Source organism: Nonomuraea sp. NPDC001831 (assembly GCF_042892035.1).
Lineage (GTDB): Bacteria > Actinomycetota > Actinomycetes > Streptosporangiales > Streptosporangiaceae > Nonomuraea.
The window spans coordinates 224,646-278,824 of record NZ_JBIATU010000013.1 but is presented as its reverse complement, the minus strand read 5'-3'; the positions used below and the strand labels follow the sequence as shown (position 1 = coordinate 278,824).

Annotated in this window: 59 protein-coding genes and 3 tRNA genes (2 of these 62 cut by a window edge); 24 read left to right on the top strand and 38 right to left on the bottom strand. The window is 71.7% G+C overall.

From position 1 onward, the window contains the following. The 6 genes from ACFYYW_RS35210 to ACFYYW_RS35185 all read right to left on the bottom strand — a co-directional run. Positions 1-201 carry the start of a tetratricopeptide repeat protein gene (locus tag ACFYYW_RS35210; RefSeq protein ID WP_387655338.1) on the bottom strand. 1,476 nt of this gene lie to the left of the window's left edge, so 201 of the gene's 1,677 nt are visible here — the first part of the coding sequence; its start codon is at positions 199-201; its stop codon lies off the left edge, out of view. Positions 202-454: 253 nt separating this feature from the next. After that, positions 455-1,630, bottom strand: coding sequence for a signal recognition particle-docking protein FtsY (gene ftsY, locus ACFYYW_RS35205; protein ID WP_352324838.1), 1,176 nt, complete (start codon positions 1,628-1,630; stop codon positions 455-457). A 67-nt stretch (positions 1,631-1,697) separates the two neighbouring features. After that, a complete protein-coding gene (gene smc / locus ACFYYW_RS35200) occupies positions 1,698-5,399 on the bottom strand; it encodes a chromosome segregation protein SMC (RefSeq protein WP_387655335.1) in 3,702 nt (1,233 codons plus the stop codon). Positions 5,400-5,560: 161 nt separating this feature from the next. Then, complete coding sequence (locus tag ACFYYW_RS35195; RefSeq protein WP_026214481.1) at positions 5,561-5,755, bottom strand: hypothetical protein; 195 nt, start codon at positions 5,753-5,755, stop codon at positions 5,561-5,563. A 190-nt stretch (positions 5,756-5,945) separates the two neighbouring features. After that, positions 5,946-6,254, bottom strand: a complete 309-nt coding sequence (locus ACFYYW_RS35190) for an acylphosphatase (protein ID WP_352324815.1) — start codon at positions 6,252-6,254, stop codon at positions 5,946-5,948. Beyond that, positions 6,251-7,153, bottom strand: a complete 903-nt coding sequence (locus ACFYYW_RS35185) for a LysR family transcriptional regulator (RefSeq protein WP_387655330.1) — start codon at positions 7,151-7,153, stop codon at positions 6,251-6,253. The genes ACFYYW_RS35190 and ACFYYW_RS35185 overlap by 4 nt, the downstream gene beginning before the upstream one ends. Positions 7,154-7,247: 94 nt before the next feature. Here ACFYYW_RS35185 and ACFYYW_RS35180 point away from each other — a divergent pair, with 94 nt between their 5' ends. Beyond that, the gene (locus ACFYYW_RS35180; RefSeq protein ID WP_352324817.1) at positions 7,248-8,402 is read left to right on the top strand and encodes an MFS transporter; all 1,155 of its coding nucleotides are present in this window, start codon (positions 7,248-7,250) and stop codon (positions 8,400-8,402) included. On the opposite strand, the gene mutM is transcribed toward ACFYYW_RS35180, so the two are convergent. The 8 genes from mutM to ACFYYW_RS35140 form a co-directional block, all read right to left on the bottom strand. Next, a complete protein-coding gene (gene mutM, locus ACFYYW_RS35175; protein ID WP_364412625.1) occupies positions 8,350-9,195 on the bottom strand; it encodes a bifunctional DNA-formamidopyrimidine glycosylase/DNA-(apurinic or apyrimidinic site) lyase in 846 nt (281 codons plus the stop codon). The genes ACFYYW_RS35180 and mutM overlap by 53 nt on opposite strands. Positions 9,196-9,303: 108 nt before the next feature. Next, on the bottom strand, positions 9,304-10,023 hold the full coding sequence (gene rnc, locus ACFYYW_RS35170; RefSeq protein ID WP_352324836.1) for a ribonuclease III: 720 nt from the start codon (positions 10,021-10,023) through the stop codon (positions 9,304-9,306). A 255-nt stretch (positions 10,024-10,278) separates the two neighbouring features. After that, positions 10,279-10,458, bottom strand: a complete 180-nt coding sequence (gene rpmF, locus ACFYYW_RS35165; protein WP_033409409.1) for a 50S ribosomal protein L32 — start codon at positions 10,456-10,458, stop codon at positions 10,279-10,281. Position 10,459: 1 nt separating this feature from the next. Beyond that, on the bottom strand, positions 10,460-11,029 hold the full coding sequence (locus tag ACFYYW_RS35160; RefSeq protein WP_387655326.1) for a YceD family protein: 570 nt from the start codon (positions 11,027-11,029) through the stop codon (positions 10,460-10,462). Between the two features lie 54 nt (positions 11,030-11,083). Continuing rightward, positions 11,084-11,560, bottom strand: a complete 477-nt coding sequence (gene coaD / locus ACFYYW_RS35155; RefSeq protein WP_352324821.1) for a pantetheine-phosphate adenylyltransferase — start codon at positions 11,558-11,560, stop codon at positions 11,084-11,086. A 14-nt stretch (positions 11,561-11,574) separates the two neighbouring features. Then, entirely contained in the window at positions 11,575-12,141 is a 567-nt protein-coding gene (gene rsmD / locus ACFYYW_RS35150; RefSeq protein ID WP_387655323.1) for a 16S rRNA (guanine(966)-N(2))-methyltransferase RsmD, read from the bottom strand. 396 nt (positions 12,142-12,537) lie between these two features. Further along, positions 12,538-14,718 carry an ATP-dependent DNA helicase RecG gene (gene recG / locus ACFYYW_RS35145; RefSeq protein WP_387655320.1) on the bottom strand — a complete coding sequence of 727 codons (2,181 nt, stop codon included), beginning with the start codon at positions 14,716-14,718 and terminating at the stop codon, positions 12,538-12,540. A gap of 101 nt (positions 14,719-14,819) precedes the next feature. Beyond that, positions 14,820-16,364: a DAK2 domain-containing protein gene (locus ACFYYW_RS35140; RefSeq protein ID WP_387655317.1), complete on the bottom strand. Its 1,545-nt coding sequence runs from the start codon at positions 16,362-16,364 to the stop codon at positions 14,820-14,822. A 199-nt stretch (positions 16,365-16,563) separates the two neighbouring features. Here ACFYYW_RS35140 and rpmB point away from each other — a divergent pair, with 199 nt between their 5' ends. After that, positions 16,564-16,749, top strand: a complete 186-nt coding sequence (gene rpmB / locus ACFYYW_RS35135) for a 50S ribosomal protein L28 (RefSeq protein WP_043618345.1) — start codon at positions 16,564-16,566, stop codon at positions 16,747-16,749. 99 nt (positions 16,750-16,848) lie between these two features. Here the strand turns inward: rpmB and thiD are convergent, their stop codons facing one another. From thiD to ACFYYW_RS35120, 3 genes are all read right to left on the bottom strand, one after another. Beyond that, positions 16,849-17,646, bottom strand: a complete 798-nt coding sequence (thiD, locus tag ACFYYW_RS35130; RefSeq protein WP_364412631.1) for a bifunctional hydroxymethylpyrimidine kinase/phosphomethylpyrimidine kinase — start codon at positions 17,644-17,646, stop codon at positions 16,849-16,851. A gap of 30 nt (positions 17,647-17,676) precedes the next feature. Continuing rightward, positions 17,677-19,248, bottom strand: coding sequence for a hypothetical protein (locus ACFYYW_RS35125; protein WP_387655313.1), 1,572 nt, complete (start codon positions 19,246-19,248; stop codon positions 17,677-17,679). Positions 19,249-19,478: 230 nt separating this feature from the next. Next, positions 19,479-20,447 carry a thiamine-phosphate kinase gene (locus ACFYYW_RS35120; protein WP_352324827.1) on the bottom strand — a complete coding sequence of 323 codons (969 nt, stop codon included), beginning with the start codon at positions 20,445-20,447 and terminating at the stop codon, positions 19,479-19,481. Between the two features lie 47 nt (positions 20,448-20,494). Here ACFYYW_RS35120 and ACFYYW_RS35115 point away from each other — a divergent pair, with 47 nt between their 5' ends. Both ACFYYW_RS35115 and ACFYYW_RS35110 read left to right on the top strand, forming a co-directional pair. Continuing rightward, positions 20,495-20,728 carry an Lrp/AsnC family transcriptional regulator gene (locus ACFYYW_RS35115; RefSeq protein ID WP_125637145.1) on the top strand — a complete coding sequence of 78 codons (234 nt, stop codon included), beginning with the start codon at positions 20,495-20,497 and terminating at the stop codon, positions 20,726-20,728. Positions 20,729-20,749: 21 nt separating this feature from the next. Continuing rightward, entirely contained in the window at positions 20,750-21,184 is a 435-nt protein-coding gene (locus ACFYYW_RS35110) for a DUF3515 domain-containing protein (protein ID WP_352324828.1), read from the top strand. Here ACFYYW_RS35110 and ACFYYW_RS35105 read toward each other — a convergent pair. The 3 genes from ACFYYW_RS35105 to ACFYYW_RS35095 form a co-directional block, all read right to left on the bottom strand. After that, on the bottom strand, positions 21,167-22,261 hold the full coding sequence (locus ACFYYW_RS35105; protein WP_387655309.1) for a D-alanine--D-alanine ligase family protein: 1,095 nt from the start codon (positions 22,259-22,261) through the stop codon (positions 21,167-21,169). The genes ACFYYW_RS35110 and ACFYYW_RS35105 overlap by 18 nt on opposite strands. A gap of 62 nt (positions 22,262-22,323) precedes the next feature. Beyond that, on the bottom strand, positions 22,324-23,334 hold the full coding sequence (locus tag ACFYYW_RS35100) for an NAD(P)H-dependent glycerol-3-phosphate dehydrogenase (RefSeq protein WP_352324830.1): 1,011 nt from the start codon (positions 23,332-23,334) through the stop codon (positions 22,324-22,326). A gap of 4 nt (positions 23,335-23,338) precedes the next feature. Next, entirely contained in the window at positions 23,339-23,995 is a 657-nt protein-coding gene (locus ACFYYW_RS35095) for a lysophospholipid acyltransferase family protein (RefSeq protein ID WP_352324831.1), read from the bottom strand. 134 nt (positions 23,996-24,129) lie between these two features. Here ACFYYW_RS35095 and cofC point away from each other — a divergent pair, with 134 nt between their 5' ends. Beyond that, positions 24,130-24,765 (top strand): 2-phospho-L-lactate guanylyltransferase, encoded by a 636-nt coding sequence (cofC, locus tag ACFYYW_RS35090; protein WP_352324832.1) that lies wholly within the window; start codon positions 24,130-24,132, stop codon positions 24,763-24,765. 53 nt (positions 24,766-24,818) lie between these two features. Continuing rightward, entirely contained in the window at positions 24,819-25,028 is a 210-nt protein-coding gene (locus tag ACFYYW_RS35085) for a hypothetical protein (RefSeq protein WP_352324833.1), read from the top strand. Between the two features lie 65 nt (positions 25,029-25,093). Here the strand turns inward: ACFYYW_RS35085 and ACFYYW_RS35080 are convergent, their stop codons facing one another. From ACFYYW_RS35080 to leuC, 4 genes are all read right to left on the bottom strand, one after another. Next, positions 25,094-25,393 carry an HU family DNA-binding protein gene (locus ACFYYW_RS35080; protein WP_125637152.1) on the bottom strand — a complete coding sequence of 100 codons (300 nt, stop codon included), beginning with the start codon at positions 25,391-25,393 and terminating at the stop codon, positions 25,094-25,096. Between the two features lie 99 nt (positions 25,394-25,492). Beyond that, entirely contained in the window at positions 25,493-25,720 is a 228-nt protein-coding gene (locus ACFYYW_RS35075; protein ID WP_364391513.1) for a hypothetical protein, read from the bottom strand. Then, positions 25,699-26,286: a 3-isopropylmalate dehydratase small subunit gene (leuD, locus tag ACFYYW_RS35070; protein ID WP_352352163.1), complete on the bottom strand. Its 588-nt coding sequence runs from the start codon at positions 26,284-26,286 to the stop codon at positions 25,699-25,701. Before leuD ends, ACFYYW_RS35075 begins: the two co-directional genes overlap by 22 nt. 15 nt (positions 26,287-26,301) lie before the next feature. Then, a complete protein-coding gene (leuC, locus tag ACFYYW_RS35065; protein WP_352319072.1) occupies positions 26,302-27,687 on the bottom strand; it encodes a 3-isopropylmalate dehydratase large subunit in 1,386 nt (461 codons plus the stop codon). Positions 27,688-27,750: 63 nt separating this feature from the next. On the opposite strand from leuC, the gene ACFYYW_RS35060 reads away from it, so the two are divergent. Together ACFYYW_RS35060 and ACFYYW_RS35055 are read left to right on the top strand one after the other, a co-directional pair. After that, positions 27,751-28,467, top strand: a complete 717-nt coding sequence (locus tag ACFYYW_RS35060) for an IclR family transcriptional regulator (protein ID WP_352319070.1) — start codon at positions 27,751-27,753, stop codon at positions 28,465-28,467. 58 nt (positions 28,468-28,525) lie between these two features. Then, positions 28,526-30,241, top strand: a complete 1,716-nt coding sequence (locus ACFYYW_RS35055; protein ID WP_387655301.1) for a hypothetical protein — start codon at positions 28,526-28,528, stop codon at positions 30,239-30,241. Between the two features lie 271 nt (positions 30,242-30,512). Here the strand turns inward: ACFYYW_RS35055 and ACFYYW_RS35050 are convergent. The 4 genes from ACFYYW_RS35050 to ACFYYW_RS35035 all read right to left on the bottom strand — a co-directional run bounded on the left by ACFYYW_RS35050 (position 30,513) and on the right by ACFYYW_RS35035 (position 31,951). Next, a tRNA-Glu gene (locus tag ACFYYW_RS35050) sits at positions 30,513-30,585 on the bottom strand. A gap of 19 nt (positions 30,586-30,604) precedes the next feature. Continuing rightward, a tRNA-Glu gene (locus ACFYYW_RS35045) sits at positions 30,605-30,680 on the bottom strand. A gap of 82 nt (positions 30,681-30,762) precedes the next feature. After that, positions 30,763-31,341 (bottom strand): hypothetical protein, encoded by a 579-nt coding sequence (locus tag ACFYYW_RS35040; RefSeq protein WP_387655298.1) that lies wholly within the window; start codon positions 31,339-31,341, stop codon positions 30,763-30,765. Between the two features lie 538 nt (positions 31,342-31,879). Continuing rightward, positions 31,880-31,951, bottom strand: a tRNA-Gln gene (locus tag ACFYYW_RS35035). Between the two features lie 166 nt (positions 31,952-32,117). On the opposite strand from ACFYYW_RS35035, the gene ACFYYW_RS35030 reads away from it, so the two are divergent. After that, entirely contained in the window at positions 32,118-34,088 is a 1,971-nt protein-coding gene (locus ACFYYW_RS35030; protein ID WP_387655295.1) for a M3 family metallopeptidase, read from the top strand. Positions 34,089-34,150: 62 nt separating this feature from the next. On the opposite strand, the gene ACFYYW_RS35025 is transcribed toward ACFYYW_RS35030, so the two are convergent. Next, the gene (locus tag ACFYYW_RS35025) at positions 34,151-34,693 is read right to left on the bottom strand and encodes a PadR family transcriptional regulator (protein WP_352319063.1); all 543 of its coding nucleotides are present in this window, start codon (positions 34,691-34,693) and stop codon (positions 34,151-34,153) included. 54 nt (positions 34,694-34,747) lie between these two features. Here ACFYYW_RS35025 and ACFYYW_RS35020 point away from each other — a divergent pair, with 54 nt between their 5' ends. Then, a complete protein-coding gene (locus tag ACFYYW_RS35020) occupies positions 34,748-35,998 on the top strand; it encodes an MATE family efflux transporter (RefSeq protein WP_387655292.1) in 1,251 nt (416 codons plus the stop codon). On the opposite strand, the gene gltX is transcribed toward ACFYYW_RS35020, so the two are convergent. Both gltX and ACFYYW_RS35010 read right to left on the bottom strand, forming a co-directional pair. After that, positions 35,892-37,223 (bottom strand): glutamate--tRNA ligase, encoded by a 1,332-nt coding sequence (gene gltX / locus ACFYYW_RS35015; protein ID WP_387655363.1) that lies wholly within the window; start codon positions 37,221-37,223, stop codon positions 35,892-35,894. The genes ACFYYW_RS35020 and gltX overlap by 107 nt on opposite strands. A gap of 34 nt (positions 37,224-37,257) precedes the next feature. After that, a complete protein-coding gene (locus ACFYYW_RS35010; RefSeq protein WP_352319059.1) occupies positions 37,258-38,034 on the bottom strand; it encodes a fumarylacetoacetate hydrolase family protein in 777 nt (258 codons plus the stop codon). Positions 38,035-38,200: 166 nt separating this feature from the next. Between ACFYYW_RS35010 and ACFYYW_RS35005 the strand changes: the two genes are divergently transcribed. Genes ACFYYW_RS35005 through ACFYYW_RS34975 form a run of 7 tightly spaced genes read left to right on the top strand, consistent with a single transcriptional unit; the run spans position 38,201 to position 41,169 of the window. After that, a complete protein-coding gene (locus ACFYYW_RS35005; protein ID WP_387655360.1) occupies positions 38,201-38,704 on the top strand; it encodes an Asp23/Gls24 family envelope stress response protein in 504 nt (167 codons plus the stop codon). Beyond that, complete coding sequence (locus ACFYYW_RS35000) at positions 38,701-39,039, top strand: hypothetical protein (protein ID WP_387655290.1); 339 nt, start codon at positions 38,701-38,703, stop codon at positions 39,037-39,039. Before ACFYYW_RS35005 ends, ACFYYW_RS35000 begins: the two co-directional genes overlap by 4 nt. Beyond that, positions 39,036-39,224 carry a hypothetical protein gene (locus ACFYYW_RS34995; RefSeq protein WP_352319054.1) on the top strand — a complete coding sequence of 63 codons (189 nt, stop codon included), beginning with the start codon at positions 39,036-39,038 and terminating at the stop codon, positions 39,222-39,224. The genes ACFYYW_RS35000 and ACFYYW_RS34995 overlap by 4 nt, the downstream gene beginning before the upstream one ends. Beyond that, positions 39,221-39,589, top strand: coding sequence for an Asp23/Gls24 family envelope stress response protein (locus tag ACFYYW_RS34990; RefSeq protein WP_387655287.1), 369 nt, complete (start codon positions 39,221-39,223; stop codon positions 39,587-39,589). Before ACFYYW_RS34995 ends, ACFYYW_RS34990 begins: the two co-directional genes overlap by 4 nt. Continuing rightward, positions 39,586-40,233: a DUF6286 domain-containing protein gene (locus ACFYYW_RS34985; protein ID WP_387655284.1), complete on the top strand. Its 648-nt coding sequence runs from the start codon at positions 39,586-39,588 to the stop codon at positions 40,231-40,233. Before ACFYYW_RS34990 ends, ACFYYW_RS34985 begins: the two co-directional genes overlap by 4 nt. Further along, on the top strand, positions 40,230-40,796 hold the full coding sequence (locus tag ACFYYW_RS34980; protein WP_387655282.1) for an alkaline shock response membrane anchor protein AmaP: 567 nt from the start codon (positions 40,230-40,232) through the stop codon (positions 40,794-40,796). The genes ACFYYW_RS34985 and ACFYYW_RS34980 overlap by 4 nt, the downstream gene beginning before the upstream one ends. Positions 40,797-40,821: 25 nt before the next feature. Further along, positions 40,822-41,169, top strand: a complete 348-nt coding sequence (locus tag ACFYYW_RS34975; RefSeq protein ID WP_387655280.1) for an antibiotic biosynthesis monooxygenase family protein — start codon at positions 40,822-40,824, stop codon at positions 41,167-41,169. Here ACFYYW_RS34975 and ACFYYW_RS34970 read toward each other — a convergent pair. Then, entirely contained in the window at positions 41,166-41,762 is a 597-nt protein-coding gene (locus ACFYYW_RS34970; protein ID WP_387655277.1) for an HD domain-containing protein, read from the bottom strand. The genes ACFYYW_RS34975 and ACFYYW_RS34970 overlap by 4 nt on opposite strands. A gap of 139 nt (positions 41,763-41,901) precedes the next feature. Between ACFYYW_RS34970 and ACFYYW_RS34965 the strand changes: the two genes are divergently transcribed. Beyond that, a complete protein-coding gene (locus ACFYYW_RS34965) occupies positions 41,902-43,533 on the top strand; it encodes a heparinase II/III family protein (RefSeq protein WP_387655275.1) in 1,632 nt (543 codons plus the stop codon). Between the two features lie 5 nt (positions 43,534-43,538). On the opposite strand, the gene ACFYYW_RS34960 is transcribed toward ACFYYW_RS34965, so the two are convergent. Continuing rightward, complete coding sequence (locus ACFYYW_RS34960; protein WP_352319042.1) at positions 43,539-44,270, bottom strand: PIG-L family deacetylase; 732 nt, start codon at positions 44,268-44,270, stop codon at positions 43,539-43,541. A gap of 128 nt (positions 44,271-44,398) precedes the next feature. Between ACFYYW_RS34960 and ACFYYW_RS34955 the strand changes: the two genes are divergently transcribed. Next, positions 44,399-45,256 carry a phosphotransferase gene (locus ACFYYW_RS34955; protein WP_387655273.1) on the top strand — a complete coding sequence of 286 codons (858 nt, stop codon included), beginning with the start codon at positions 44,399-44,401 and terminating at the stop codon, positions 45,254-45,256. On the opposite strand, the gene ACFYYW_RS34950 is transcribed toward ACFYYW_RS34955, so the two are convergent. Beyond that, positions 45,253-45,903, bottom strand: a complete 651-nt coding sequence (locus ACFYYW_RS34950) for a hypothetical protein (protein ID WP_387655270.1) — start codon at positions 45,901-45,903, stop codon at positions 45,253-45,255. The two genes, ACFYYW_RS34955 and ACFYYW_RS34950, sit on opposite strands and share 4 nt — an antisense overlap. Before the next feature lie 217 nt (positions 45,904-46,120). Here ACFYYW_RS34950 and ACFYYW_RS34945 point away from each other — a divergent pair, with 217 nt between their 5' ends. The 3 genes from ACFYYW_RS34945 to ACFYYW_RS34935 are packed head-to-tail and all read left to right on the top strand — an operon-like array spanning position 46,121 to position 48,419. Continuing rightward, a complete protein-coding gene (locus tag ACFYYW_RS34945; RefSeq protein ID WP_387655267.1) occupies positions 46,121-47,251 on the top strand; it encodes a sensor histidine kinase in 1,131 nt (376 codons plus the stop codon). Further along, entirely contained in the window at positions 47,248-48,117 is an 870-nt protein-coding gene (locus tag ACFYYW_RS34940) for a response regulator (protein WP_387655264.1), read from the top strand. The genes ACFYYW_RS34945 and ACFYYW_RS34940 overlap by 4 nt, the downstream gene beginning before the upstream one ends. Further along, positions 48,114-48,419 carry a type II toxin-antitoxin system Phd/YefM family antitoxin gene (locus tag ACFYYW_RS34935; RefSeq protein WP_387655262.1) on the top strand — a complete coding sequence of 102 codons (306 nt, stop codon included), beginning with the start codon at positions 48,114-48,116 and terminating at the stop codon, positions 48,417-48,419. The genes ACFYYW_RS34940 and ACFYYW_RS34935 overlap by 4 nt, the downstream gene beginning before the upstream one ends. Before the next feature lie 186 nt (positions 48,420-48,605). Here the strand turns inward: ACFYYW_RS34935 and cimA are convergent, their stop codons facing one another. Then, a complete protein-coding gene (gene cimA, locus ACFYYW_RS34930; protein ID WP_352352188.1) occupies positions 48,606-50,183 on the bottom strand; it encodes a citramalate synthase in 1,578 nt (525 codons plus the stop codon). A gap of 195 nt (positions 50,184-50,378) precedes the next feature. After that, positions 50,379-51,023: a DsbA family protein gene (locus tag ACFYYW_RS34925; protein WP_387655259.1), complete on the bottom strand. Its 645-nt coding sequence runs from the start codon at positions 51,021-51,023 to the stop codon at positions 50,379-50,381. A gap of 133 nt (positions 51,024-51,156) precedes the next feature. On the opposite strand from ACFYYW_RS34925, the gene ACFYYW_RS34920 reads away from it, so the two are divergent. Continuing rightward, positions 51,157-51,804: an O-methyltransferase gene (locus tag ACFYYW_RS34920; protein ID WP_352319024.1), complete on the top strand. Its 648-nt coding sequence runs from the start codon at positions 51,157-51,159 to the stop codon at positions 51,802-51,804. Positions 51,805-51,876: 72 nt separating this feature from the next. Then, positions 51,877-52,428 carry a Uma2 family endonuclease gene (locus tag ACFYYW_RS34915; RefSeq protein WP_387655256.1) on the top strand — a complete coding sequence of 184 codons (552 nt, stop codon included), beginning with the start codon at positions 51,877-51,879 and terminating at the stop codon, positions 52,426-52,428. Positions 52,429-52,447: 19 nt separating this feature from the next. Here ACFYYW_RS34915 and ACFYYW_RS34910 read toward each other — a convergent pair whose 3' ends face one another. After that, positions 52,448-53,545 carry a branched-chain amino acid aminotransferase gene (locus ACFYYW_RS34910; RefSeq protein ID WP_387655254.1) on the bottom strand — a complete coding sequence of 366 codons (1,098 nt, stop codon included), beginning with the start codon at positions 53,543-53,545 and terminating at the stop codon, positions 52,448-52,450. 199 nt (positions 53,546-53,744) lie between these two features. Then, positions 53,745-54,179: the 3' portion of a 3-isopropylmalate dehydrogenase gene (locus ACFYYW_RS34905; protein WP_352319018.1), read on the bottom strand. 612 nt of this gene lie beyond the right edge of the window; the window shows 435 of its 1,047 coding nt (coding positions 613-1,047); its start codon lies off the right edge, out of view — the gene reads right to left on this strand; its stop codon occupies positions 53,745-53,747.

Here is a 54,179-nt window from a genome sequence, read left to right as displayed (position 1 = left end):
CAGGTCGTCGGCGAGCGAGCGCCTGCGCGCCGGCACGAGCGGCCGCAGGCGGGGCGCCGCGACCCGGAGCTCCACGTCATGGGCGGCGACCAGGTCGGGCCGCCGGTCGAGCGCCTCGGGGACCAGAAGGTCGAGCAGCCCGGCGGCCAGCGTGTACGGCCCGGCTGCCCGGCGGTCGGCGTCCAGGGCGATCGTCCTCACGACCGCCCCCTTCCCAACGGTCGGCGTTCCCGCGTGGAAACGCCGACCCAGAGACAGGTCAAACGCTGTGCCGCGGCGAGGCGAGCGTGGAGGGCCTGACAGTCCCGGGGCGATGGACGACGATCTTCTTCATGGGCATCCCTTACGTGATCGCGGATAACCCGAACATGTCAGCACAAAGCTAACTAACGACTCAAGACTTTTCTGGTAATGGCTATTTCGGCATGAATTAGGACATGGCCGATAAACGGGGTCAGTCGCCCAGAATCGCGTCCACGAAGACATCCGGGTCGAAAGGCGCCAGATCGTCGGGCCCCTCGCCGAGCCCCACGAGCTTGACCGGCACGCCCAGCTCGCGCTGCACGGAGATCACGATGCCGCCCTTGGCGGTGCCGTCGAGCTTGGTGAGCGCGATGCCGGTGATGTTGACCACCTCGGCGAACACCTGGGCCTGGCGCATGCCGTTCTGGCCGGTGGTGGCGTCGAGGACGAGCAGCACCTCGTCGACCGTGGCCTTCTTCTCGATGACCCGCTTGACCTTGCCCAGCTCGTCCATCAGGCCGGTCTTGGTGTGCAGGCGGCCCGCGGTGTCGACGATGACGACGTCGACCTTGTCCTCGATGCCCTTGGCCGTGGCGTCGAAGGCCACCGAGGCCGGGTCGCCGCCCTCCGGCCCGCGCACGGTCTCGGCGCCGACCCGCTCACCCCACGTCTGGAGCTGGTCGGCCGCCGCCGCGCGGAAGGTGTCGGCCGCGCCGAGCACGACCGTCTTGCCGTCGCCGATGAGCGAGCGGGCGAGCTTGCCGGTGGTGGTGGTCTTGCCCGTGCCGTTGACGCCCACGACCAGGACCACGGCGGGCCGCTCGCCGTGCTTCTGCACGTGCAGGCTGCGGTCGAGGTCGGGGTTGACCTGGGCGAGAAGCTGCTCGCGCAGCAGGGCCCTGACCTCCGCGGGCGTGCGGCTGCCCAGCACCTTGACCTTGGTACGCAGCTCCTCGACCATCGCGCGGGTCGGGGCGACGCCCACGTCGGCGGTGATCAGGCTCTCCTCGATCTCGTCCCAGACGTCGTCGTCGAGCCGGTCGCGGGACAGCAGCTCCAGCAGGCCGCGGCCGAGCGCGCTCTGCGAACGCGCCAGGCGTGAGCGCAGCCGCACCATCCGCCCGGCGGACGGGGGCGGCACCTCGACCTCGGGCGCGATGACCATCGGCTCGGCCGGCTGGACCGGCGGCGGCACCGTGGTGACCGCGCCGTCGGCCTCCTCGACCGGGCCGGCGGGCCGCTTCTCCTCCTCCGGAAGCGGCGGCGCCTCCGGCGGCGGCACGGGCGGCGCCGCCTTGCCACCCGGCCTGAACAGCAGGAAGAGGCCGCCGGCCGCCAGCAGGGCGACGACGGCCACGATCACTATGACGCCGAGGTAACCATCCACAAGATGTCAGTTTTCCAGATCGACCGGCATGGTCATGCCCAAGGCACACGGATGATGACAGGCCGGATCAGGCGGATTCGCGCTCCCGCAGGCGCTGGCTGACCACCTGGGTCACGCCGTCGCCGCGCATCGACACGCCGTAGAGGGCGTCGGCGATCTCCATCGTGCGCTTGTTGTGGGTGATGACGATGAGCTGGGAGCTCTGCCGCAACTCCTCGAACAGGGTCAGCAGCCGCTGGGTGTTGGTGTCGTCGAGGGCGGCCTCGACCTCGTCCATCACGTAGAAGGGCGAGGGCCGCGCCTTGAAGATGGAGATCAGGAACGCCACTGCGGTCAGCGAGCGCTCGCCGCCCGACAGCAGGGACAGCCGCTTGACCTTCTTGCCCGGCGGCCTGGCCTCGACCTCGATGCCCGTGGTGAGCATGTCGGTGGGGTCGGTGAGCACGAGCCGCCCGTCGCCGCCCGGGAAGACCCGGCCGAAGATCTGCTCGAACTCGCGGGCGACGTCCTCGTAGGCCGAGGCGAACATCTGCTCGACGCGGTCGTCGACCTCCTTGACCACGGTCAGCAGGTCGCGCCGGGTCTTCTTGAGGTCCTCCAGCTGCGAGGTCAGGAAGGCGTGGCGCTCCTCCAGCGCGGCGAACTCCTCCAGCGCCAGCGGGTTGACCTTGCCGAGCTGGGTCATCTGCCGCTCGGCGGCCCTGGCCCGCTTCTCCTGCTCCTCCCGGACGTACGGGACCGGCGGGTCGCCGGGGACGGGCGCGTCGGGGCCGTACTCGGAGACCAGCGCCTCGACCTCGACGCCGAACTCCTCCATCGCCCGTTCCTGGAGCTGCTCCAGCCGCAGGCGCTGCTCGGTGCGGGCCACCTCGCTCCCGTGGACCCGGTTGACCAGCTTGTCGAGCTCCTGGCCCAGCTCACGCACGCGCACGCGGACCTGCTTCAGCTCGGCGTCGACGGCGACGCGGGCGAGGTCGGCGTCGTCGCGCTCGCGGGAGGCGAGCCGGATCGAGGAGGCGAGCGCCTCGAGCACCTGCCTGGCGCCCTTGCTGACCGCCTCGGCCAGCACGGCCTGCCGCCGGCGCCTGGCCCGCTGAGCGGCGGCCTGGGCGCGTTCCTGGCGCTCGCGCTGGGCGGCCCGCAACAGGCCGTCGGCCCGGCCCTCGATGCCCTTGACGCGCTCCTCGGCGGTGCGCACCTGCAGGCGGGTGTCCATCTCGCGCTGCCGGGCCGTCTCGCACGTGGCGGCCAGGTCGTCGCGCAGGTCGGTGGTGGGCTCGGTCTCCAGCTCCTGGGCGTATTCGGCCTCGGCCAGCCGGATCTCCAGCTCGGCCAGCTCCGCCAGCCCCTCGGTACGGGAGTCCTGGGCCGCGGTGACGCTGCGGGCCAGGCGTTCGGCCTCGGCGTGGGCGGCGTGCGCGGCGGCCTCCAGCTGGGCCAGCCGCCTGGCCGCCGCCGCGTTGCGCTGGTCGGCCTCCCGCTGGCGGGCCCTGACCTGGTCGAGGACGCCCTGCGCGGCGCTCACCCGGGCCTGGGCCGCGGTGACCGCGCTCTGGGCCTCGTTGACGTGCGCCTGGGCCGCCTCGACGGCCGTCTGGGCCGCCTGCTCGGCCTCGATCGCCTGGTCGAGCGCCTCGGCCGTCGCCTCCGCCGTGGCCTCGGCCACCCGCAGGTCGCGGACGGCCTCGTCGAGCGCCGCCCGCACCTGCAGGACGGAGGTGCCGCCGGCCGACCCGCCGCCGGCCACATGGGCCCCGAGCACGTCGCCGTCCTCGGTCACGACCCGCAGCTCGGGACGCCGCCCCACCAGCTCGCGGGCCGCTTCGAGGTCGGCGACCACGACGACCTTCGCCAGGACGTGGTCGAGCGCCGGCCGCAGCTCGTCGGGCACGGTGACCAGATCGGCGGCCCACCGCCCGCCCTCGGGCGGGGCGGGCCGGGATCGCGCAACCTGGGAGTGATGCGCGGTGTCCGAAACCCCGGTCTCGGCCACCAGCAGCGTGACCTGCCCGGCGTCGGCGCCGCGCAGCAGGCCGAGCGCCTCGACGGCGGTGTCGAGCGTCTTGACCGCGACGGACTCGGCGACCGGGCCCAGCACGGCGGCGACGGCCAGCTCCGCGCCCGGCGTGACCTGCATGGAGGCGGCCAGCGGGCCCAGCACCCCGGCCAGGTCGGCGTCGAGCAGCGCGGCGCCGCCGTCGCCCTTGGCCAGGCCCAGCTCCAGGGCGTCGCGGCGGGCTCGCAGCGCGGCCACCGAGCGCTGGGCCTCCTGGTCGGCGGCGCGGGCCGTGGCGACCCCCGCCTTGGCGGCCTGGACGGCGGCCCGCGGCGCGCCGAGCCCGGCCTTGGCCTCGTCGGCGGCCACGCGGGCCTCCTCGGCGGCGGCCCTGGCCTCCTCGACCACGGCCTGGGCGGTGGCCAGCTCCTCGGCCAGCGCCGGATCGGCCGCGGGCTCCTCGGCCCGCTCGTTCTCCAGGTCGGCCAGGGCCTGCCGCTCGCGCTCGGCGGCGTCGGCCACGGCCTTCTCCAGCCGCCCGATCTCCTCCTCGGCCGCGCGTGCCCTGCTGCGCACGGAGTCGACCTGGCCGCGCAGCTTGGCCAGGCCCTCGCGGCGGTCGGCGGCGGCGCGGGCGGCCATCGCCAGGCGCCGCTCCTCCGCGCCCAGCTCGGCCTCGGCCGCGGCCCGCCGCTCGACGGCCTCGGCCAGCAGCTCCTGGGCGTGTTCGAGCTCGGCCCGCAGGATGTGCTCCTGCTCGCGCGCCTCGCCCGCCTCGCGTTCGAGGTCTTCCGGGTCGCGGCCGCGGCGTTCGATGGCGGCGGCGTCGAGGGCGTGGCGGTGGCGTTCGGCGGCGAGCTGTTCCAGGCCGGTGATGCGCTCGCGCAGGGAGGAGAGCCGGAAGAAGGTCTCCTGGGCGGCGCTCAGCCGGGGCTGGGTCTCGGCCTCGGCGGCCTCCAGGGCGGCCTCGCGCTGCTGGCCCTCGGCCAGCTCGGCCTCGACCTGGTTGCGCCGGGCGGTGACGGCGGCCTCGTCGGCGGCCTCGCGTTCGAGCGTGGCGCGCAGGATGCACAGGTCGTCGGCGAGCAGCCGCAGCCGGGCGTCGCGCAGGTCGGCCTGGATGACGGCGGCCTTGCGGGCGATCTCCGCCTGGCGGCCGAGCGGCTTGAGCTGGCGGCGCAGCTCGGTGGCGAGGTCCTGGACGCGGGTGAGGTTGGCCTGCATGGAGTCGAGCTTGCGCAGCGCCTTTTCCTTGCGCTTGCGGTGTTTGAGCACGCCCGCGGCCTCTTCGATGAAAGCGCGGCGGTCTTCGGGCCCGGCGTGCAGCACGGCGTCGAGCTGGCCCTGGCCGACGATGACGTGCATCTCGCGGCCGATGCCCGAGTCGGACAGCAGCTCCTGGATGTCGAGCAGGCGGCAGGTGTCGCCGTTGATGGCGTATTCGCTCTGCCCCGACCGGAACATCAGCCGGCTGATCGTGACCTCGGTGTAGTCGATCGGCAGCGCGCCGTCGGAGTTGTCGATCGTCAGCGTCACCTCGGCCCGGCCCAGGGGCGGCCTGGAGGAGGTGCCGGCGAAGATGACGTCCTCCATCTTGCCGCCGCGCAGCGACTTGGCGCTGTGCTCGCCCATGACCCAGGCCAGGGCGTCGACGACGTTGGACTTGCCCGAGCCGTTGGGGCCGACGACGCACGTGATGCCGGGTTCGAGGCGCAGGGCGGTCGCGGAGGCGAAGGACTTGAAGCCGCGCAGGGTGAGGCTCTTCAGGTACAAACGCCGACCCTCCTCCCCGGCCTCGGCTGAACGGGCTTCGGAAAAGCCTACTGGTCCCGGCCGCCGCTCGTGGGCATGTCGATGACCAGCGCTTTTTCACCAGGGAAAATAACAAGGGACGCCTCTTCGAGACGTCCCTGGGTCTTGCGCTCCGATCACTCTCAGGTGAGTGCCGGCTCGCGCTCCTGCAAGCGACTGAGCGCTTCGTCGCGGGTTTGCGCCGCAAGAGCGTCATTCGTGGCCTGAAGTCGGATGAGTTCTGCCTCCAGATCCCGGATACGCTGCTGCAAGCGGCGCATCTCCGAGACCATCCGAGGGTCAGGACCGCCGACGTGGCCGAGTAGAGCCTTCGCCATGGTAAAGGGTCCTCCACGCTGAGTGACCAGACTGGTTCGCGCACTTCTATTCCGCGGGAGGGGTGCGCGTGGTACTTAACAAGAGTCGCACCGGCAGTGTGGGCGGTCAAGTCGATCCAACCGCAACGCCCTACTGATAGGCACTCCCGACATACAACTATACCCTATTTGGGCCGTTTAGCAAAAGCGACTACCGCTCTACAAAACCGCCCAAACTACCTCGGGGTTCACTCCATCGTTCCACTACTCCATCGACCCTTCCCGGCGTGTCGCAACCTTTGAGCAGCTCCAACAGCTTGACGCACGCCTCCCGCGGGCCCTCGGCGACGACCTCGACCCGGCCGTCGTCGGTGTTCCGCGCCCAGCCGGTCAGGCCGAGCTCCAACGCCCTCGCGCGCGTCCACCACCGGAAGCCCACCCCCTGGACCCTCCCCCGCACCCAGGCGGTTACTCGGACGTTTTCCGAACCTTTGTCGCCATTACTCTTCGTATCCGTCATGCCGCCACCGTCTCATGCCGCCGTACGACTTCCATGGCCAACTCGTTGAAGGCCAGGATCGAGGCCGTACGTCCGGCGCGCAGCCAGGCCAGGCCCAGGATCGACGGAGGCAGGCCGTCGACCGGCACGAACGCGATGTCGGGACGGCGATGGTGGTCGGCGCTCGGCTTGCAGAAGAGCATGCCGCCGCGGTTCAGCGCGACCTGCGTCAGGCCCTCCTGGGTGGTGGCCACCGAACCGGCCCGCGCGATCGGCCGTCCGGACGGGGTGAGGGTGGGGGCGATGTGCTCCTGCCAGCGGCGCGGCGCGGGGTCGTCGAGGCCGAACAGGGCCACCGAGGCCAGCTCCTCGGCGCCGAGGACGGCGCGGCCGGCCAGCGGATGGCGTACCGACAGCCCCAGCTCGACCGGGCAGTGGTTCAGCTCGGCGCCGCCCTCCAGGTCGGGCTCCTCCAGCGGGAGCAGCGTGAACGTCAGATCCACCCGCCCCTCGCGCAGCTTGCTGAACGGGTCGGAGAGCGGCACCTCGACCAGCTCCACCATGCAGCCGGGATACCGCCGCTCGAACGCCGCCACGCTGCCGGTGACGATCTCGGTCGGCGTGGCCAGGAACCCCACCCGCAGCAGGCCCGCGACCTCCCGCGCCGAGGCCGTGGCCCGCGACACGGCCGCCGCCATGCCGTCGTAGGCGGGCCGCAGGTCGGCCAGGAAGCGCCGGCCGAGCGGCGTCAGGCCCACCCGCCTGCTGGTGCGGTCGAACAGGCGGCCGCCGATCCGGGTCTCCAGCGACCCGATGAGCTGGCTCACCCGGCCCGGCGACAGATAGAGGCGCTCGGCCGTACGCGCGAAGTGCAGCTCCTCGCTCAGCACGACGAAGCACTCCAGTTCCCTGAACTCCATGCCACTCCCCCGGACGCGATCACTTAGCCTGCCTAAAGCAAGGCTTCGAGCTTCGTCATTGTTCCCCTCCCGGCCGATGAGGAGGCTGAACGGCATGACGACTCTTGAGACCTCCACCGTCGCGCGGGCCCGCTGGCTCGCCGTCCTCGCGGTCGCGGTGGGCACCTTCACCATCGTGACCAGCGAGATGCTGCCCGTCGGCCTGTTGACCTCGATCGCCGCCAGTCTGGGGGTGTCCGACGGCACGGCCGGGCTGATGGTGTCGCTGCCGGGGCTGGTCGCGGCCGTCTCGGCCCCCGTGCTGGCCCTGGCCACCCGGCGGCTGGACCGGCGCGTCCCCTTGCTCGGCCTGATGGCGTTGCTCGCGGTGGCCAACCTGGCGGCGGCGTTCGCGACGAGCTTCCCCGTCATGCTGGGCGCGCGGGTGCTGACCGGCATCAGCATCGGCGGGTTCTGGGCCTTCGCGGCCGGGCTGGGCCTGCGACTGGTGCCCGAGCGCTCGGTGGGCAGGGCCACGTCGGTGATCCTCGGCGGCGTGTCGGTGGCCTCGGTGCTCGGCGTGCCGGCGGGCACGCTCATCGCCTCGGCGGCGGGGTGGCGCACGTCGTTCGCGGTCATGGGCGGGCTGGCGCTGGTGCTGCTCGGGCTGCTGGCCGTCGTGCTGCCGCCGATGCCGGGCGAGGACGCCTCCGGCGGCTCCCGCGCGCCGCTGCCGGGGGCGCTGCGGGTCGTGCTGGCGGCGACCGTGCTGATCATCACCGGGCACTTCGCGGCCTACACCTACGTCCGGCCGTTCCTGGAGCAGGTCGCGGACGCCGGCCCCGGCCTGGTCAGCGTCGCCCTGCTGGTGTACGGCGCGGCCGGCGTCGTCGGCAACTTCGTCGCGGGCGCCAGGGCGGCCCGGGACCCCAAGCCGGTACTGATCGTCCTGGCTCTGCTCATCGCGGCTTCCACGGCGGCGCTGGCGCTGGTCGGGCTGCCGCTGGTCATGCTCGTCGTGTGGGGTCTCGGCTACGGCGGCGTCGGCGTGGCGCTGCAGCTGTGGATCATGCGTTCGGGCGGCGGCGAGCTGGGCACCGCGCTGTTCGTGGGGGCGTTCAACGTCTCCATCGCGCTCGGCTCGTTCGTGGGCGGCCGGGTGGTGGACGGCGTGTCGATCTCGTCGGTGATGTGGCTGGGCGCCGCGCTGGCCCTGCTCACCGCGGCTTTCGCTGGCATTTGGGGCAGGAGTACGACGACCGGTTCATGAACGCCTCCCGCCTGATGGGCGTGCCGCAGCGCGAGCACGGCAGGTCGCGGCGGCCGTAGACCTCCAGCGACCGGTCGAAGTAGCCGCTCTCGCCGTTGACGTTGACGTAGAGGCTGTCGAAGGAGGTGCCGCCCTGCTGGAGGGCGGCGCCCATCACCGTGCGCACGCCGGCCAGCAGCTCGGCGATCTTCGGACGGGTGAGCGTCTCGGTGGGACGGGCCCAGTGGAGCCGGGCGATCCACAACGCCTCGTCGGCGTAGATGTTGCCGACGCCGCTGATCAGCGACTGGTCCAGCAGCGCCCGTTTGATCTCGGTGCGCCTGGCCCTGAGCCGGCGGGTGAACTCCGCCTCGTCGAACGACGCCTCGAACGGGTCGGGCGCGATGTGCGCGATCGGCGCGGGCACACCGCCGACGAGCGGGGTCAGCATGACGTGGCCGAACGTGCGCTGGTCGACGAAGCGCAGGTCGGGGCCGCCGTCCTCGAAGCGGAGGCGGACGCGCAGATGCTTCTCGGGGGGCGTCTGCGGATCGACGACGAGCAGCTGGCCGCTCATGCCCAGATGGGCCAGCAGGGCCTCCTCGCCGCCCGACAGGGGCAGCCACAGGTATTTGCCGCGGCGCTCGGCCGACAACACCGTACGGCCCTTCAGGCGGGCGGTGAACTCGTCGGCCCCGGGGACGTGCCGCCTGATCGCGCGCGGGTGGAGCACCTCCGCGGCGGCGATCTCGCGGCCGACGACCCATTGCGCCAGGCCGCGCCTGACGACCTCGACCTCTGGCAGCTCAGGCACCGTGCACCAACCGTCCTCTCGACTTCCCCGGCCGCGGGGCATGCCGCGGCGGGGACGGATCCGCAGTCACAACGCCGGACGCCGGCCGGGGCTTCCCGTAGGCCGGGGTCAGCTCGCGGGCTGGCTCTCGCGCTGCTCGCGGCGGGCCCGGATGCGCGTCCAGGCCGCCTCGGCCGCCTGCTGCTCGGCCTCCTTCTTGCTGCGCCCGCTGCCCGAGCCGTAGGACTCGCCGCCCACCCGCACCATGGCCGTGAACGACTTGGCGTGGTCGGGGCCGCTCTCCTCGACGTGGTACTCGGGCACGCCGAGCGCCTCGGAGGCGGTGAGCTCCTGCAGGGACGTCTTCCAGTCGAGCCCCGCGCCCAGCGAGGCCGAGCGCACGATCAGCGGGTCGAACAGCAGGTGGACGACCCGGAACGCCTCGTCGAGGCCCTTGTCCACGTAGATCGCGCCGATCAGCGCCTCCAGCGTGTCGGCCAGGATCGAGGACTTGTCGCGCCCGCCGGTGCCCTCCTCGCCCCTGCCGAGCCGCAGGAACCGGCCGAGCCCCAGGTTGCGGGCGACGTCGGCCAGCGCGCGCATGTTGACCACGGCGGCGCGCAGCTTGGCGAGCTGCCCCTCGGGCAGGTCGGGATGGTTGCGGTAGAGGGTGTCGGTGACCACGAGACCCAGCACCGAGTCGCCGAGGAACTCCAGGCGCTCGTTGGTGGGCAGGCCGCCGTTCTCATAGGCGTAGGAGCGGTGCGTCAGGGCCCGCTCGAGGATGTCGGGGTCGAGGCCGACGACCAGGACCCGCTGCAGCTCTTCCCTGGCGACCTCCACGGCCACCGGCTTAGGACCTGCTCCCACGTGTTTCCTCCTCGGACATCTTCACAAGGCGGCCGCGGAAGATGCCCGAAAACGTGGTGGGCGTCGGGGTAACGGGTAGCCCCGGCGTCCACCACGGCCGCGGGCGAACCGCCGCCGTACGCATCTACAGACGTTAACGCCGACCGAGGCACAATGGCACCCGGTCGGCATCACGTCAACTGCTGACGGTGAAACCCGCCGCCGGCATGACGGGCGGGCCTGCTGTCAGTGTGATCAGGCGGACGGCTCGATGACCTGACGACGGTTGTAGGTGCCGCAGGTGGGGCACGCGATGTGCGGCTGCTTGGGCGAACGGCACTGCGGGCAGCTCACCAGGGCGACAGCAGTCGTCTTCCACTGGGAGCGACGGGCGCGGGTGTTGCTCCGCGACATCTTTCGCTTCGGGACGGCCACGTCACTTCTCCTGATCGTTATCGTTCTCGGAAATCAGACCTTGCAACGACGCCCAGCGGGCATCGATCTTCTCGTGCCGGTGATCGGCGCCGGCCTCGGCCAGCTTGATCCCGCACTCCGTGCAGAGCCCCTCGCAGTCCTCGCGGCACACGGGGCTCAGCGGCAGTGCGAGCACCACCGCGTCACGGAACGTCGGCTCGAGGTCGAGCAGCTCCCCGTCGAGCAGTGAGTCGTCCTCCGAGGCGTCCTCGTCGGAGTAGAAGAACAGCTCCTGCAGATCGACCTCGATGTCCGAGGTGATCGGGTCAAGGCACCGCGCGCACTCCCCGGCGAGCGGGGCGTGCGCCGTGCCCGAGACGAGCACGCCTTCCATCACTGCTTCGAGCCGGAGGTCCAGCTCGACTTCGGCGTCCTTGGGGACACCGATCATGTCGACGCCGAGGTTAGCCGGTGCCGGAAGGGACAGGGTCATCTGCCGCATCGTGCCCGGTCGCTTCCCCAGGTCATGAGTGGAGAGCACCCAAGGGGAGCGGGGGTCGAGGTGCTGAGTCATCCTGCTCTCGCTAGGCATGGCGAAGACGCTCGCCGTCGTACAAGGCCGAAATGAAAGGATACCAGGTCGCGGTCAGCCCCTGAGACGCTCGATGAGCAGCTTGTGCACCAGGTCAGGGACCAGGCCGGACACGTCGCCACCATACCGCGCGATCTCCTTGACCCGGCTGGAGGACAGGAAGGAGTACTCGGGATTGGTGGGCATGAAGAGCGTCTCGACGCCCGAGAGACGGTAGTTGAGCTGGGCCATCTGCAGCTCGTAGTCGAAGTCGCTGACGACCCTGATGCCCTTGACGATGGCGGGGATGTCGTTGTGCTTGCAGAAGTCCACCAGCAGGCCGTGGAACTTCTGCACCTTGACGTTGGGGTACTCCTTCGTCACGGTCTGAAGGATCTCGATCCGTTCGTCGACCGTGAACAGGCTGCTCTTCTCGATGTTGATGAGGACCGCCACGACCACCTCGTCGTACAGGCGGGCCGACCGGCCGATGATGTCGAGATGGCCATTGGTGATGGGGTCGAACGACCCCGGGCAGACAACGCGGCGCAAGACGCCTCCCAGGTCTACGGGTTCCCGGCGGCGCGACCGTACCAAACGGATGCTTCACCGTATCTACGGACCCTCTCCTCAACATAACCTTCCGGCCACATCAAGGACTTTCCCCTCGTTTCCCGCTCGAATGCCACAAGCCCCTCCTCCACCAGCCAGCCGTTGTCGCGCAGCAGCTCCAGGACCCGCGTGACCTCGCCGTCACCCAGCGCGTACGGCGGATCGGCGAAGACGATGTCGTACGGCTCCTCCGGCGGCCTGGCCAGGACCCGCTCGACCTTGTCGGCCACCAGCTCGGCGCCTTCCAGGCCGAGCGACTGGATGTTGGCCCTGATCGTCCGGATCGCCTTGGCGTCGGACTCGACGAGCAGCGCGTGGGCCGCGCCCCTGGACAGCGACTCCAGGCCCACGGCGCCGGAACCGGCGTACAGGTCCAGCACGCGGGCCTCGCGCAGGCCGTACAGGGAGTCGAGGGTCAAGAAGATGCCTTCCCTGGCCCTGTCGCTGGTCGGCCTCGTGCCCCGCCCCGGCGGCACGGCCAACCGCCGCCCACCCGCGCTCCCCGCGATGATCCGAGTCATAAGGCCCATTGTTCCGCATGTTCGCCCAGGTCAAGAGTGGACAAGTGTCGGCCTCGACTGCGCAAGGGTGATTCACATCGGCCGGATCGGCCCGCATGATGAGTCTGCGGCCTTCAAGGTGACCCACATGAAGGCCGACCGGCGTGATCGTGAGCCCTTCCGCACGCCGGTTCCCTCGGCACCTGACCCGAGGGTGGGCCCAGCCGGGGACGGCATTCGGGGGGAGGCCGTCCCCGCGGCTGGGCCTTTGACTTCTTCTTCTTTTACGGCTTCGCGTGGTCTTCCCACCCGCCTTGCTTCGGCTGATGGCCCTCCATGTGACGGCCTCTGACCCTTCACCGGCTCGCCGCCGTCACGCGAGCCTTCGTTGACCGGCTCCGTGGTTCTCCCGGGCCTTCACGTCTTCTCCAAGTACTCCGCCTTCTCGTCCTCCAGAAGGCGGGCTATCTCGGCGCGCAAGCCCTCATGGTGGGCCAGTTCGGGGTCGTCCGACAGGAGCTTTGCGGCTTCGTCCCGCGCTGTTGCGATGACGTCTTCGTCTCTCAGGAGCTGCAGGAGCTTCAGCGAGCTGCGCTTGCCCGACTGGGCCGCCCCCAGGACGTCGCCCTCGCGGCGCTGCTCCAGGTCGACGCGGGACAGCTCGAAGCCGTCGAGCGTGGCGGCCACCGCGTCGAGGCGGGCGCGGGCCGGGGTGCCCTCGGGGAAGTCGGAGACCAGCAGGCACAGGCCGGGCAGGCCGCCCCGGCCCACCCGCCCGCGCAGCTGGTGGAGCTGGGAGACGCCGAACCGGTCGGCGTCCATGATGATCATCACCGAGGAGTTGGGCACGTCGACGCCCACCTCGATGACGGTGGTGGCGATCAGCACGTCGAGCTCGCCCCTGGTGAAGGACCGCATGATCGCGTCCTTCTCCTCCGGCGGGAGCTTGCCGTGCAGGGTGCCGACCCGCAGGTCCTGGAACGGGCCCTGGGTGAGCAGCTCGGCGACCTCCAGCACGGCCAGCGGCGGACGGCGGTCGTCGTCGCCCCCGGTCGCCGCCAGGTCGCCCTCGTCGCCCTCCAGGTCGCCGATCCGCGGGCACACGATGTACGCCTGCCTGCCCAGCTCCACCTCCTCGCGCACCCGCTGCCAGGTGCGTTCGAGATAGTGGGGCTTCTCGGCGGCCGGCACGACGTGCGTGGTGATGGGCGCGCGCCCCGACGGGAGCTGCGACAGCGTCGAGACCTCAAGGTCGCCGAAGACCGTCATGGCGACCGTGCGCGGGATCGGGGTCGCGGTCATCACCAGCACGTGCGGACGGCCCCCGCCCGCCTTCTCGCGCAACGCGTCACGCTGCTCCACGCCGAAGCGGTGCTGCTCGTCGACCACGACCAGCCCCAGGTCGGCGAACTGCACGTGCTCCTGGAGCAGGGCGTGCGTGCCGACCACGATGCCCGCCGTGCCCGAGGCCGCGTCGAGCAGCGCCGCGCGCCGCGCGGCCGCGCCCATCGAGCCCGTCAGCAGCGTGACTGCCGTGCCGCCGAACATGCCGCCCTGGGCCAGCTCGCCCAGCATGTTGGTGATCGAGCGGTGGTGCTGCTGGGCCAGCACCTCCGTCGGGGCCAGCAGCGCGGCCTGGCCGCCCGCGTCGACGACCTGGAGCATCGCGCGCAGCGCCACGACGGTCTTGCCCGCGCCCACCTCGCCCTGCAGCAGCCGGTGCATCGGGTGCTCCAGCGCCAGGTCGGCCGCGATCTCCTCCCCCACCTGCGCCTGCCCCTCGGTGAGCGAGAACGGCAGCCGCCCGTCGAAGTCGGCCAGCATGCCGTCGGAGCGCCTCGGACGCGGCTTGGCCGGCCAGGCCGTGGCCGCCTGGCGGCGCTGGAGCAGCACCGCCTGCAGCACGAACGCCTCGTCGAACTTCAGCCGCTTGCGCGCCCGGCCCACCTCGGCGAGGTCTTTGGGCCGGTGGATGGCCATCAGCGCGTCGGCGAGCGGCTGGAGGCCGTGCCTGGCCCGCAGGTCGGCGGGCAGCGGGTCGTCGAGCGGGCCCAGCGTGTCGAGCACCACGCCGACCGCCCGGCGGATCGCCCACGGCGTCACGTCCTTGCCCGCCGGGTAGATCGGGACAGGCGCGGACGCGAACTCCTCGGCGCTCGCCTCGGCCTCCTCCTCGAACAGCTCGAACTCGGGGTGCGAGAGCTGCCAGCGCGGCTTGGAGCGCGCCCCGAACAGGCCCACCTTGCCGGCGAACATGCCGCGCCGCCCTGGCTTGAGCCGCGACTCGGCCACGTGGGAGCCCTTGCCGAAGAACGCCAGGTAGATGCGGTTGCCGTTGCCGTCGACGACCTCGGCCTCCAGCCACGTGCCGCCGCGGTTGCGCATGGGCTTGCGCATCAGCCTGGTCACCTCGCCGACCACGGTGACGTGCTCGTCGACCTCCAGCGCGTCGAGCGAGGTCAGCTCGCCGCGCTCGGCGTAGCGGCGCGGGTAGTGGCGCAGCAGGTCGCCGACCGTCTCCAGGCCGAGCACGCTGTGCAGCAGCTTGGCGGTCTTCGGGTCGAGCGCTTTGGTCAGGGGCTCGTCGAAACGGCTCACGGGATCCAGTTCTACCGCCTGCGGCCGACAGGAATCCCGCACCGGGCCCCGGAGCGGGCCCGTGCCGGGCCCCGAGCCGCCCGCGGAAGGGGGCCGCGCCGCTACTCGACGCCGATCAGCAGCGGGTAGCCGCCCTGCTCGCCGTCGTAGACGACCAGGTCGACGTCCGGCCGCGTGCGCCGCAGGTGGTCCTCCAGCCGGACGGCCAGCCGTTCGGGCAGGCCGGAGCCGGTGACCAGGGTCACCAGCTCGCCGCCGCCGGCCACCATCCTGTCGATGATCAGCCTGGCCACGCGCTCCAGGTCGCCGCCGATCACCGCCACGTCCCCGTCGATCAGGCCCAGCACGTCGCCCGGCCGGCACACGCCCGCGCTGGTGAACGCCTCCCTGTCCGCCACCGCCAGATGTCCGTACCTGGTGTGGCCGGCGGCGTCCGTCATGGCGACCACGTCGTCGTCGAACCGGCGCAGCGGGTCGTGCACGGCCAGCGCCGACAACCCCTGCACGGTCGCCCTGGTCGGCAGGACGCTGACGACCACGCCGTCCTCGCGGGCGATCTCCGCCGCCGCGACGGCGACCGCGAGCACGCCCTCGTCGTTCGGCAGCACGGCCACCTCGGCGCCCGCCTGCCTGATCGCGGCCAGCAGCTCCGGGAGCGCGGGCCGGGTGCCGGGATCGCGGCGCACCACGACCGCGCCGCTCTCCTCGAACAGGGCCGCGATCCCGTCGCCGGCCGCCACCGCCACCACGCCCCTGCCCGCCCCGCCCCGGTGCGTGCGCTCGGCCAGGTAGGTGATCCTGACCCGGTGCGGACGCCCCGCCCGCAGCCCCGCCTCCACGGCCGCCCCCGCGTCGGCCACGTGCACGTGCACGTTCCACAGGCCCTCGCCGCCCACCACGACCAGCGACTCGCCCATGGCGTCGAGCTCCTCGCGAAGCCCGGCCACCGCGCGCTCGTCGGCGTCCAGCAGGTACATCACCTCGTAGCCGGCGCCCACCTCGGTCATCGGCGTGACGCGCCCGGTCGGCGCCGGCACGTCGTAGTGGTCGCTGTAGGAGTCGGTGAGCACGGCGGCCAGGGTCTCCAGCACGATCGCCGCCCCCGCGCCGCCCGCGTCCACGACCCCGCTGCGGGCCAGCACGTCGAGCTGCCCCGGCGTGCGGCGCACCGCCGCCCGTGCCTCCCGCGCCGCCTGCCGCGCCACCTCGCACGCGTCGCCGTCGGCGTCCTGGGCGGCCCGGGCGGCCGACTCCAGCACGGTCAGCACGGTGCCCTCGACCGGCCTGGCCACGGCCTGCCTGGCCAGCGTGGCCGCCCTGAGCAGGCCGGCCCGCAGGTCGGAACCGTCCTTGAGCACCTCGGCCAGCCCGCGCAGCGCCTGGCTGACGATGACCCCCGAGTTGCCGTGCGCCCCGACCAGCGCCCCGTAGGCGAGCGTCTGCCACACCACGGCCGCGTCGACGTCGTCGGGCAGGGACTCGACGGCCTCGGCCGCCGACAGCATGGTGAGGTGCAGGTTCGTGCCGGTGTCGCCGTCGGCCACGGGGAACACGTTGAGTGCGTCGATCTCCGGTCTCGCCCGGCCGAGGGCGTCGGCGGCCAGGCGGGCCCAGCGGCGCACCGCGGGCGGGTCGAGGGCCTTCATCTGCGCTCCTTCGACCTCCCCGCATGCGCTACCTTGTTGGAGGAGAATATCCCCGCACCGGCCACCGTCCAGTGCTCTGGTTCGCGCCCAATGGTGTGGATCAGATATTCTCGTCTGGCTGGCCGGTTGTCCCGGCATGCCCTCCGCCCGGAAAGCATCAGCGGACAGGGCTACATCGACTGTTTTAAGGAGCGATACCGTGGCTTCCGTCTGCGATGTCTGCCGCAAGGGGCCGACCTTCGGCAACAACGTGTCCCACTCGCACCGCCGTACCCGTCGTCGTTGGAACCCCAACATCCAGACGGTCCGCGCGGTCGTCGGCGGCACGCCGAAGAAGCTGAACGTGTGCACGTCGTGCATCAAGGCGGGCAAGGTCACCCGCTAGTTCTCGTCTTTCGCGAAGCCCGTCGCTCCTGATCATGGGAGCGACGGGCTTTCGTCGTGCCCGCCGCCCCGCTCGGGGGGCGGGCTCACATAGGCTCGGTCAGCGCCAGCGCCAGGCGTGGTCCACCGGGCCGATGCCGGAGCCCAGGGGGAAGCCGCGGGCGATCGCGCCCGTCACGTACTCCTTGGCCCTCCCCACGGCCGTCGGGACGTCGTCGCCGAGCGCGAGCCGGGAGGCCAGGGCCGAGGCGAGGGTGCAGCCCGTGCCGTGGGTGTGCCGGTTGTCGAGGCGTTCGGCGGCGAAGCGGTGCTCGGTCGTGCCGTCGGTCAGGAGGTCGACGGGGGCGCCGGGCAGATGGCCGCCCTTGATGAGGGCCCAGGACGGGCCCAGCGCGAGCACGGCGTCGGCGGCCCGGCGCAGATCGTCCTCGTCCTCGACCTTGACGGACGTGAGCTGCTCCACCTCCCACAGGTTCGGCGTCACGACCGTGGCCACGGGCAGCAGGCGCGTCCGCAGCGTGTCGACGGCCTCGGGGGCGAGCAGCGAGTCGCCGTGCTTGGACACCCCGACGGGATCGACCACCACCGGCGCGTCATAGGCCCCCAGCACCTCGGCCACCGTCTCCACCAGCACCGGCGAGGCCAGCATGCCGGTCTTGACGGCCTGCGCCCCGATGTCGCCCAGCACGGAGTCGAGCTGCGCCCGCACGGCCTCGGGCGGCAGCTCCCAGTAGCCCTGGACGCCCAGCGAGTTCTGGGCCGTGACGGCGGCGATCACGCTCATGCCGTGCACGCCCATCGCCATCATGGTCTTCAGGTCGGCCTGGATGCCCGCGCCGCCTCCGGAATCGGAGCCCGCGACGGTCAGCACACGTGGAGGGGTCGTCATGAACCCCATCCAACCACCCGACCGGCACTCGCCAGGCACTCAGCCGATCGCGCACTCCCCGCCGACCAGCCCGCACGCGCCGGGCTCCTGCGCCTTGCCCGTCGCCGAGTACGTCACGTCCACCGAGTCCCCGGCGGCCAGCGAGCCCGATAGGTCGATGATCAGCAGGTCGCCGTCCTGGGTCCAGGAGCCGCCGTTCACGCCCGTGACGCGGCCCTCGACCGGGACGGAGAAGGTGGCGTTCGCCAGCGGGGCCGGCGACTGGTTGGTGACGCGCAGCGTGGCCGAGTACGAGGCGAGCCGCTGCTTGACCGTCTGCCGCACGTTGACCGAGCCGCCGCTGCCGCCGTTCCCGGAGGTCGAGGTGGCCGCGGGCGCGGGGCTGCTGCCCACCGTGGGGACGACGCCGGTGTCGGAGTTGCCCAGCGGCGTGCCGTCGTCGGTCGGGGCCTCGGAGATCGTCTCCTGGGGCGGCGGCTCCGGCTGCCGCGTCGGCTTGGCCGAGGCCTTCGTCCGCGTCCTGGTGGGCGTGGGGGTGGGGGCCGTGCTGCGGCGCGGGGCGCGGTTGCCGACCGTGGGGGCGGTGGTGGTCGGGGCGTCGGAGGGCGTGCTCGACTCCTCGTCCTCCGTCGGCTCCTCGGAGGGCTCTTCCTCCTCCGTGCCGGGGTCGGAGACCGCGGCGGTCGAGGGGCTGGTGCTGGTGTGGACGGCGGCGCAGCTCGCGCCCGCGCACTTGCCGGAGTCGCCGGAGGAGCTCATGAGCTTCACCCCGGCGACCGTGCCGCCGAGCACGACGGCCACGGCGGCGACCGACAGCAGCGCCATGCGGGCCCTGCCCTTGCCGCTGCCGCCGCCGGCGGGCGCGTTCAGGCCGTCGTCGTCGCCACCGCCGCCGCCGGACGACTTGCGCCGGCCGCCGCGGCGACGGCCACGAGACTCGTCGGACTCGTCCAGGTCGTCGAGGTCCTGGTCGGAGGACCAGCCCGAACGCAGGAAGCCGGTCTCGGCCTCCGCCCAGGCGGGCGTGTGCGCGGCGGTCGGCTCCCCGGCCACCTTCACGTCACCGGGCTCCGGCGGCCTGCCGTGGAAGGCGGTGTCGGACCCGGCGGGCACGTCGAACCTGGCGGTGCTCCCGGACTCCGGCACGTCGAACCTGGCGGTGCCGCCAGGGCCCGGCACGTCGAACCTGGCCGTGCCGCCCGGTTCCTGCGCGTCGAACGGGCCGGTGTTGCGCCGGGGGGCGTCGAAGGGGCCCGTGGTGCGGCCGGAGGCGTCGAAGCTCGGCGGCGGCCCGAAGGCGGACGTGGCGTCGGGCTGGGCAGAGGGGCCGACGGCGTCCCAGTCGGCCGGACGGGCGAACGCGCCCGTCACCTCGAACGGCCCGGCCCCGTTGGGCTCAGGGTAGGGGGACCCGGAGAACTGGGGGCCGTTCGGCGGCGGAAAGGGGCCGGAGGGGGCGTCGGACGGCGGGACCTTCGGGGCGGCGTCGGCGGGCACGGCGAAGGCACCCGTGGTCTCGAACGGCTCGGGCTGCCTGCCGCGCTGCGGCGGGCCGTCCTCGCGGCGCGGCATCGGGGCCCACTGCCCCGTCACCTCGACCTGGTCCGGCAACGCCGGCCAGCCCGGCGCCTCGGCCGGCTCGTCGGGACCCCAGAAAGCGCTGCCGTTCCCCCGTTCATCCCCATCGTCGGATCCACCGGTGCCGTGGCGGCCCATGGCTGCCCTTTCTCGCGGTTACAGTGGCCGCCAATCTTCATAACACCTTTACTACGTCCTTGTCACAACAATCCCGCTAGTCCTACCCTAAACCGGCAAAATTTCACGTAAATCGGGACAAGTCATCACCGAAAGTGATCCCAGCCGCCCTGTCCCACCTGGCGGCCGTGCACCAGGACCCCCTCGCCCTCGACCACCCGGCCCACGACCTGCCACGACGGCGGCAGCCGTACGTCAGGAGGGAAGACCGCGGCGAGCGCGTGATCCTCGCCACCCGTGAGCACCCATTCGAGCGGATCTTGCCCCAGCTCCCCGGCCGCCGCCGCCACCGGCTCCCCCACGGCGAACGACCCGGGATCGAGCTCGACGCGTACGCCACTGGCCGCGGCCACGTGCCCGAGGTCCTGCACCAGGCCGTCGCTGACGTCGAGCATCGCGCTCGCGCCCAGCGCGGCCGCCCGCGGCCCCTCCGCGTACGGCGGGCACGGCCGCCGGTGGGCGGTCACCGCCTCCGCCAGCACGCCGGAACCCGCCGCGACCCCGGCGGCCAGCAGCGCCAGCCCCGCGGCGGCGTACCCCAGCCGCCCGGCCACGGCCACCACGTGCCCCGGCCGCGCCCCGGACCGCGTCACCGGCGCCCGCCCGCGCAGGTCGCCCAGCGCGGTCACCCCGATGACCACCAGGTCGGACCGGGTGATGTCGCCGCCGACCACGCTCGCGCCGACCACCGCGCACTCCTCGCGGAACCCGTCGGTCAGCGCGTCGAGCCAGGCCACCGGCAGCTCGGCGGGGATGCCGAGCCCGACCACGATGGACGTCGGCACGGCCCCCATGGCGGCGATGTCGGCCAGGTTCTGGGCGGCGGCCTTGCGGCCCACGTCGCGCCCGCCGGACCAGTCGAGCCGGAAGTGCCTGCGCTCGACCAGCAGATCGGTCGAGACGACCACCCGCCCGTCGGGCGCGGCGACCATGGCGGCGTCGTCACCCGGGCCGAGCATGACCCCCTCTCCCTGGGGCAGACGTCCGGCAATACGATTGACGACACCGAATTCGCCGAGATCTCCGACTGTGATGACGCACCTCCTGACGCTCACAGGGTACGGTGGCCCTTCGGCGTGATCCAATCGCCCGGGAGGACGTGATGGTGCAGGCCTACATCCTTATTCAGACCGAGGTCGGCAAGGCCGCCGCCGTTGCCGAGGAGATCTCCGGAATTCCGGGGGTCACCCAGGCGGAAGACGTGACGGGGCCCTACGACGTGATCGTCCGCGCTGAGGCGCGCAACGTCGACGAGCTCGGCAAGCTCGTCGTGGCGCAGATTCAGGCGGTGGAGGGGATCACGCGTACTCTTACGTGTCCGATCGTTCATATCTGACACATTCGAGGTCCGGGTTCCATGCGCGCCGCCGCCGTCCTGCTCCTTCTTCTCGCACTCGCCGGCTGCGGCGGCGTGGTGCAGGTCGATCCGCCCAAGCCTGCGGGGGAGGCGGCGGCGGCCTGTGACCGGCTCGCGTCCCTGCTGCCCAAGACGCTCGACGGCGCCGAGCGCGGCACCTCGGAGCCGGCCTCGCCGTACGTGGCGGTCTGGGGGGAGGCGTCCATCGCGTTGCGCTGCGGCGTGCCGCGGCCTGCCCGGATGGCGCCGACCGACCAGCTCCAGGAGATCGACGGGGTGGGCTGGTTCGCCGATCCGGACAAGCCCATCCTGTTCACCGCGGTGGCCGCGCCCACGTACGTGGAGGTCACGGTCGGCGGCGACCACACGGCGTCCGACGTGCTGGCCGAGCTGTCGGGGCCGATCGGGCGGGCCGTGTCAACGCAGTCCGGGTGAGCGCGACAGCGCGAGCTGGATCAGCCGGTCGACCAGCTGCGGGTAGGGCAGCCCCGAGGCCGCCCAGAGCTGCGGCGCGACCGACAACGAGGTGAACCCGGGCATCGTGTTGATCTCGTTGAAGACCAGCCGGCCGTCGGGCGTGTAGAAGAAGTCGACCCTGGACAGGCCCTCGCAGTCGAGCGCCTCGAAGGCCCGCACGGCCATCGCGCGCAGCTCCTCCGCGGTCTCGGCCGGGATGTCGGCGGGCACGGTGAGCGACATCTGGTCGGGGTAGTACTTGGCCTCGAAGTCGAAGAACTCCTGGCCGCCCTCGACCTTGACCTCGCCCGGGATCGACGCGGCGGCGGGCTCGTCGCCGAGCGACTCCAGCACCGCGCACTCGATCTCGCGGCCCTCGATCGCGGCCTCGATCAGCACCTTGGGGTCGTGCAACCGGGCCGACTCGACGGCCGCCTCCAGCTCGGCGCGGTCGTGGGCCTTGGAGATACCCTGCGAGGAGCCGGCCCTGGCGGGCTTGACGAACACCGGGAAGCCGAGCTCCTCGGCCTCCTTCAGCACGCACTCGCGGTTGAGCCGCCAGTCGCGGTCGCGGACGACGACGTAACGGCCGATCGGCAGCCCGGCGGCGGCCATCACGGTCTTCATGTGGGCCTTGTCCATGCCGACGGCGCTGGCCAGCACGCCGGAGCCGACGTAGCGGACGCCGGCCATCTCCAGCAGGCCCTGGATGGTGCCGTCCTCGGCGAACGGGCCGTGCATGACGGGGAAGACGACGTCGACCGTGCCGAGCTCGACCGGGATGCTCCCGGGGTCGTAGGCCACCAGCCCGGCGCCGCCGCTGGGCAGCGCGAGCGCGGCTCCCGAGGTGTCGACCGCGGGCAGTTCCCCGCCCTCGATGGCGAACCGCTGGTCGGACGCGGCGAGCACCCACCTGCCGTCCTGGGCGATCCCGACCGGGATCACCTCGTACTTACTCCTGTCGATCACATCCAGCACGCTGCCCGCGCCCATGAGGGACACGGCATGCTCAGAATTGCGACCTCCGAAAACGACGGCGACGCGTGGCTTGCTCATGACGTCCGAATCTACCGGGGTGTCCCCCTGACAGCGAGTCGAGCACGCGGTGGCGTCCGGATTCACAAGCCGTACCGTTCGGGTTTGGGCGAGCGGGACATGAGCAGCATGCCCGCCTCCGACGGCGACATGCCGTCGTGCACGACCCCGACGACCACCTCGGTGATCGGCATCTCGACGTCGTGCTTCCTGGCCAGTTCGAGGACGGACTCGCAGGACTTCACGCCCTCGGCGGTCTGCTTGGTGGCGGCGACGACCTCGGCGAGGGTCATGCCGCGGCCCAGGTTCTCGCCGAAGGTGCGGTTGCGCGACAGCGGCGAGGTGCAGGTGGCCACCAGGTCGCCCATGCCGGCCAGCCCGGCGAAGGTGTGGGGGTCGGCGCCGAGCGCGGCGCCCAGGCGGGAGATCTCGGCCAGGCCCCTGGTGATGAGCATGGCGCTGACGTTGTCGCCCATGCCCATGCCCGCCGAGACGCCCACGGCCAGCGCGATCACGTTCTTCACCGCGCCGCCCAGCTCGACCCCGACCACGTCGGTGTTGGTGTACGGCCGGAACCACGGCGGCAGGTGGCAGGCGGCCTGGAGGCGTTCGGCGACCGACTCGTCGGTGCAGGCGACGACCGTGGCGGCGGGCTGGCGGTGGGCGATCTCCTTGGCCAGGTTGGGCCCGGACACCACCGCGACCCGCTCCTCGGGCACCTCGGCGACCTCGCGGATCACCTCGCTCATGCGCTTGGTCGTGCCCAGCTCGACGCCCTTCATGAGGCTGACCAGGACCGCGTCCGGCGGGATGTGCTCGCGCCAGGCGGTCAGGTTGGGCCGCAACATCTGCGAGGGCACGGCCAGCACCACGAAGTCGGCGCCGTCGAGCGCGCGCACGGGGTCGGTGGTGGCGCGCAGCGCCTCGGGCAGCCGCACGCCGGGCAGGTAGTCGGGGTTGGCGTGGTCCTTGTCGATCGCCTCGACCAGCTCCGGCCTGCGCCCCCACAGCGTGACCTCGTTGCCCGCCTCGGCGAGGACCATGGCGAACGTGGTGCCCCACGAGCCCGTGCCGAGAACGGCTGCCTTTGTCATGCCATCACCGCCTGGCGGGATCGTAGGGAGTTTCCGGGGCCTTCTCGCCGCGCAGCTCGGTCAGCTGCTCGGTGATGGCCGCCATGATGTCGGCGGTCGCCTCGCGCAGCACGCTCGCGCGCAGGGGCTGCCCCTCGTACTTGGACAGGTCGACCGGCGGGCCGACGGTGACGTGGAAGGTCTTGCGCGGGAACAGCCTGGGCCTCTTGGCGCCGTACGGGAGCAGCTCGTGGGCGCCCCAGTGGGCGATGGGGATGACCTGCGCGCCGCTCTCCAGCGCCAGCCGGGCGGCGCCGGTCTTGCCCACCATGGGCCACAGCTCGGGATCGCGGGTGCAGGTGCCCTCGGGGTAGAACAGGATGGCCGCGCCGTCGCGCAGCCGCTGGGCCGACGAGCTGAGCGACCTGGCCGCCTCGCTGCTGCCCCGCTCGACCGGGATGACCAGCAGGCCGTTGAGCGCCCGGCCCAGGAAGGGCACCTTGAACAGCGCGGCCTTGGCCAGGATGACCGGCCAGCGCCCGTTGTTGAACAGGAAGTGCGACAGCAGGACGGGATCGCTCCAGGACAGGTGGTTGGCCGCGATGATGATGCCGCCGGTGCGCGGAAGGCGCTCGCCGTTGCGCCAGTCCTTCTTGACCAGGAGCCACGACAGCGGCTTCACCACCGCTACGGCGAATGACTCCCAGAAACGCGAAGGTCGCGTGGGGCGGCTCATGATCTCCTCCAACCCGTACGGTTTGCGCCCCAAGTCTCCCGGTTGGCCGCGTGGGATGTCGAGGCGAGATGCTTAAGCCTATGAGCAACCGCTGGTCTCTGGTCATTCCGGTGAAGACGCTGGTCGCGGCGAAGACCCGGCTGGCCGCCGCGACGGGTCCCCACCGTACGCGGCTGGCCGTGGCCGTGGCCTGCGACACCGTGGCCGCGGCGCTGGCCTGCCCGGCGGTGGCGCGGGTGATCGTGGTGACCGCCGATCCGGCCGCGGCGGGGCCGCTGGGGGCGCTGGGCGCGCAGGTGGTGCACGATCCCGACCGCGGGCTCAACACCGCGCTGCGCACGGGCGCGGCCCATGCCGTACGCGTCGCGCCCGGCGAGGCGGTGGGCGCGCTCCAGGCCGATCTGCCGGCCCTGCGACCGGCGGAGCTGGCGACGGCGCTGGCCGCGGCGGCCGAGTTCGACCAGTCGTTCGTGCCGGACGCCCAGGAGGTCGGCACGACGTTCTACGGCGTGCTGGCCGGGCGGCCGTTCACGCCGCGGTTCGGCGGCGAGTCGCGGGCCAGGCACCTGGCCGGCGGCGCGAAGGAGCTGTGCGTGCCGGGCATCGACTCGCTGCGGCGGGACGTGGACACCCCCGACGACCTGCGCGCGGCGCTCGCCCTGGGCCTGGGGCGGCACACGGCGGCGGTGGTCGCCGACCTGTGGCCGGGGGCGTGATCCTGCGGGCCGCCTCTCGCCCGCCGGGCGGCGGTCGGCTTAGGCTGGAGGGCGTGCAGGCGACGGTACGCAGCTTCGACGAGGTCACCCGTTCCGGCTCGGTCTTCCTCGACGACGGGACGGTGCTGGAGTTCGGCACGCGCGCCTTCGACGCGGGGCCGCTGCTGCTGCTGCGCACGGGGCAGCGGGTGAACCTGGCGACCGACGGCGGGCAGATCACCTACATCACGCTGTCGACGTTCCCCATTCCCGCGCCCGAATGACGACGCGGTCCCGGAAAACAGCGAACGCCCGGGCGTGGGCCGCCCGGGCGTGATGTCCGCTGAGACTATTTCTTCTTGCCGACCTGCTTGCCGCCCTCGTTCACCAGGTCCTTGAATTCGGAGCCGGGACGGAACTTGGGCGCCCAGCTCTCGGCGACCTTGATCTCGGCGCCGGTCGACGGGTTCCTGGCAGTGCGGGCGGGCTTGTTCACCATCTCGAACGCGCCGAAGCCCGTGATGGAGACCTTGTCCCCGCTCGCCACGGCCTTCTGGATGGCCTCGATGACCGCGTTGACGGCCTCGGTGGCCGTCCTTTTGTCGCCCACCCGATCGGTGATGGCGTCGACGAGCTCTCGCTTGTTCATGAAAGTCCTGCTCCCCCAGTGACGGCTCGGGGTTCCAGCTCTCGAGTTCGACGTAGAAACCCCTTACGCGCTCGAAAGTAGGCGGGATCGCGGGGGAACTCAATCACCCTGCGTGTTTTCCCCCTCGCGTGGCGTGTCGAGAGCGCCCAGAAAGGCGTCGAGCCGGGCGGCCGCCCTTTCCGGATCGCGCTTGGCGAGATCGCAGATGGACAGGTAACGGCGGGCCGCCCGTTCCTTGTCGGCGGCGGGGAGCAGGCGGACGCGGCGGTGCGCCTCGCGCAACCGCCGCGCCAGTTCGTCGTCCTCTAGACGGTCGTCGGCAGCCATGGCTGCCGACCATTCTCGTACGCGGCCACGTCGTCGGCGTGACGCAGGGTCAGGCCGATGTCGTCCAGGCCCTCGGTGAGGCGCCAGCGGGTGTAGTCGTCGATCTCGAACGGCACGACCTCATCGGCCCAGCGGACCTGGCGTTCCAGCAGGTCGACGGTCACCTGCAGCTTCGGGTCGGCCTCGACGGCCGCCTGCAGGGCCTCGACCTTCTCGGCGGGCAGGACGACCGGCAGCAGGCCCATCTTGGTGGAGTTGTTGCGGAAGATGTCGCCGAACCGGGCGGCGATCACGGCGCGGAAGCCGTACTGCTGCAGGGCCCACACGGCGTGCTCGCGGGAGGAGCCGGTGCCGAAGTCGGGGCCGGAGACCAGGATCGAGCCGCCCTCGTAGGAGGGGTCGTTCAGGACGAACGTCGGGTCCTCGCGCCAGGCGGCGAACAGGCCCTTCTCGAAGCCGGTGCGGCTGACCTGCTTGAGCCAGACGGCCGGGATGATCTGGTCGGTGTCGACGTTGCTGCGGCGCAGCGGCACCGCCGTACCGGTGTGGGTGGTGAAGGCGTCCATCGGTCTGGTTCTCCCTTACAGGTCGGCGGGGGCGGTCAGGCGGCCGGTGACCGCGGTCGCGGCGGCGACCTGCGGCGACACCAGGTGGGTGCGGCCGCCCTTGCCCTGGCGGCCCTCGAAGTTGCGGTTGGAGGTGGAGGCGCTGCGCTCGCCGGGCTTGAGCGTGTCGGGGTTCATGCCCAGGCACATCGAGCAGCCGGCCTCGCGCCACTCGGCGCCGGCGGCCTTGAACACCTCGTGCAGGCCCTCCTGCTCGGCCTGGAGCTTGACCAGCATCGACCCGGGCACGATCAGCGTGCGGGTGCGGACCTGGCGGCCGCGCAGGATCTCGGCGGCCGAGCGCAGGTCCTCGATGCGGCCGTTGGTGCACGAGCCGACGAACACGGTGTCGACCTCGATCTCGCGCAGCGGCGTGCCCGCTGTCAGGCCCATGTACTCCAGCGCGCGCTCGGCGGCCGAGCGCTCGACCGGGTCGGCGAAGCTGTCGGGGCTCGGCACGGACTCGCCCAGCGGCAGGCCCTGGCCGGGGTTGGTGCCCCACGTGACGTACGGGGTCAGCGTCGAGGCGTCGATCTCCACGACCTTGTCGAACACGGCGTCGTCGTCGGTGCGCAGCGACTTCCAGTACTCGACGGCCTGGTCCCACAGCTCGCCCTCGGGGGCGTGCGGGCGGCCCTTGAGGTAGGCGAACGTGGTCTCGTCCGGGGCGATCACGCCGGCGCGGGCGCCCGCCTCGATGGACATGTTGCAGACGGTCATGCGGCCCTCCATGGAGAGCTTGCGCACGGCCTCGCCGCGGTACTCGACGATGTAGCCCTGGCCGCCGCCGGTGCCGATCTTGGCGATGATCGCCAGGATCAGGTCTTTGGCCGTGACGCCGGCGGGCAGTTCGCCCGAGACCTCGATGGCCATCGTCTTCGGCCGGTAGGCGGGCAGCGTCTGGGTGGCCAGCACGTGCTCGACCTCGGAGGTGCCGATGCCGAACGCGATGCCGCCGAAGGCGCCGTGGGTGGAGGTGTGGGAGTCACCGCACACGATCGTCATGCCCGGCTGGGTCAGGCCGAACTGCGGGCCGATGATGTGCACCACGCCCTGGCCGGCGTCGCCCATCGGGTGCAGCCTGATGCCGAACTCGGCGGCGTTCTTGCGCAGCGTCTCGACCTGGGCCTTGGAGACGGGGTCGGAGATCGGGCCGAGCACGGTCGGGACGTTGTGGTCCTCGGTGGCGATGGTGAGATCGGGCCTGCGCACCTTCCGGCCGGCGAGACGGAGCCCGTCGAACGCCTGCGGACTGGTCACCTCGTGAATGAGGTGCAGGTCGATGTAGAGCAGGTCGGGTTCGCCCTCCGCACGGCGGACGACGTGCTGCTCCCAGACCTTCTCGGCCAGTGTGCGGCCCATGATCTCCTCCTTGAGATTGCCTCCGACTTGCTTTCTCATATGTCGAGACGGCAGTATCGGTGTATGGACAACTCTAGCGGAGTCGGAGTACTCGACAAGGCCGTTCTTGTACTCAATGCCCTCGAAGCGGGTCCCGCTTCCCTGGCTCAGCTCGTCCAGGCCACCGGCCTGGCCCGCCCCACGGCCCACCGGCTGGCCGTCGCACTTGAGCACCACCGCATCGTGAGCCGCGACACCCAGGGCAGATTCGTGCTCGGGCCGCGGCTCGCGGAGTTGTCCACGGCCGCCGGCGAGGACCGGCTGCTCGCGGTGGCCTCGCCCGTGCTGATGCAGTTGCGCGACCTGACCGGCGAGAGCGCGCAACTCTACCGGCGCCAGGGTGACGAACGGGTGTGCGTGGCGGCGGCCGAGCGGGCCAGCGGCCTGCGCGACACCGTCCCGGTGGGGTCGGCGCTGCCCATGACGGCGGGCTCGGCGGCCCAGATCCTGCTGGCCTGGGAGGAGCCCGACCGGCTGCACAGGGGCCTGCGCGGCGCCAAGTTCACCGCCGCCACCCTCGCCTCCGTGCGCCGCCGCGGGTGGGCCCACAGCGTCGGCGAGCGCGAGCAGGGGGTGGCCAGCGTGTCGGCCCCCATAAGGGGCAGCGGAGGCAAGGTGATCGCGTCCGTCTCGGTCTCCGGGCCCATCGAGCGGCTCACCCGGGCGCCCGGCCGGTTGCACGCCGTGCCCGTCATGGCGGCCGCCGAACGCATCACCGAGGCCATGCGCCGCACGTCATGATCGGCGAAAGCTCGTATTTCGGGGGCCGACTGCCTCGCGGGCGCACTAGCCTGAGTGCGTGACAGATCGCATCGAGGTAGCCGCCACTGAGCTGCGACCCCTGCTCGAAGAGTTCATCATGTGGGCGCGTTCCAACGCGCCCGGAAGCGACCCCGAGCTCGTGGGGCCTGCCGCACTCTGGCACCGTCTCGCCTTCTCGCAGGACCTCGGCACGTGGAAGCGTGCCGACCTGCGCAACCTGCTGCTCGACCGCATGCCGAAGGTCGTGGAGGATCCCGACGCCGCCGCCGACGGCATGCTGCCCGCCGTCGACGCGTACCTGACGTTCCTCTCCCAGACCGGCAGGCTCGCCAAGGGCTCCGACTCCCTCGCCGACCTGCAGGCCGAGCTCGACGACGTCGAGGACGAGTTCGTCGAGCTCATGGAAGACCTGCTCGACGACGACGGCGCGGGTGACGACGAAGAGGACGAGACCGGCGACCTCGGCGACTTCGAGGCGTTCGCCGACGAGCTGGCCGAGCTCGACACGATCAGGCTGCGCCCCGACTCCGAGCTGGCCGCGGCCGCCCGCCAGGCCCCGCTGGTCGCCAAGGCCCGCGACCTGGCGCTGTGGGTCGGCTCCGGCCGCCGCGTCGGCGAGGACACCCTGCTCACCGACGCCGAGGTGGAGGAGGCGCTGGCCGCCGTCGGCCTGCCCAGGCCCGAGACCGACGGCCCGGTGGCCGAGGCGGTCCCGCAGCTCTGGAACATCTGGAACCTCGCCGTCGACCTGGAGTTCCTCGAACCGGGCGAGGGCAACACCGTGGCCGTCCAGGACGACACCTCCGAGTGGCCGTTCGACGACGACGAGGACGTCCTCGACGCCTGGATGCTCGGCCTGCACTCGGTCGACTACGGCGACCCCGAGCTCGACGACGACGACCTGACGATGGCGCTGGCCGGCCTCACCCGGGGCCTGCTGGTCAGGCTGCTGCTGGCCGGTGGCTCGCGCGAGCGCGACGACCTGGCCCGCGACCTGGCCGAGGCCGCCGCCGACCTCGACGAGCTGGGCGGCGACGCCTGGGAGGCGGCCGGCGACCCGCTGGCCCCCGCCATCGACTGGCTGACCGGCTACGGCATGGTCGAGGTCGAGGGCACCACCGTGCGCCTCACCCCGCTGGGCACCGAGGGCGTCGTCCACCTGGTGGACGACGCCGACATCGAGGTCGACGCCCGGCCCGCGATCGAGTCGATGAGCGCCCACGAGCTGCTGGCGCTGAGCGCCGAGCTGCCCGAGGACGAGGCCGACGCCGAGTTCGCCGCCTGGATGCGGCTCAGGGAGCCGGCCAAGGCCGCCGAGGAGCTGCTCGAAGCCACGGCCGAGGACGAGAGCGACGCCCTGATCCGGGTGCAGGCGGCCAGCGTGGTGGGCACGCTGGGCGAGGCCGCCGTCCCGGCCTGGCAGGCGGCGCTCAAGCAGCCGTCCCTGCGGCCGTACGCGGCGACGCACCTGAGCCAGCTCGGGGTCGAGGGGGCGCCCGAGCCCACCCAGGACGACACCCACTGGCTGATCCTCGACATGTGGACGATCTCGGCCGGGCTGGGGCGTTCGGAGTTCGTCAGCAGTTTGCAGGACATCGGGCCCGACATGGTCAGCGGGCTTCTCGAGGTGATCTGGAAGATCCCGCACGCGCACGTCGAGGAGCTGCTGGATCTGATCTCCCAGGTCCACCCCGACAAGCAGATCGCCAAGGCGGCTCGCCGCGCCCTGTTCAAGGCCCGCTCCTCGGCCTGATCGCACCCCGGCCAGGGCCCCGCGCGAACCGCGCGGGGCCCTGTTCCGTGCGCAGGCCGTTCTCGGCCGCGGGCAGCCCGTAGAACGCGAAAGGTTTTCGGTCACGGCAGCCTGTAGAACGCGAAAGGTTCTCGGTCGCGGGCGGTCCTTAGAACGCGAAAGGTTCTTGGCCGCGGGCGATCCTTAGAACGCGAAAGGTTGTTGGCCGCGGCAGCGCGTAGAACGCGAAAAACGCCCCGGTGCTTGACGCACCGGAGCGTTTGGGTGAACGTAGTCCCGACCGGATTCGAACCGGCGCTACCGCCTTGAGAGGGCGGCGTCCTGGGCCACTAGACGACGGGACCTTCGCACAGCTTGTGATCGTGGTAGTCCCGACCGGATTCGAACCGGCGCTACCGCCTTGAGAGGGCGGCGTCCTGGGCCACTAGACGACGGGACCTTGTCCACAAGCTGGTGTGCCGGGTCTCCCCGGCGACGCAGGTAACTCTACCGCACCCCGCAGACCACAACCAAACCGCTTATCAGCGCATGAGATCGGGCCTGTGGCGGCGGACCCAGTCGCCCATCGGCCCCCGTTCCCACAGCGGGTCGATCTCGCCGAGCGGGATCGCGACCTCGGGCCGTCCGGTGACGGGGTCGGCGGGCCCCCGGGCCAGGCGCTCGCGCATCCACCGCGGCGCCCGCGGCGGGAGCGCGCGCTCGCCCCACCCGACCAGCCCCACCGACCGCAGCGCCTGGACGCGTACGCGCACGCCGCCGGGCCGGCCAAGGAGCCGCGGGTCGGCCGGCCGGGTGTCCACCACGCCGATCCGGGTGATGTCGGGCCAGCGCAGGCGCACCCGGAAGCCCCGGGCGTCGGCCAGCTCCACGCCCTCCGGCGAGAAGCGCACCACCGTGCCCGCGACCAGACGGCGGTGCTTGACGACGAGCACGCCGGTCAGCGCCGCCGTGGCGAGCGCGCCGATCAGGACGCCCAGCGCCGAGCTGCCGGTGAAGACGGCCCCGAGCAGCAGGCAGACGGCGAAGAAGAGCGCCAGCGGCGCGGCGAACGGCGCGACGAAACGAGCGAGGCCGCCCTCGCGCATGCGGAATTCCTCCATGAGGCGAGGGAGGCTACCCGCCGAGCACCCGGCAACGGAAGGCCACGGCGGCGGCGCGACCTCCCTCATACGTGGCCCGCACCGCTCGTACGTGACCCGCACCGCGCGTGCCGGCTCCTCCCGGCGGGCGTGCAGCCGGTCGGCCCCACGTCGAGTGCGGGCATGACGTCGGCCGCCTCGCCCGCGATCTCCGTCCAGCCCGCCGGTCCCCGAGGCGTGCCTTCCGCCCCGAAGCCCTCAACAGCCTCCTGCGGAACGAAACCGCGCCCGCCGTCACACGGATGTCCAGCATGGCGACTTCGTCCGCGTACGACAGGGTCAGGGCCGTCCTGGGGACCTCGACGTGTCCGGCGCGGAGGCGCGGACGCACATCAGGCACACGGGACCATCTGATCAGGAAGGCGGCCGTGGCCACCCCGGGCAACACGGTCGCGGACCGCCGAAGGATCAGCGAGATCCTGGACGGCCTGGCGATCCGACCGACCGCCGACACGAAAAAACGGACGTCTCTCAGAGAGACATCCGTTTCCTTGACTTGCTGGGGTACCAGGACTCGAACCTAGACTAACTGAACCAGAATCAGTCGTGCTGCCAATTACACCATACCCCACCGCTGCGAACCCCTTCTCGGAGCGCGCTTGGCGACGTCCGAAAGAATAGCCCAGCTCGGGGGGTAAGACCAAAACGATTGCCGAAGCGGCGTCCGGCCGCCTGCGGCACGGGCTCTGACGTGCCAAGCTGAAGAGGACAAAACACCACGTGGAGGAGCCCAAGCGTTGGCCGAGAACCCGTTCTTCGCCCCTAGTAGCCTGCCGTACCAGCTGCCGCCGTTCGAGGACGTCCGCGAGGAGCACTACCTGCCCGCGTTCGAGCGCGGCATGGCCGAGCACCTGGCCGAGGTCGACGCGATCGCGAACAACACCGAGCCGCCCACCTTCGACAACACGATCGCGGCCCTGGAGCGTTCGGGGCGGATCCTCGACCGCACGGCCACGGTCTTCTTCAGCATGGCCGCGTCCAACTCCAGCGACGGCATCATGGAGATCGAGAAGGAGATCTCCCCGAAGCTGACCGCGCACAACGACGCGATCCGCCTCAACCGGGCGCTGTGGGCGCGGATCAAGCAGGTCGGCACGTCCGACGCCGAGGAGGCGTGGCTGCTGGAGAAGTACCGGGAGGACTTCGTCCGGGCCGGCGCCGACCTGTCGGAGCCGGAGCAGGACCGGCTGCGCGAGCTCAACGGCGAGCTGTCGAAGTTGTCGACCGAGTTCGCGCAGACCCTGCTCAAGGCGTCCACCGAGGAGGCCCTGGTCCTCACCGACCCCAAGGAGCTCGACGGCTTCGACGAGGCCAGGATCGAGTCCCTGCGCCAGGACGACGGCACGTACGTCCTGCCGCTGCTGAACTTCACCAACCAGCCCGGCCTGGCCCAGCTCACCGACCGCGACGTGCGCCGCCGCCTGTACGAGCGGAGCGTCGGCCGCGCCCCCGGCAACTTCGACCGGGCCGCCAGGATGGCCACGCTGCGGGCCGAGCGGGCCGCGCTGCTCGGCTTCCCCGACCACGCCGCCTACTCGGTGGCCGACCAGACGGCCAAGACCGTCGAGGCGGTCGAGGAGATGCTCGGCCAGCTCGTCGGCCCGGCGGTGCGCAACGCCGGCAAGGAGGCCGAGGCGCTGACCGAGCAGGCCGGGTTCGAGATCGAGCCGTGGGACTGGTCGTACTACTCGGAGAAGGTGCGGCTGGCCCGCTACGACTTCGACGCCGACGCCATGCGCCCCTACTTCGAGCTGAACCGGGTCATCAGGGACGGCGTCTTCTTCGCCGCCACCAAGCTCTACGGCATCACCTTCACCGAACGGCCCGACCTGCGCGGCTACCACCCCGACGTGACCGTCTTCGAGGTGTTCGACGAGGACGGCGGCGCGCTCGGCCTGTTCCTGCTCGACCCCTACGCCAGGGCGAACAAGCGCGGCGGGGCGTGGATGAACAACCTGGTCGACCAGTCGCACCTGTTCGGCGAGCTGCCGGTGGTCATGAACAACCTCAACATCACCAAGCCGGCCTCGGGGCCGACGCTGCTGACGTACGACGAGGTGAACACCGCCTTCCACGAGTTCGGCCACGCGCTGCACGGGCTGTTCTCGCAGGTGCGTTTCCCGCGCGTGTCGGGCACCAGCGTGCCGCGCGACTTCGTCGAGTACCCCTCGCAGGTCAACGAGATGTGGGTGACCTGGCCGGAGGTCCTGGCCAACTACGCCAAGCACCACGAGACGGGCGAGCCGATGCCCGCCGAGCTGGTGGACAAGCTCAACGCGGCCGAGAAGTTCAACCAGGGCTTCGCGACGGTGGAGTACCTGGCGGCCACGCTGCTCGACTGGGCCTGGCACCGGCTGGCGCCCGGCGAGCAGGTGGCCGACGCGCAGGCGTTCGAGCAGCGGGCCCTGGAGGCGGCCGGGATCGACGTGCGGCTCGTACGCCCGCGTTACCGGACGAACTACTTCGCCCACATCTTCTCGGGCGGCTACAGCGCCGGCTACTACTCCTACATCTGGAGCGAGGTGCTCGACGCGGAGAGCGTGGAGTGGTTCAAGGAGAACGGCGGCCTGACCAGGGCGAACGGCGACCACTTCCGCCGCGAGCTGCTCTCCAGGGGCGGCAGCATCGACCCGCTGACCGCCTTCCGCAACTTCCGCGGGCGCGAGCCGGGCATCGGGCCGCTGCTGGCCCGCCGCGGCCTCGACTGACCGCCGCTCCCCCGACTCCCGAGACTCACCCGCCTCCCCCGCCTCCCCCGATGAGGCTTTCCCTACGGCTCCGGCAGCTCCTCGATGCGCTGCCGGAGCCATTCCTTCTCCGCCCGGCTCGACGCGCGGGCGATCTCCAGCATGCCCCGCCGGTACGGGTCGGGCTCGTCCTTGATCCGGACCGGCCGGCCGTCCTCGTAGAAGAAGCTCGCCGGGGCCTCCAGGAAGGCCAGCCGGCGGCGCAGCACCCGTGACCGGTCGGCCGGGTCGGGCAGCGCCGACAGGAACGTCAGCAGGGCGAAGAAGCGCGTCTGGTCGCTGACGTCGAGCTCGCTCGGCTCGCGCAGCCGCCGCAGCAGCTCCTCGCGGCCCTTGCCGGTGAGCGTGAGCACCTGCCTGCGGGCCGCCGCCGCGCCCGCCTCCTCGTGCCGCTCGACCAGGCCCTTGCTCTCCAGTCTCGATATGGCGGGGTAGAGGGCTCCGTCGCTGACCGGGCGGAGGTGGCCGGTGAGCGCGGTCAGGCGGGCCTTGAGCTCGTAGCCGTGCATCGGACGTTCGTTCAGGAATCCCAGGATGGTGAGGGACAGATCCCCGCCGCTTGCCATGTCGTGCATCGTAACGCTATACCTCTAAACGAGGTACAACGAAACGAGGTACGCATGTTCAGGCTGGCTCTCCCCATCTACGTGGAGCTGCTCACCGCCGTGGTCGCGGTGGGGGTGATCGACCTGCTGTGGGTCTCGGGGCTCGGGGAGGGCGCCCTCGCGGCCGTCACCGTGGGCACCACGGCCGAATACCTGGCCTACGGGCTGTTCCTGGCCGTCCCGACGGGGGTGACCGTGCTGATCGGGCGGCGGGACGGGCACGCGCCGATCGGGCCGGTGATCAGGACGGGCTGGGTGTTGTGGGCCGCGTTCTCGGTCGCCGTCGCCGTCCCCGGCGTGTTGCTGCGCGAGCCGCTGGCGGCCCTGTTCACCGACGATCCCGGGCTGACGGCCGGCTTCTTCCTGGTCTCCCTGGCCGGGCTGCCGGTGTTCTTCGCCCAGACCGTCGTGGACGGCATCCTCAAGGGGCTGGGCAACACGAAGACCCCCATGCGGAACGCGCTGATCTGCAACGCCCTGGTGGTCGTCCTGGACCCGCTGTTCATCTACGGCCTCGGCCTGGGCGTCCAGGGGGCCGCGCTGGCCACCGTGGCGGCGCGGCTGGTCACGCTCGGGGTGGCCGCGACCTCCCTCGTACGGCTCCGCGCCGCCGGCGGCGACGGCCTGCTCGCCGGCGAGGTGCTGCGGACGGGCCTGCCCATGTCGGGCGACTTCCTGGCCCGCTCCCTGGTGGGGATGGCGCTGGTGGAGATCGTGGCCGGGTTCGGCACGGCCGAGGTCGCCGGGTACGGCATCGGCCAGAAGATCATGCTGGCCGGCGTCATGGTCTTCTACGCGCTGCGCCAGGCGGCGATGATCCGTACCGCGCGGTCGGAGCCGGTCGGGTCACCGCTGCGGCTCGGGCTGGTGACGGGGGCGGCGGTCGCGGTCGTGCTCAACCTGGTGGCCGCGCCCGCGGCCGGGCTGTTCACCGACGACCCGACGGTGGCCGTGGGCTTCCTGCGCTGGATGGCGCTCTACCTGGTGCCGTTCGGCGGGCTGATCGCCGTCGGCGGGGTGCTCCAGGCGAGCGGAAGGGGCAGCCGCCTGCTCGCCGCCACGCTGGCGGGCTTCGCGGTGCAGCTGCCCCTCGCCTATCTGCTGAGCTCGTGGCTCGGTGTCACGGGGGTGTGGCTGTCGATGGCCGTCGGGTCGTCGCTCAGCCTCGCAGGCGCGCTAGCGCCGCTCGGATCCGCTCCATGGAGCGCTCGCGCCCGAGCACCTCGATCGACTCGAACAGCGGCAGGCCCACCGTCCGGCCGGTGATCGCCACGCGCACGGGGGCCTGGGTCTTGCCCAGCTTGAGCCCGAGCGGCGCGCCGACCTCCTCCAGGGCCTCCTTGAGCGACTCAGGGTCCCAGGCGACCGTCTGGAGGCGGTCGAGATAGCCGTCGAGGATCTCCACCGGGGAGTTCTTCATCGCCTTGTCCCAGGACGGCTGGTCGAAGACGGGCTCGTCGAGGAAGAGGAAGTCGACGTTCTGCCGGATCTCCGACAGCACGCCGATGCGGGTCTGGGCCAGCGCCGCGACCTTGCTGAACAGCTCGCGGTCCCAGGTGGGGTCGAGGTAGGGCGAGCAGCGCTCCTCGAAGGTCTCCAGCGGCAGGGCCCTGATGTACTCGCCGTTGAAGGCCCGCAGCTTCTTCTCGTCGAAGAAGGCGCTGGCGGAGTTGACGTCCTCCAGCCTGAACAGCGGGACCATCTCCGCCCACGGCATGATCTCGCGGTCCTCACCGGGGCCCCAGCCGAGCAGCATCAGATAGTTGACCATGGCCTCGGCGAGGTAGCCCTCGTCGCGGTAGTCCTCCAGGGCCACCTTGTCGCGGCGCTTGGACAACTTCTTGCGCTGCTCGTTGACGATCACCGGCAGGTGGGCCCAGACCGGCGGGTTGGCGCCGAGCGCCGGCCACAGCAGCACCTGCTTGGCGGCGTTGCCCAGGTGCTCCTCGCCGCGCACGACGTGCGTGATGCCCTGGGTGATGTCGTCGACGGCGTTGGCCAGCACGTAGAGCGGCGAGCCGTCGGTGCGGGCGATCACGAAGTCTTCCTGGGCCTCGTTGGGGAACTCGACGTTGCCCCTGATCAGGTCTTCGACGAGGGTGACGCCCTCGTCGGGGGTGCGGAAGCGCACCGCGCCCTCGCTCAGGCCGCGCTCGCGGCAGAACCCGTCGTAGCCCTTGTGCTCGGAGCCGGTGCGGGCCACCAGGGTCTCGCGGGTGCAGTCGCAGTGGTACGCCCTCCCGTCGGCCAGCAGCTTGGCCACGGCCTCGCGGTGCTGCGGCTCGTAGGCCGACTGGAAGTAGGGGCCCTCGAACACCGGGTTGGTGCCGTTGATGCCGATCCAGTCGAGCGCCGAGATGATGCCCTCAGTCCACTCAGGACGGTTGCGCGTGGCGTCGGTGTCCTCGACGCGCAGGACGAAGCGGCCGCCGGACTGTTCGGCGAGGGCCCAGTTGAACAGCGCCGTGCGGGCGCCGCCGACGTGGAACATGCCGGTCGGGGACGGGGCGAAACGCACCCGTAGATCAGTCACGGGAGACCACCTTGTTCGTGAGAGTGCCGATGCCTTCGATGCCGACGCTGACCTCGTCGCCGATCTCCAGCGGGCCGATGCCCGCCGGGGTGCCGGTCAGGATGACGTCGCCGGGGATCAGCGTCATGACGGCGCTGACGTAGGCGACCAGCGCGGGGATGTCGTTGATGAGCTGGCTGGTGCGGCCGCTCTGCCGGATCTCGCCGTTGACCGTGGTGGTCAGCGCGAGGTCGCTCGCGTCGAGATCGGTCTGGATCCAGGGCCCGAGCGGGCAGAACGTGTCGAAGCTCTTGGCCCGGGTGAACTGCACGTCCTTCTTCTGCAGGTCGCGGGCGGTGACGTCGTTGGCGCAGGTGTAGCCGAAGATGACGTCCTTGACCCGGTCGACGGGCACGTCGCGGCAGAGCCTGCCGATCACCACGGCCAGCTCGCCCTCGTAGTCGACCCGGTCGGACAGCGAGGTCGGGTAGGCGATGGCCTCGCCGTGGCCGATCACCGACGTGGACGGCTTCATGAAGATGAGCGGCTCGTCGGGCACCTCGTTGCCCATCTCGCGGGCGTGCTCGGCGTAGTTCCTGCCGATGGCGACGACCTTGCTCGGCAGCATCGGGGCCAGCAGCTTCACCTGGGACAGCGGGAAGCGCTCGCCGGTGAACTGCACCTGGCCGAACGGATGGCCGGAGACCGTGGAGACGAACTCCTCTCCAGGGCCGCCTTCGACCACGCCGAACGACACGCCTTCGCCTGTGGAGAACCTCGCTATACGCACCTGACAAGGCTATCGCCGCCGCCGGAGGGGTCCGCCCACCGCCAAAAAAGTCAGGAACTCTCCATAAATGCCCCCAGAGTCCGTTTTGTAGCGCATCGTCGGTGGTTAGGCGGATATCTCTGCTTATCAGAGACTTCTACGGGGGTGACGGAACGTGCCGGACACGATGGTCAACCAGACTTCTGCCGTACCGCGGGCCAGAACGCAGGAGGGCGGGCCGGCGACTTCGCTGGTCACCGACAAGGGCACGACGAGCATCGACGACGTCGTCGTCGCCAAGATCGCCGGACTGGCTGCACGCGAGGTCTCCGGCGTCTACGCCATGGGCGGCGGCGCCGCCAGGGCGCTCGGCAACGTGCGCGGGATGGTCGGCGGTGAGCGCAGCGTCGCCCAGGGCGTCTCGGTCGAGGTCGGCGAGCGCCAGGCGGCCGTGGACATGGACCTGGTCGCCGAGTACGGCACCGCCATCCCCGACCTGGCCGCGGCTGTGCGCAGGAACGTCATCGCGGCGGTCGAGCGCATGTGCGGCCTGGAGGTGACCGAGGTCAACATCAGGGTGGACGACGTGCACCTGCCCGGCCAGGACCGCGACAGGGACCGCGACAGGGACCGCGGCAGGAGCGACGGCAGGGGCGAGGACGCCGAGCAGCCGGAGCCCCGGGTCCAATGACCGGGCCCGGCGCCACCGCCTATACGCGGGCCGACGCCGACGCCGACGCCAAGGCGGAGGCCGAGACGCTGGCCGAGCTCGTACGGGCCTGCCCGGGGGTGGCGGGGCTGTCCGGCGGCCCGTTCGGGACGGTGGCGACGTACCTGCCCGGGGCCCGGGTCATGGGCGTCTCGGCCGACGGGGACACGGTGGAGATCGCCATCGTGGCGACCCTGGAACGGCCGCTGCCCGAGACCGCCGAGGACGTCCGCCAGGCGGTGTGGGAGCCGGGCGGCGGACGTCCCGTGAACGTGCACATCGACGACGTGGTGATCGACGTGGTGGAGGAATCATGAGCAACGTCCCTTGGCTGCCGGTCATCGGCATGGCGGTCGGCATCATCCTCGGACTCGCGGGGGCCTTCGGCGGCCTCGGCGCGTTCCTGCTCGTCCTCGTGCTGGGCGCGGTCGGCTTCCTGGTCGGCAAGGTCGCCGAGACCGGCGAGGTGAACCTGTCCGGCCTGACCGCGAGGCGGCGATGACCACCACTCCCCACGTCACGGTTCCCCGGCAGCGGCTCGCGCCGGCGGCCGAGCCCGAGCGGCGGGGCCGTACGGAGGTTGCCGAGCGGGTGGTCGCCAAGATCGCCTGCTGCGCGGCGCGGGAGGTGCCGGAGGTGCTCGACGTGCGGCTGGGCGGGGCGCCGTGGACGCATTCGTCCAGCGCCGAGGTGCGCGGCGAGCGGGCCACCCTGAAGCTGGACGTGACCGTCGCCTACCCGGCCCCGCTGCACGCCGTGGCCGCGCGGCTGCGGGAGCACGTGCGCAACCGGGTGGCCATGCAGACCGGCCTCGACGTCACCCGTCTCGACGTGATCATGACCGATCTGACGGGAGGCCCGGCATGACCCGCCCTCTCCCGTCCGAGGAGCCCGAGGAGGCGCGGGGGGCCGTCCCGGTGGGAGCGGGGGAGCCGGGGGCTGCGCCGCCGCGGGACAAGAGCGCCGACCGGGCCGCGGTGCGCGCGTTCCGGCCGCAGCGCCGGGTGCCCGCCATCGTGGTCGCCGTCCTGCTCACGCTGCTGGGGCTGCTGGTCGCCGCCGAGACGATCTCCGCGCTGGCCGGCAGCCCGTTGCGATGGCTGCCCTACGACCGGATGCTGGCGTGGGCGACCACGACGCCGTGGTCCGACCCGCTGTTCCTGACCGGGGCCGCGATCGTGGCGCTGGTGGGCCTGGCGCTGCTGGTCACGGCCCTGGTGCCGGGACGGCCGCGGATGGTCCCCGTGCGGACCGGCGACCCCGACCTGATCATCGGCGTGCGTCCCAAGAGCTTCACCAGGGCCCTGGAGCACGCCGCCGAGGAGGTGCCCGGGGTGCGCTCGGCGCACGCCAGCCTGCGCGGCCACACGGTCGCCGTCACCCCCGCCACGTCCGGCTGGGACGACGAGGGCTTCGGCCGGGCGGTGCGCGAAGCCGTCCTCACCAGGCTCGCCGGGCTGGACCCGGTGGAGCCGTACCGGGTGGCGGTCAACGTCAAGGAGCGCCGATGAACAGGAAGACCGGCCGCGGCAACCGGTGGGGGCTGGCCCTGGTGGGGCTGGTGCTGGCCGTGCTCGGCGGGCTGACGCTGGCCCGCGGGCTGCTGGGGCCGTCCACGCCGATCGTGGACGCGGGCGTGCGCGGGTTCTTCACCCGCAACAGCCCGCCCGTGTGGTGGGCCGTGGCCGCGGCGTCGGTCCTGGTCGCGCTGCTGGCCCTGCGCTGGCTGGTCGCGCAGGGTCGCAGGGACGCCCGCACCCGGCTGCGCCTGGAGGCCGGCCCGGACGGCGTCACCGAGATCGCCGCGGGCGGGATGGCCCACGCGGTCGCCGCCGACGTCGCGGCCAGCCCCGCCGTCCTGAACGCCGACGCCGACCTGGTCGGCCCGCGCGGCCACCCGGAGGTGCGGCTGCGCGTGGCCGCCGACGAGGCCGCCCCGATGAGCGAGCTGAGCGAGCACCTGTCCCGGGTCACCCTGCCGAACCTGCGGGACGCGCTGGACAGGGATCACGTGCCGGCGGTGGCCCGCGTTAGCCTGGAGCCCTCACCTGCGACGCAGCGGGTCGTGCACTAAGGCTTTCGCCGAGAGGGGTCCTCCGTTGTCCATCGTGAAGATCAACGTCCTGACCGTGCCCGCCGAGATGCGGGAGGAGCTGGAGCGGCGGTTCTCCGGCCGGGCCGGGATGGTCGAGTCGGCCGACGGGTTCGAGTGGTTCGAGCTGCTGCGGCCGGTCGAGGGCACCGACCAGTACCTCGTCTACACGCGCTGGCGCAGCGAGGAGGACTTCCAGGCCTGGCAGCAGGGCCAGGCGTTCCAGCGCGGCCACGCCCAGGCCGCCGCGGGGCAGGGTCAGGGGCAGGGGCACGGTCACGGGCAGGGCCCGGCGGCGACGGACTCCCAGGTGTGGAGCTTCGACGTCGTGCAGAGCGCTGGGCCCAAGGGCTAGGCGTCGAGGGGGTTGGCGGCGATGCGGTCGGCGATCCCACCGCGCACGAACCGGCCCGCGAAGCTCGACGGCTTGCGCGCGCCCTGGTCGGCGATGCAGGCGGCGAACTCCTTGGCGATCTCCAGCCGCGGGTAGCGCTCCAGCACCTCGCGCCGCACGCCGTCGGGGATGTCCTCGGTACGCCGGCCGGAGATGTCCATGCCGGTGGAGAGCTCCAGCAGGTGGCCCTCCGGGTCCTCCTCCACCGGCACCTCCTCCCACATGTGCCGGATGATCACCTCGGCGGCGCGCAGCCGGCGCTCGGGCGACCAGCCGGCCCCCGCGCAGAAGGCCCAGGCCACGTGGCCGCCGGCCTCCTCGTACGGCACCGTGTGGCTGTCGAACTCGGCGACCAGGCCGATGTCGTGCAGCATGGACGACACGTAGAGCAGCTCGGCGTCGAAGTCGATCGCCCTGCTCTGGGCGTACGCGGCGGCCCACAGGTACGCGCGCAGCGAGTGGTTGAGCAGCGAGGGTGTCTGGTAGCGGGTGGCCACCTCCAGCGCGCCGCGGCAGGCGGGCGTGTCGGGCAGCACGATGTCGTCGAATCTCACGGCTCCAGCATGACATTCACGCCGCCGCAGGCACCGGCGGGCATCGGGCCGTTAACGATCCGGTACGCGACTTGACCGGTTGATCGTGATTCCGAAAGCATGTCCCGCCCTCACTTTCTTGTCCGGAAGGAACCCTGGCGTGCGCCGGCTCGCGATACCTCTTGCCCTCACGCTCGCGCTCGGCGGGCTGACGAGCCCGGCGCAGGCCGCCGACAAGGTGACCCGTACCGCGCAGTGCCAAGGCGACTGGCTGCCGGGCACGCCGACGGCCGAGGACGTCATGAAGGGCGAGATCTCGCTGGTCGGGCTGCCGGCGTACAAGCTGGGCAAGGACGTCGACTGGGGGGCGAGCCCGTACCGGAACCGGTCGTGGGAGTTCGTCTTCCAGTCGTTGCGCTGGATGGGCACGCTGGTCGTGGCCTACGAGAACACCGGCGAGCGGCGTTACCTGGATCGTGCCACCGAGATCACCAAGGACTGGGTGGCGAACAACCGGCGCGGGGCCGCCGCCACCAAGCCGTACGTGTGGAAGGACCACCCGGTCTCGCTGCGCACGCAGCCGTTGTTGTGCCTGAGCATGCACGTCAAGGAGAGCTGGCTGAAGGACAGCCTGGCCGACCACGCCAAGCTGCTGTCGGACGCGCGGCTGTACAAGAAGGGCCACAACCACGGCATCGACCAGGACATCGCCCTCATGGGCATCGGCTGCCGGTACGGCCGCTCCGACTGGTCGAACCTGGCCTCCAGGCGGCTCACCGGCACGGTCAAGCTCGACGTCGACTCCCAGGGCGCGCTCATGGAGCAGGCCCCCCGCTACGCCGTCTACGTGTACGGCCGCCTCCAGGTCGCCATCGCCAACATGAAGGCGTGCGACCGCAAGGTGCCGGCCGAGATCAGCCGGCGGGCCGAGGCGCTGAAGGACTTCATCGCCCACTCCACGATGCCCAACGGCTACATGGTCCCGATCGGCGACGGCAGCGCCGAGACCGAGCCGAAGATGGAGACCGGCACCCCGAAGCAGAAGGTCAAGGTCTACAAGGCCGGTTACGTCTACGGCCGGACGGCCTGGGGCAAGCCGGACTCGTCGTACTACTCGATCAGGTTCGGGCCCGGCATGAAGTTCCACGGGCACGAGGACCACCTGGGCGTGACGTACTACGCGCAGGGCCGCGACATCCTCATGGACGGCGGCTTCCACTCCTACGAGAAGAGCGCCTACCGCTACTGGACGCTCTCCCCCGAGGCGCACAACGTGCCGACGGTCGAGGGGGCCCGGTTCCGGCCGCGCACCTCGTCCAAGCTGACCAAGACCTCCTACGGCAAGGACCGGCAGGCCTTCCGCCTCACGGACCGGGCCTACGGCGTGAGCCGGACGCGTTCGGTGCTGGTGAACCACGGCCAGGACCTGATGGCCGTGCTCGACACGGCCTCCGGGGGCAAGAAGGTCAGGAACGTGTGGCGGTTCGCGCCCTCGTACAAGGTCGTCTCGAACGGCGGCGGCAAGGTGGTGCTGGCCGACGGCGCCTTCAAGGTGACGCTGATGCAGTTCTCCTCGTGCGAGCGGGTCGGCGGCCAGAAGGTGGAGCGCGGCGGCAGGCTGGGCTGGGTGTCGCCCACCTACCTGGCCAAGGACGCGACCAACGTGGTGGTGTCGCCGGCGGCGAAGTCGCTGCTGACGGTGATCGTGCCGGGCACCGGCTCGCCCGAGGTGTCGTGCTCGGGAGGCAAGCTCAAGGTCGAGGGCGAGACCCTCTCCGCGGGCCTGCTCTAGCCGGTCTAGAAGGCGATCCGCCGGTACCACTCGTTGGCGAGCATCTGGGCGCGGGCCCGCTCCGGCAGCCCGGTCAGCATGGTCATCGACGCGCCGCGCTCCACCTCGGACTCGTGGGCGAGCATGGCCGCCCACTTGCGCTCCGACCAGCGCGAGACGTCGATCGCGGCCGAGACCTGGTGGTCGGGGACCCCGGGCAGCGCCTGGCCCGGCTCCGGATCGGCGCCGAAGACCGCCCGCCAGTGGGCCGTCACGACCGAGCGCGGGACGGTCGCCAGGTAGAGCGCGTGCGGCCGCCAGGGGTCGCCCGTGCCGGGGTAGAGCTGGTCGTAGCCGGCCGCCTCGACCGCGGCCAGGGTGACCCGGTGCACGTGCACGTGGTCGGGGTGGCCGTAGCCGCCGAAGCCGTCGAAGGTGAGCACGACGTCGGGCCGGACGGCTCTGATGTGCTCGACCAGCAGGCCCACCGCCTCGTCGAACGGCACGTCGAGGAAGCGCGGACGGCCGGGGGCGGACTCGGGCTTGCCCGCGTCGGCCAGGCCGAGCAGCCGGGGCTTGCCCGCGCCGAGGATGTCGAGGGCCCGTTCCAGCTCCCGCGCCCGCTGGGTGCCCTCGGCCCAGGTGCAGGTGACGACGGCGGTCGTGGCGCCCTCGTCGGCGTATTTGGCGAGGGTGCCGCCGGTCCAGATCGCCTCGTCGTCCGGGTGGGCGTGCACGCCGAGCACACTGAAGCTCATGGGTCACCATCGTATGGAGGCCGGGCACCGGCCGGGACCCGCGTAGGCTCTACGCGTAACCCTCCCCCTCCGAGTCCCCTCGAAGTCCCCTCGAAGTCCCCTCGAAGTCCCCTCGAAGAGATGAGCCGATGAGCCAGCCCGTGCCCCCTGACCTGCTGGAGATCGCCGACGCGCTCGTGCCCGGCGCTCCCCTCCGCAGTGCGCGGCTCGCCCCCGGCGGGATGCACGACGTCGTGCTGCTCCCCGGGGTGGCGGCCGTGCGGGTCGGCCGGCGGCCGAGCGTGAGCGCGGCGCTGCCGCGGCGGACCGAGCTGCTGCGCGCGATCGCCGCCGCCGGGCTGCCGTTCGCGGTGCCCGAGCCGCTGACGCCGGTGACGACGTTCGGCGAGCGCGCCGCCGTGGCCGTGTCCTGGCTGGACGGCGCCGGTCTCGGCGCGGGCCAGGGCGATCCGGCGCTGATCGGCGAGTTGCTCGGCGCGCTGCGCGAGCTGCCCGTCACCCCGGAGCTGCGCGCCCTGCTGCCCGCCCCGCGCTCGTACGCCGGGCCGGCGAGCTGGAGCACGATCCTGGCCGAAGAGGTCATCCCGCGCTTCCCGGCCAGGTGGCGGGAGGAGGGACGCCGGCGCCTCGACGACGCCCTGGCCCTGGAACAGGTCCCCGACACGCTGGTCCACGGCGACCTCGTCGGCGACAACGTCCACTGGGACGCGAACGGCAAGCTGGTCGGCGTCCTCGACTGGGACCGGGCCCACCTGTTCGACCCGGCGATCGACGCGGCCTTCATGGGCTGGCACGGCTGGGCGCACCTGCGCGACGCCGTCGACGCCGGCACCTACCGGCGGGCGGTCACGTGGGAGCGCGCGTTCGGCGTCAACCAGCTCGTCGCCCTCCTCGTGCTGGCCGGCGAACCCCTGACGCTCGTGGACAGCTTCACCACCCACGTCGTGGCCTGGCTGGACGAGGACGGCGGCCCCGACCGGCTCTAGGCCGCCCGTTCGCGCGGCGCCGGCGTGCGGATGATCGACACGCCGACGGTGCCGAACGCGGCCAGCAGGACGACCGGGCCGCCGATGCCGAGGACCAGGTTCCACGCGCTCGCGCCGAACAGCCACACCACGATGCCCACCAGCACGCCCGCCGGGAACCACCAGCCCGCCAGCCCCGCCCGCGCGTACGCGACCGCGACGAGGACCAGGCCCAGGAAGGACCCGATCATCCCGGGCAGCTGCCAGGCGGCGATGAGGGCGGGCTGCGCCGCGTCCCGCATGAGCTGCTCGGCCTGCGCGACGGGCAGGGCGTCGAAGAGCACGATGTCGAAGAAGTCCGAGATCATCAGCGACGAGAAGTCGGTCAGGCCGAGCACCGCGAGCGCGCCCGCGACGGTGGCCAGCGCCCTGCCCTTGCCCCGGACGAGCAGGACCATGCCGATCACCCCGGGCACGAACAGCACCCAGCTGTAGTGCAGGAGCGTCGCGCTGACGCCCACGGCGCCCGGGTTGTGCGCGTAGACCAGCGGGTCCTCGACCCCGGGCTCGGACGGGTCGGTGATCATTCCGAGGATCAGGCAGACCGGGGCCAGGACGAGGCTCGCGCCGGCCAGGAAACGGCGGATGGAGAGTGCGTCGGTGAACATGCCGGGCACGGTAGGCGTCGATCGCCGGGGCCGTCGTCAAGGCAGGCTTGGACTCGGCGTCCCCCTTCCGGCGGATTCCACTGCGTTCGGGGGAGTCCGCCGCCTTTCGCAGGATTGCGCTGCTTTCGGTAGAGTCCGCCGCCTTTCGCTGGAGTCCGCTGCCTTTCGGTGGAGTCCGCTGCGCATTGCGACAATCCGGGCGGGCTACTCTCGCCTCATGCTCCACCGCCGTTCCCCCTCCCCCGTCGACTGGCTCGTGGCGGCGGTCGTGGCCCTGTTCGCGGTCGCGGAGGAGGTCAGCGTGCGCTCGATGGCCTCTCCCCGCTCCCATTTGCTGCTGTGGATCGCCGCCGGGCTGGTCACGGCCGTCGCGGTGCTGTTTCGGACGCGCGCGCCGTTCGCGATCCTGGTCGTCTACTCGGCCGCCAACATCGCGACGTTCGCGCTGACGCCCGGCTCCCCCGCGGCGTGGCAGTTCTACACCCAGCTCGTGCTGCTGTGCACGCTGCTGGCCGAGGTGCGTCCCGACAGCGCGCGGGCCGTGGCCGGGCTGACGGCGACCGGCGTGTTCGTGGCCGCCATGCTGTCCAGGACCTCCCCTCCGTCGGGATGGGGGGACGTCGCCGTGGCGCTGGTGATGTGCGCCATCGCCGCCGGAGCCGGCCTGGCCGTACGCCGCCACCGCGTGCTGGCCGTGCAGGCTGCCGAGCGCGGCGCGCTGCTGGCCCGCGAGTCGGTGCAGGAGGAACGTGCCCGCATCGCCCGCGAGCTGCACGACATCGTCGCGCACAGCGTCAGCGTGATGACCATGCACACCGGCACCGTACGGCTGCTCCTGCGCGCGGACCAGGAGCCCGAGCGGCAGGCGCTCACCACGGTGGAGGCGGCCGGCCGGGAGGCCATGGAGGAGCTGCGGCGCATGCTCGGGCTGCTGCGCGGCACGCAGGCCGGCGACCTGCTCCCGCAGGCCGGGCTCGACCGGCTGGAGGACCTGCTGGAGCAGTTCAGGTCGGCCGGGCTCGACGTCACGCTGGCGGTGTCGGGCGAGCGGGTGTCGTTGTCCGCCGGGCTGGATCTGTCGGCGTACCGGATCGTCCAGGAGGCGCTGACCAACACCCTCAAGCACGCCGGGCCGACGCGGGCGGCGGTGCGCGTCTCGTACCTGCCGGCGGAGCTCCGGCTGGAGATCACGGACCGGGGGCCGCGCGGCCCCCGGCCGCCGTCGGGCGGGGGCGGCGGCCACGGCCTGATCGGCATGCGCGAGCGCGCCGCCCTCTTCGAGGGCACGCTGACGGCGGCGCCCCTCCCCGAAGGCGGCTTCACGGTACGGGCGGAGCTCCCCCTGTGACACCCTCCTCCTCAGAACGCCCGGCCACCCCCGCCGCCGCCACCCCCGCGCGCGCCGTCTCCGCCCGCGATGCCCGGCACGCCTCCACCCCCGCTTCCGCCCGCGGTGCCCGCAGCGCCCGCGATGCCCGCGATACCCGCGGTCTCTCCGCCGATCCCGCGCTTGACGAGCCCGGCCGCGCGATCGGTGTGGTGATCGCCGACGACCAGGCGATGATCAGGGCCGGGCTGCGCCTGATGATCGGCACCCAGCCGGACCTGTCCGTGCTGGGCGAGGCGGCCGACGGCGAGCGGGCCGTGGCGCTGGCCCGCGACCTGCGCCCCGACGTCGTGCTGCTCGACATCGCGATGCCCCGCCTGAACGGCCTGGAGGCCGCCCGCCGCATCCTCGCGACCCCGGCGCCCCCGCGAGTGATCATGCTGACCACCTACGACACCGACGAGAACCTCGACCTCGCGCTGCACGCCGGGGTCAGCGGCTTCCTGCTCAAGGTGTCGCCGCCCGAGCACCTGTTCGCCGCCATCCGCAGCGCCGCGCGGGGCGACGTCCTGCTCGACCCGGCGGTCACCGGCCGCGTCGTGGCGGCCTACCGGCGTACGGCACCGGCCCCGGCGCCGTCGGCCACGGGGGTGACCGCCCGGGAGGAGGAGGTGTTGCGGCTGGTGGCGCAGGGCCTGTCCAACACCGAGATCGCCGGCACGCTGTCCATCACGGAGGCGACCGTCAGCACCCACATCAACCGCCTGCTGACCAAACTCGCCCTCCGCGACCGCGCCCAGATGGTCCGCCACGCCTACGAATCCGGCCTCGTCCGCCCCGGCGACCCCCGGGCGACGTCCCATCGATCAGATAATTCGATTCCATGAAGGTGATGACCGCCACCGAAGCGTCCAGAAGCTTCGCCGCCGTCCTCGACGAGGTCGAACACGGAGAGACGATCGTGGTTACGCGCGGCGGGAAGCAGATAGCCGTGATCGGACCGGCTCCCACGGCGCCGGGCCGCATGGTCAAGGCGTTCCTGGCGAGAAGCGCGGCCTCCTTGGACGCCGACTTCGAAACCGATGTCGGCGCAGCCCGCGAGGCGTTCGACGACGAGATGAGGGACACGTGGCCCGGCAGCGCCCAGTGGGTCCGCCCGGGTCACCCCTTGCCCCGCACCCACGGCTGAGGGCCGCCCTTTCCGCAGGGCGGCCCTCAGCCGCGAGGGTCGCTCGGAACGGGCTCCCGAAGACCCACCCGGCGAACGGGCGGGTCGGGCCGCGGGGTGCGCCGAAGGCGCCGGATCAGGAACGCCTGAACGCCCCTGGGCGCGCAGCGCCCTACAAGCGAAGACCGCTCGGAGCGCTCCCCAGAGTCAGCCGCAGTCGCGGCCCGCGCGCAGCAGGCCGTACGTGACCGCCTGCTCCAGCGCCTGCCAGGAGGCGTCGATGATGTTCTCGGCCACCCCCACCGTCGCCCACTCGGCGGTGTCGTCGCTGGAGGTGATGAGGACGCGGGTGACGGCGTCCGTGCCGTGGGTGCCTTCGAGGATGCGCACCTTGTAGTCCACCAGCTCCAGCCGGGCCAGCTCGGGGTAGAGCTGTTCGAGCCCCTGCCGTACGGCCTTGTCCAGGGCGTTCACGGGGCCGTTGCCCTCGCCGGTGGCGACGATGCGCTCGCCCTTGGCGTGCAGCTTGACGGTGGCCTCGCTGACCAGCTCGCCGCCCTTGGTCCGTTCGACGATGACCCGCCACGACTCCACCTCGAAGTGCCGCCGGCGCGCCCCCTGGACGGTGTCGCGCAGCAGCAGCTCGAACGACGCGTCCGCGGCCTCGAAGGTGAAGCCCTGCGACTCCAGCTCCTTGACCCGCTCGACGAGCGTCTTGGTGTGCTCGGGGGTCAGCTCGTAGCCCAGCTCGCGGCCCTTGAGCTCGACGGAGGCGCGGCCGGCCATGTCGGAGACGAGCATGCGCATGTCGTTGCCCACGGCGGCCGGGTCGATGTGCTGGTAGAGGTTGGGGTCGACCTTGATGGCGCTGGCGTGCAGACCGGCCTTGTGGGCGAAGGCGGACATGCCGACGTAGGGGGCGTGCGAGTTGGGGGTGACGTTGGTGACCTCGGTGATCGCGTGGGCGATGCGCGTCATGTCCGCCAGCGCCTCCCGCGGCACGAGGTCGAAGCCGCGCTTGAGCTGGAGGTTGGCGACGACGGTGAAGAGGTTGGCGTTGCCGGAGCGCTCGCCGTAGCCGTTGGCGCAGCCCTGGACGTGCGTGGCGCCCGCCTTGACCGCGGCGAGGGTGTTGGCGACGGCGCAGCCGGTGTCGTCGTGGCAGTGGATGCCGACGCGGGCCCCGGTCTGGACGGCCGCGTGCACGGTCTCGGCCAGCTCGTCGGGCAGCATGCCGCCGTTCGTGTCGCACAGGGCGATGACGTCGGCCCCGGCTTCGGCGGCGGTCCGCAGCACTTCCAGCGCGTAGGCTGGGTTGGAGGTGTAGCCGTCGAAGAAGTGCTCGGCGTCGAGGAAGACTCGCTGTCCCTCCGCACGAAGGTGAGAAACCGTATCGCGGATCATCGCGAGGTTCTCCTGGAGAGTCGTGCGGAGGGCCAGCTCCACGTGCCGGTCGTGGCTCTTGGCGACAAGGGTCACGACCGGCGCGCCGGATTCGCGCAATGCGGCTACCAATGGGTCGTCGGCGGCCTTCACACCGGCCCGGCGGGTCGCGCCGAACGCGGCGAGCTGCGCGTGCTTCAGGTCGAGCTCTGTTCGAGCGCGCCTGAAGAACTCTGTGTCCTTGGGGTTGGCGCCCGGCCAGCCCCCCTCGATGAAACCGACGCCCAGGCTGTCCAGCTGCCGTGCGATGGCGAGCTTGTCGACGACGGTGAGGTTGAGTCCTTCCTGCTGCGCGCCGTCGCGCAGGGTCGTGTCGTAGACGTGGAAGCGGTCGTCGGCCATGAAGTCTCTTCTTTCGGATCCGTGTTCTGGAAAACAAAAAGACCCCTCACGGACGTGAGAGGTCTGCGCGCTGGCGGTGTCCCTTTGTCAGCCAGCGCGCCTGCCGATAATGAGCAGACCGTAGAACATGGTGCCTGTCAGTCTGCCACAGGGATTCACCATCTGGCACATCGGTCTCAACTTGTGGACACGAGCTTACACTTGCACGCCCGCGCCCCCGGTGACGGCGCGTTCGAGCGCCGCCGGGTCGAACACCTCGTTGCCGAGCTGCTGCCCGTCGAGCAGGACGGTCGGCGTGCCCTGGATGCGGATCTTCGAGGTCTCCGCCAGGTGGGTCTTGGCGTACGACTGCGAGGTCACGCACTCGTCCACCGAGGCGCCGGCCTTCCTGGCGGCGGCCACCAGCTCCGCCACGGTGAAGCCCGAGGCCGAGCCGTGCGGGGCGGGCTGCATGGCGTAGAGCTCGTCCCTGAAGGCCAGCCAGTTGTCCTCCGGCACGCATCGGGCGGCGGCCGCGGCCCTGATGGAGTTGGAGCGCATGGGCTCGTCCTGGAAGATCGTCACGGGGTGGAAGACGACCTTGAGCCTGCCCTCCCTGGCCAGCTTCTGGATCGTGCCGTCGACCTTGGCGTGCATCTCCTTGCAGATCGGGCAGTCGAAGTCCTCATACACGTCGAGGACGGGCGCGTGGCTGGACCTGTCGGCCAGCACCATCGAACCGTCGAGCTGCCTGGTCAGGCGTACCGACCCGGCCGTCTCACCCGGCTCCGAGAAGGCCAGCACACCCAGCACCACCAGCGCCGCACACGCGACCACGACCGCAACCAACCGCTTCATCATCCGCCCACTTCCAGCTCACCGATCGCGCAGACCCTACCAACGCCGGAACCCCTCTCCGGACAGCCGGCCGGGGCGGCTCCCTCATTGGTACCTGATGACGATGAGAGAACGCTGTGAGGGGAGAATGACCTTCATGAAGGCGAACCTCCTCGACCCCGCGGTGGGCCGGTACATCCTCGACCACTCCACCCCGCCCGACCCCCTGCTCGACGAGCTGGCGCGGGAGACCGCCGAGGCGACGGGCGACGCCGCCAGGATGCAGATCTCCGCCGACCAGGGCCGGTTCCTGACCATGCTGACCCAGCTCACGGCGCCGGCCGTGGCGGTCGAGGTGGGCACGTTCACCGGCTACTCGTCGGTGTGCATCGCGCGGGGGTTGTCCGGCGGGCGGCTGCACTGCTTCGACGTGAGCGAGGAGTGGACGTCGATCGCCCGGCGCTACTGGGAGCGGGCCGGCGTGACCGACCGCGTCTCGCTGACGCTCGGGCCCGCCCTGGAGACGCTGGCCGCGTTCGACGAGCCGATCGACCTGGCCTTCCTCGACGCCGACAAGGGCAACTACCCCGGTTACTACGAGTTGCTGGTCGAGCGGCTGCGGCCGGGCGGCCTGCTGCTGGCCGACAACACGCTGCGCAGCGGGCACGTGGCCGACCCGGCGCACTCGGAGACGACGACGGTGCAGATCCGCGAGTTCAACGACCTGGTGATCGAGGACCCGCGGGTGAGCGTGGTCATGCTGCCGGTCGCCGACGGGATCACGATGATCAGGAAGAACCACTAGATCGCGGGACGCCGCCGCCGTTACTCTGAGTGATCCTTCGGAAACCCCCCGGCGAAGCATGAGGACGGCGGCATGGTCAGGCCCCTGGAAGAGCGCTACCGCACCGTGCGCGAGCTGTTCCCCGAGTTCCGCATCGAGACGGTCCAGGGCCGGATCGTGGTGAACGAGCCGGGCACCTGGCAGCACAACACGATCCTGTCCCGGACGTTGTTCCAGCTCGCCGCCGCGGCGGCGGTCCGGGGCTGGGAGATCTGGCCGAACATCACCGTCTACCTGGGCCCCGGCCACGACCTCTACGTGCCCGACCTGGCCGTGGTCCCGCCCCGGCCGCGTCTGCACGAGGAGCATGCCGTCCACGGCGCCTCGACGATCCTGCTCGTGGACGTCGTCTCGGTGGCCACGACGTACGACGTGCACTTCGTCAAGACGGGCGGTTACGCGCGCGGCGGGGTGCCGCTCTACCTGGTGATCGACCCGTTCCAGCGGCTGGTGACGCTGTTCGGCGGGCCGGGCGGGCGGCGCTACCGCAGCGAGAACGTCGTCTCCCTGGGCGAGCCGGTGTTCCTGCCCGACCCGTGGAACCTCCACGTCGACACCGCGGCCCTGACGGAGGCCGGCGCCTGAACGCCGGCCGTCCGGGCCTCTAGCCGATCTTGTGGATCCAGTTGCGGGTGTCGGGACGGGCGCCGTACTGGATGCCGACGAGCTCCTCGCGCACCCGCATCGTCACCGGGCCGGGGGTGCCGTCGGCGATGGTCCAAGCGCGGTCGTCGCCCCTGACCGAGCCCACCGGCGTGACGACGGCGGCGGTGCCGCACGCGAACACCTCGGTCAGCTCGCCGGAGGCGCAGGCGGACTCCCACTCGTCCACCGAGACCAGCCGCTCCTCGGCCTCCAGGCCGAGGTCGCCGGCCAGCTCCAGGATCGACTCCCGGGTGATGCCGGGCAGCAGGGTGCCGGTGAGCGCCGGGGTGACGAGCTTGTTGCCGAAGACGAAGAACAGGTTCATCCCGCCCATCTCCTCGACGTACTCGTGCTTGTGGGCGTCGAGCCAGACGACCTGGTCGCAGCCGTTGTCGACGGCCTGGCGCTGGGCGACGAAGGCGGCGGCGTAGTTGCCGCCGCACTTGGCGAAGCCGGTGCCGCCGGGCGCGGCGCGCGTGTACTCGGTGGACAGCCAGACCGAGACGGGCTTGATGCCGCCGCTGAAGTACGAGGCCGCCGGCGAGGCGATCACCATGTACTTGTAGGTCTTCGACGGGTAGTTGACGCCGAGCCCGGCCTGCGTGGCGAACATGAACGGGCGCAGGTAGAGGCTGTGGCCCTCGGTGGTCGGCACCCACTCCTTGTCGGCCGAGACCAGCAGCTCCAGCGACTCGACGAACGCCTCCTCCGGCAGTTCGGGCATGGCCATGCGCTCGGCCGAGCGGTTGAAGCGGGCGGCGTTCGCGTACGGGCGGAAGGTCGCGATCGAACCGGAGATCTGCCGGTACGCCTTCAGGCCCTCGAACAGCTCCTGCGCATAGTGGAAGACCGAGGTCGCGGGGTCGAGCGAGAGCGGCCCGTACGGCATGAGCCTGGCGTCGTGCCAGCCCTCGCCGTCGGTGTAGTCGATCGAGATCATGTGGTCGGTGAAGACCTGCCCGAACCCGGGGTTCGCCAGTACCTGCTCCCGCTCGGCCGCGGTGCGAGCGTGGTCGGAATGCTGCACGTCGAAGCTGAGCTTCTGAGCGATGGTCATGACGACGGTCCTTCTCTCTACGAATCTGCGACTCGAAAGCTGATTCTGGTAGCTACTGCCCGCGAGCAGTATTCGTACTTCCTAGTGTCTCGCGATTTGGGATGGCAAGAGGCACTTGGGGGGTTCAATCCCGAAGAACGCGAAAAAGCGCCTGGCAGTCCGCGTTCGGACCGCCAGGCGCGTGCGGGGCTAGACGGTCCTAGCCGGCTACTCGCGCGGCGATGTCGTCGCCGATCTCGCTGGTCGTGCGGCCGGCGCGGCCGGTCACCCGCTCGGCGATGTCGGCGGCCACGGCCTGCTCGACCTTGGCGGCCTCGGCGTGCAGGCCGAGGTGGTCGAGGAGCATGCCCACGGACAGGATGGTGGCGGTCGGGTCGGCCTTGCCCTGACCGGCGATGTCGGGCGCGCTGCCGTGCACCGGCTCGAACATGCTCGGCGAGGTGCGCTCGGGGTTGATGTTGCCGCTGGCCGCCAGGCCGATGCCGCCGGCGATCGCGGCGCCGAGGTCGGTGATGATGTCGCCGAACAGGTTGTCGGTGACGATCACGTCGAAGCGCTCGGGCTGGGTGACGAAGAACATCGAGGCCGCGTCGATGTGGCTGTAGTCGGTGGTGACGTCGGGGAACTCCGCGGC

Coding starts and splice junctions, on each gene's coding strand:
- ACFYYW_RS35195 (WP_026214481.1), bottom strand. CDS start 5,755: ATGGCGAAGGCTCTACTCGGCCACGTCGGCGGTCCTGACCCTCGGATG.
- ACFYYW_RS35190 (WP_352324815.1), bottom strand. CDS start 6,254: ATGACGGATACGAAGAGTAATGGCGACAAAGGTTCGGAAAACGTCCGA.
- ACFYYW_RS35185 (WP_387655330.1), bottom strand. CDS start 7,153: ATGGAGTTCAGGGAACTGGAGTGCTTCGTCGTGCTGAGCGAGGAGCTG.
- ACFYYW_RS35180 (WP_352324817.1), top strand. CDS start 7,248: ATGACGACTCTTGAGACCTCCACCGTCGCGCGGGCCCGCTGGCTCGCC.
- ACFYYW_RS35160 (WP_387655326.1), bottom strand. CDS start 11,029: ATGCCTAGCGAGAGCAGGATGACTCAGCACCTCGACCCCCGCTCCCCT.
- rsmD (WP_387655323.1), bottom strand. CDS start 12,141: ATGACTCGGATCATCGCGGGGAGCGCGGGTGGGCGGCGGTTGGCCGTG.
- ACFYYW_RS35140 (WP_387655317.1), bottom strand. CDS start 16,364: ATGAAGGCCCTCGACCCGCCCGCGGTGCGCCGCTGGGCCCGCCTGGCC.
- thiD (WP_364412631.1), bottom strand. CDS start 17,646: ATGGGGTTCATGACGACCCCTCCACGTGTGCTGACCGTCGCGGGCTCC.
- ACFYYW_RS35115 (WP_125637145.1), top strand. CDS start 20,495: ATGGTGCAGGCCTACATCCTTATTCAGACCGAGGTCGGCAAGGCCGCC.
- ACFYYW_RS35110 (WP_352324828.1), top strand. CDS start 20,750: ATGCGCGCCGCCGCCGTCCTGCTCCTTCTTCTCGCACTCGCCGGCTGC.
- ACFYYW_RS35105 (WP_387655309.1), bottom strand. CDS start 22,261: ATGAGCAAGCCACGCGTCGCCGTCGTTTTCGGAGGTCGCAATTCTGAG.
- ACFYYW_RS35100 (WP_352324830.1), bottom strand. CDS start 23,334: ATGACAAAGGCAGCCGTTCTCGGCACGGGCTCGTGGGGCACCACGTTC.
- cofC (WP_352324832.1), top strand. CDS start 24,130: ATGAGCAACCGCTGGTCTCTGGTCATTCCGGTGAAGACGCTGGTCGCG.
- ACFYYW_RS35080 (WP_125637152.1), bottom strand. CDS start 25,393: ATGAACAAGCGAGAGCTCGTCGACGCCATCACCGATCGGGTGGGCGAC.
- ACFYYW_RS35075 (WP_364391513.1), bottom strand. CDS start 25,720: ATGGCTGCCGACGACCGTCTAGAGGACGACGAACTGGCGCGGCGGTTG.
- leuD (WP_352352163.1), bottom strand. CDS start 26,286: ATGGACGCCTTCACCACCCACACCGGTACGGCGGTGCCGCTGCGCCGC.
- leuC (WP_352319072.1), bottom strand. CDS start 27,687: ATGGGCCGCACACTGGCCGAGAAGGTCTGGGAGCAGCACGTCGTCCGC.
- ACFYYW_RS35060 (WP_352319070.1), top strand. CDS start 27,751: ATGGACAACTCTAGCGGAGTCGGAGTACTCGACAAGGCCGTTCTTGTA.
- ACFYYW_RS35040 (WP_387655298.1), bottom strand. CDS start 31,341: ATGGAGGAATTCCGCATGCGCGAGGGCGGCCTCGCTCGTTTCGTCGCG.
- ACFYYW_RS35025 (WP_352319063.1), bottom strand. CDS start 34,693: ATGGCAAGCGGCGGGGATCTGTCCCTCACCATCCTGGGATTCCTGAAC.
- ACFYYW_RS35020 (WP_387655292.1), top strand. CDS start 34,748: ATGTTCAGGCTGGCTCTCCCCATCTACGTGGAGCTGCTCACCGCCGTG.
- gltX (WP_387655363.1), bottom strand. CDS start 37,223: ATGTTCCACGTCGGCGGCGCCCGCACGGCGCTGTTCAACTGGGCCCTC.
- ACFYYW_RS35005 (WP_387655360.1), top strand. CDS start 38,201: ATGGTCAACCAGACTTCTGCCGTACCGCGGGCCAGAACGCAGGAGGGC.
- ACFYYW_RS35000 (WP_387655290.1), top strand. CDS start 38,701: ATGACCGGGCCCGGCGCCACCGCCTATACGCGGGCCGACGCCGACGCC.
- ACFYYW_RS34995 (WP_352319054.1), top strand. CDS start 39,036: ATGAGCAACGTCCCTTGGCTGCCGGTCATCGGCATGGCGGTCGGCATC.
- ACFYYW_RS34990 (WP_387655287.1), top strand. CDS start 39,221: ATGACCACCACTCCCCACGTCACGGTTCCCCGGCAGCGGCTCGCGCCG.
- ACFYYW_RS34985 (WP_387655284.1), top strand. CDS start 39,586: ATGACCCGCCCTCTCCCGTCCGAGGAGCCCGAGGAGGCGCGGGGGGCC.
- ACFYYW_RS34980 (WP_387655282.1), top strand. CDS start 40,230: ATGAACAGGAAGACCGGCCGCGGCAACCGGTGGGGGCTGGCCCTGGTG.
- ACFYYW_RS34960 (WP_352319042.1), bottom strand. CDS start 44,270: ATGAGCTTCAGTGTGCTCGGCGTGCACGCCCACCCGGACGACGAGGCG.
- ACFYYW_RS34955 (WP_387655273.1), top strand. CDS start 44,399: ATGAGCCAGCCCGTGCCCCCTGACCTGCTGGAGATCGCCGACGCGCTC.
- ACFYYW_RS34950 (WP_387655270.1), bottom strand. CDS start 45,903: ATGTTCACCGACGCACTCTCCATCCGCCGTTTCCTGGCCGGCGCGAGC.
- ACFYYW_RS34945 (WP_387655267.1), top strand. CDS start 46,121: ATGCTCCACCGCCGTTCCCCCTCCCCCGTCGACTGGCTCGTGGCGGCG.
- ACFYYW_RS34935 (WP_387655262.1), top strand. CDS start 48,114: ATGAAGGTGATGACCGCCACCGAAGCGTCCAGAAGCTTCGCCGCCGTC.
- cimA (WP_352352188.1), bottom strand. CDS start 50,183: ATGGCCGACGACCGCTTCCACGTCTACGACACGACCCTGCGCGACGGC.
- ACFYYW_RS34925 (WP_387655259.1), bottom strand. CDS start 51,023: ATGATGAAGCGGTTGGTTGCGGTCGTGGTCGCGTGTGCGGCGCTGGTG.
- ACFYYW_RS34920 (WP_352319024.1), top strand. CDS start 51,157: ATGAAGGCGAACCTCCTCGACCCCGCGGTGGGCCGGTACATCCTCGAC.
- ACFYYW_RS34915 (WP_387655256.1), top strand. CDS start 51,877: ATGGTCAGGCCCCTGGAAGAGCGCTACCGCACCGTGCGCGAGCTGTTC.
- ACFYYW_RS34910 (WP_387655254.1), bottom strand. CDS start 53,545: ATGACCATCGCTCAGAAGCTCAGCTTCGACGTGCAGCATTCCGACCAC.